This window comes from Burkholderia perseverans (assembly GCF_022870505.1).
In the GTDB taxonomy this organism is placed as follows: Bacteria; Pseudomonadota; Gammaproteobacteria; order Burkholderiales; family Burkholderiaceae; genus Burkholderia; species Burkholderia plantarii.
In genome coordinates this window covers 1-57,671 of sequence record NZ_CP045093.1, presented here as the reverse complement: position 1 = coordinate 57,671, position 57,671 = coordinate 1, and the positions used below count along the sequence as shown (strand labels likewise).

General features: G+C 67.3%; 44 protein-coding genes (1 of these 44 running past the window's edge). 23 read left to right on the top strand and 21 right to left on the bottom strand.

All coding sequences use genetic code 11. The annotated features are described in order from the left end of the window. From BpN12_RS00220 to BpN12_RS00210, 3 genes are all read right to left on the bottom strand, one after another. Nucleotides 1-380, bottom strand: partial view of an efflux transporter outer membrane subunit gene (locus BpN12_RS00220; RefSeq protein WP_246793292.1) — the 5' portion only. 1,405 nt of this gene lie to the left of the window's left edge; only the first 380 of its 1,785 coding nucleotides appear in the window; its start codon is at nucleotides 378-380; the stop codon falls past the left edge of the window. Nucleotide 381: 1 nt separating this feature from the next. Further along, the gene (locus tag BpN12_RS00215; RefSeq protein WP_246793291.1) at nucleotides 382-1,992 is read right to left on the bottom strand and encodes a DHA2 family efflux MFS transporter permease subunit; all 1,611 of its coding nucleotides are present in this window, start codon (nucleotides 1,990-1,992) and stop codon (nucleotides 382-384) included. 103 nt (nucleotides 1,993-2,095) lie between these two features. Beyond that, nucleotides 2,096-3,541, bottom strand: a complete 1,446-nt coding sequence (locus BpN12_RS00210) for an HlyD family secretion protein (protein WP_246793290.1) — start codon at nucleotides 3,539-3,541, stop codon at nucleotides 2,096-2,098. Between the two features lie 427 nt (nucleotides 3,542-3,968). On the opposite strand from BpN12_RS00210, the gene BpN12_RS00205 reads away from it, so the two are divergent. The 7 genes from BpN12_RS00205 (at nucleotide 3,969) to BpN12_RS00175 (ending at nucleotide 13,678) form a co-directional block, all read left to right on the top strand. After that, a complete protein-coding gene (locus BpN12_RS00205; protein WP_246793289.1) occupies nucleotides 3,969-5,777 on the top strand; it encodes a thiamine pyrophosphate-requiring protein in 1,809 nt (602 codons plus the stop codon). Between the two features lie 179 nt (nucleotides 5,778-5,956). Next, a complete protein-coding gene (locus tag BpN12_RS00200) occupies nucleotides 5,957-6,337 on the top strand; it encodes a DUF3175 domain-containing protein (protein ID WP_246793288.1) in 381 nt (126 codons plus the stop codon). A gap of 204 nt (nucleotides 6,338-6,541) precedes the next feature. Further along, nucleotides 6,542-8,131 carry a hypothetical protein gene (locus BpN12_RS00195; RefSeq protein WP_246793287.1) on the top strand — a complete coding sequence of 530 codons (1,590 nt, stop codon included), beginning with the start codon at nucleotides 6,542-6,544 and terminating at the stop codon, nucleotides 8,129-8,131. Between the two features lie 191 nt (nucleotides 8,132-8,322). Beyond that, nucleotides 8,323-9,699, top strand: coding sequence for a nucleobase:cation symporter-2 family protein (locus tag BpN12_RS00190; RefSeq protein WP_246793286.1), 1,377 nt, complete (start codon nucleotides 8,323-8,325; stop codon nucleotides 9,697-9,699). A gap of 199 nt (nucleotides 9,700-9,898) precedes the next feature. Further along, entirely contained in the window at nucleotides 9,899-10,510 is a 612-nt protein-coding gene (locus BpN12_RS00185; protein WP_246793285.1) for a glutathione S-transferase family protein, read from the top strand. Between the two features lie 75 nt (nucleotides 10,511-10,585). Then, nucleotides 10,586-12,661, top strand: coding sequence for a 2Fe-2S iron-sulfur cluster-binding protein (locus BpN12_RS00180; RefSeq protein ID WP_246793284.1), 2,076 nt, complete (start codon nucleotides 10,586-10,588; stop codon nucleotides 12,659-12,661). A 108-nt stretch (nucleotides 12,662-12,769) separates the two neighbouring features. Further along, complete coding sequence (locus BpN12_RS00175; RefSeq protein WP_246793283.1) at nucleotides 12,770-13,678, top strand: LysR family transcriptional regulator; 909 nt, start codon at nucleotides 12,770-12,772, stop codon at nucleotides 13,676-13,678. A gap of 40 nt (nucleotides 13,679-13,718) precedes the next feature. Here BpN12_RS00175 and aspT read toward each other — a convergent pair whose 3' ends face one another. Further along, entirely contained in the window at nucleotides 13,719-15,416 is a 1,698-nt protein-coding gene (aspT, locus tag BpN12_RS00170) for an aspartate-alanine antiporter (RefSeq protein WP_246793282.1), read from the bottom strand. A gap of 891 nt (nucleotides 15,417-16,307) precedes the next feature. On the opposite strand from aspT, the gene BpN12_RS00165 reads away from it, so the two are divergent. Beyond that, nucleotides 16,308-17,057 carry a lysozyme inhibitor LprI family protein gene (locus BpN12_RS00165; RefSeq protein ID WP_246793281.1) on the top strand — a complete coding sequence of 250 codons (750 nt, stop codon included), beginning with the start codon at nucleotides 16,308-16,310 and terminating at the stop codon, nucleotides 17,055-17,057. A 68-nt stretch (nucleotides 17,058-17,125) separates the two neighbouring features. Here BpN12_RS00165 and BpN12_RS00160 read toward each other — a convergent pair whose 3' ends face one another. From BpN12_RS00160 to BpN12_RS00145, 4 genes are read right to left on the bottom strand one after another with little or no spacing between them, the layout of a single operon-like run. After that, nucleotides 17,126-18,472: a hypothetical protein gene (locus tag BpN12_RS00160; RefSeq protein WP_246793280.1), complete on the bottom strand. Its 1,347-nt coding sequence runs from the start codon at nucleotides 18,470-18,472 to the stop codon at nucleotides 17,126-17,128. Continuing rightward, a complete protein-coding gene (locus BpN12_RS00155; protein WP_246793279.1) occupies nucleotides 18,469-24,795 on the bottom strand; it encodes an AAA domain-containing protein in 6,327 nt (2,108 codons plus the stop codon). The genes BpN12_RS00160 and BpN12_RS00155 overlap by 4 nt, the downstream gene beginning before the upstream one ends. 17 nt (nucleotides 24,796-24,812) lie before the next feature. Next, complete coding sequence (locus tag BpN12_RS00150) at nucleotides 24,813-25,457, bottom strand: 4Fe-4S single cluster domain-containing protein (protein ID WP_246793278.1); 645 nt, start codon at nucleotides 25,455-25,457, stop codon at nucleotides 24,813-24,815. 3 nt (nucleotides 25,458-25,460) lie between these two features. Beyond that, a complete protein-coding gene (locus BpN12_RS00145; protein ID WP_246793277.1) occupies nucleotides 25,461-27,284 on the bottom strand; it encodes an AAA family ATPase in 1,824 nt (607 codons plus the stop codon). 811 nt (nucleotides 27,285-28,095) lie between these two features. Here BpN12_RS00145 and BpN12_RS00140 point away from each other — a divergent pair. The 3 genes from BpN12_RS00140 (at nucleotide 28,096) to BpN12_RS00130 (ending at nucleotide 30,125) form a co-directional block, all read left to right on the top strand. Continuing rightward, nucleotides 28,096-28,764: a PadR family transcriptional regulator gene (locus BpN12_RS00140; protein ID WP_246794732.1), complete on the top strand. Its 669-nt coding sequence runs from the start codon at nucleotides 28,096-28,098 to the stop codon at nucleotides 28,762-28,764. A gap of 44 nt (nucleotides 28,765-28,808) precedes the next feature. Next, nucleotides 28,809-29,633, top strand: coding sequence for a siderophore-interacting protein (locus BpN12_RS00135; RefSeq protein ID WP_246793276.1), 825 nt, complete (start codon nucleotides 28,809-28,811; stop codon nucleotides 29,631-29,633). Nucleotides 29,634-29,885: 252 nt separating this feature from the next. Further along, a complete protein-coding gene (locus BpN12_RS00130) occupies nucleotides 29,886-30,125 on the top strand; it encodes a hypothetical protein (RefSeq protein ID WP_246794731.1) in 240 nt (79 codons plus the stop codon). Nucleotides 30,126-30,217: 92 nt separating this feature from the next. On the opposite strand, the gene BpN12_RS00125 is transcribed toward BpN12_RS00130, so the two are convergent. Continuing rightward, nucleotides 30,218-30,799: a phosphatase PAP2 family protein gene (locus tag BpN12_RS00125; protein ID WP_246793275.1), complete on the bottom strand. Its 582-nt coding sequence runs from the start codon at nucleotides 30,797-30,799 to the stop codon at nucleotides 30,218-30,220. A 436-nt stretch (nucleotides 30,800-31,235) separates the two neighbouring features. Between BpN12_RS00125 and BpN12_RS00120 the strand changes: the two genes are divergently transcribed. From BpN12_RS00120 to BpN12_RS00105, 4 genes are all read left to right on the top strand, one after another. Continuing rightward, nucleotides 31,236-31,976, top strand: coding sequence for an acetoacetate decarboxylase (locus BpN12_RS00120; protein ID WP_042626820.1), 741 nt, complete (start codon nucleotides 31,236-31,238; stop codon nucleotides 31,974-31,976). Between the two features lie 48 nt (nucleotides 31,977-32,024). Next, nucleotides 32,025-32,810: a 3-hydroxybutyrate dehydrogenase gene (locus BpN12_RS00115; RefSeq protein ID WP_246793274.1), complete on the top strand. Its 786-nt coding sequence runs from the start codon at nucleotides 32,025-32,027 to the stop codon at nucleotides 32,808-32,810. Then, nucleotides 32,807-34,018 carry a patatin-like phospholipase family protein gene (locus tag BpN12_RS00110; RefSeq protein WP_246793273.1) on the top strand — a complete coding sequence of 404 codons (1,212 nt, stop codon included), beginning with the start codon at nucleotides 32,807-32,809 and terminating at the stop codon, nucleotides 34,016-34,018. The genes BpN12_RS00115 and BpN12_RS00110 overlap by 4 nt, the downstream gene beginning before the upstream one ends. Nucleotides 34,019-34,090: 72 nt before the next feature. Continuing rightward, the gene (locus BpN12_RS00105) at nucleotides 34,091-34,555 is read left to right on the top strand and encodes a hypothetical protein (RefSeq protein WP_246793272.1); all 465 of its coding nucleotides are present in this window, start codon (nucleotides 34,091-34,093) and stop codon (nucleotides 34,553-34,555) included. 135 nt (nucleotides 34,556-34,690) lie between these two features. Here BpN12_RS00105 and kdgD read toward each other — a convergent pair whose 3' ends face one another. The 3 genes from kdgD to BpN12_RS00090 form a co-directional block, all read right to left on the bottom strand. Beyond that, nucleotides 34,691-35,608, bottom strand: coding sequence for a 5-dehydro-4-deoxyglucarate dehydratase (gene kdgD / locus BpN12_RS00100; RefSeq protein ID WP_246793271.1), 918 nt, complete (start codon nucleotides 35,606-35,608; stop codon nucleotides 34,691-34,693). Nucleotides 35,609-35,687: 79 nt separating this feature from the next. Then, nucleotides 35,688-37,037, bottom strand: a complete 1,350-nt coding sequence (gudD, locus tag BpN12_RS00095) for a glucarate dehydratase (RefSeq protein WP_246793270.1) — start codon at nucleotides 37,035-37,037, stop codon at nucleotides 35,688-35,690. Between the two features lie 93 nt (nucleotides 37,038-37,130). Continuing rightward, complete coding sequence (locus tag BpN12_RS00090; RefSeq protein WP_246793269.1) at nucleotides 37,131-38,465, bottom strand: MFS transporter; 1,335 nt, start codon at nucleotides 38,463-38,465, stop codon at nucleotides 37,131-37,133. 494 nt (nucleotides 38,466-38,959) lie between these two features. Between BpN12_RS00090 and BpN12_RS00085 the strand changes: the two genes are divergently transcribed. Beyond that, complete coding sequence (locus tag BpN12_RS00085) at nucleotides 38,960-39,670, top strand: FadR/GntR family transcriptional regulator (protein WP_246793268.1); 711 nt, start codon at nucleotides 38,960-38,962, stop codon at nucleotides 39,668-39,670. 424 nt (nucleotides 39,671-40,094) lie between these two features. Here BpN12_RS00085 and BpN12_RS00080 read toward each other — a convergent pair whose 3' ends face one another. Next, nucleotides 40,095-41,006 carry a LysR substrate-binding domain-containing protein gene (locus BpN12_RS00080; RefSeq protein WP_246793267.1) on the bottom strand — a complete coding sequence of 304 codons (912 nt, stop codon included), beginning with the start codon at nucleotides 41,004-41,006 and terminating at the stop codon, nucleotides 40,095-40,097. 129 nt (nucleotides 41,007-41,135) lie between these two features. On the opposite strand from BpN12_RS00080, the gene BpN12_RS00075 reads away from it, so the two are divergent. Continuing rightward, entirely contained in the window at nucleotides 41,136-42,221 is a 1,086-nt protein-coding gene (locus tag BpN12_RS00075) for a tartrate dehydrogenase (RefSeq protein WP_246793266.1), read from the top strand. Nucleotides 42,222-42,382: 161 nt separating this feature from the next. On the opposite strand, the gene BpN12_RS00070 is transcribed toward BpN12_RS00075, so the two are convergent. Both BpN12_RS00070 and BpN12_RS00065 read right to left on the bottom strand, forming a co-directional pair. After that, nucleotides 42,383-42,862 carry a nuclear transport factor 2 family protein gene (locus tag BpN12_RS00070; protein ID WP_246793265.1) on the bottom strand — a complete coding sequence of 160 codons (480 nt, stop codon included), beginning with the start codon at nucleotides 42,860-42,862 and terminating at the stop codon, nucleotides 42,383-42,385. Nucleotides 42,863-43,038: 176 nt separating this feature from the next. Next, nucleotides 43,039-43,680 (bottom strand): TetR/AcrR family transcriptional regulator, encoded by a 642-nt coding sequence (locus BpN12_RS00065; RefSeq protein WP_246793264.1) that lies wholly within the window; start codon nucleotides 43,678-43,680, stop codon nucleotides 43,039-43,041. Between the two features lie 168 nt (nucleotides 43,681-43,848). On the opposite strand from BpN12_RS00065, the gene BpN12_RS00060 reads away from it, so the two are divergent. After that, nucleotides 43,849-44,532 (top strand): YceI family protein, encoded by a 684-nt coding sequence (locus BpN12_RS00060; RefSeq protein WP_246793263.1) that lies wholly within the window; start codon nucleotides 43,849-43,851, stop codon nucleotides 44,530-44,532. Nucleotides 44,533-44,659: 127 nt separating this feature from the next. Continuing rightward, entirely contained in the window at nucleotides 44,660-45,286 is a 627-nt protein-coding gene (locus BpN12_RS00055; protein ID WP_246793262.1) for a GNAT family N-acetyltransferase, read from the top strand. Between the two features lie 107 nt (nucleotides 45,287-45,393). Here BpN12_RS00055 and tdh read toward each other — a convergent pair whose 3' ends face one another. Beyond that, nucleotides 45,394-46,437, bottom strand: coding sequence for an L-threonine 3-dehydrogenase (gene tdh / locus BpN12_RS00050; protein WP_246793261.1), 1,044 nt, complete (start codon nucleotides 46,435-46,437; stop codon nucleotides 45,394-45,396). A gap of 12 nt (nucleotides 46,438-46,449) precedes the next feature. Then, nucleotides 46,450-47,649: a glycine C-acetyltransferase gene (locus BpN12_RS00045; protein ID WP_246793260.1), complete on the bottom strand. Its 1,200-nt coding sequence runs from the start codon at nucleotides 47,647-47,649 to the stop codon at nucleotides 46,450-46,452. A gap of 160 nt (nucleotides 47,650-47,809) precedes the next feature. Here BpN12_RS00045 and BpN12_RS00040 point away from each other — a divergent pair, with 160 nt between their 5' ends. The 3 genes from BpN12_RS00040 (at nucleotide 47,810) to BpN12_RS00030 (ending at nucleotide 50,133) form a co-directional block, all read left to right on the top strand. Then, nucleotides 47,810-48,415 (top strand): helix-turn-helix domain-containing protein, encoded by a 606-nt coding sequence (locus BpN12_RS00040; protein ID WP_246793259.1) that lies wholly within the window; start codon nucleotides 47,810-47,812, stop codon nucleotides 48,413-48,415. 155 nt (nucleotides 48,416-48,570) lie between these two features. Then, on the top strand, nucleotides 48,571-48,957 hold the full coding sequence (locus BpN12_RS00035) for a DUF2471 family protein (RefSeq protein ID WP_042626803.1): 387 nt from the start codon (nucleotides 48,571-48,573) through the stop codon (nucleotides 48,955-48,957). Between the two features lie 126 nt (nucleotides 48,958-49,083). Then, nucleotides 49,084-50,133, top strand: coding sequence for a tyrosine-type recombinase/integrase (locus BpN12_RS00030; protein ID WP_425306318.1), 1,050 nt, complete (start codon nucleotides 49,084-49,086; stop codon nucleotides 50,131-50,133). A 93-nt stretch (nucleotides 50,134-50,226) separates the two neighbouring features. Here the strand turns inward: BpN12_RS00030 and BpN12_RS00025 are convergent, their stop codons facing one another. Continuing rightward, entirely contained in the window at nucleotides 50,227-51,426 is a 1,200-nt protein-coding gene (locus BpN12_RS00025) for a DNA-binding protein (RefSeq protein ID WP_246793258.1), read from the bottom strand. 2,221 nt (nucleotides 51,427-53,647) lie between these two features. After that, nucleotides 53,648-53,839 (bottom strand): hypothetical protein, encoded by a 192-nt coding sequence (locus tag BpN12_RS00020; RefSeq protein WP_246793257.1) that lies wholly within the window; start codon nucleotides 53,837-53,839, stop codon nucleotides 53,648-53,650. A gap of 86 nt (nucleotides 53,840-53,925) precedes the next feature. Between BpN12_RS00020 and BpN12_RS00015 the strand changes: the two genes are divergently transcribed. Then, a complete protein-coding gene (locus BpN12_RS00015; protein ID WP_246793256.1) occupies nucleotides 53,926-55,305 on the top strand; it encodes a replication initiation protein in 1,380 nt (459 codons plus the stop codon). Nucleotides 55,306-55,834: 529 nt separating this feature from the next. Here the strand turns inward: BpN12_RS00015 and BpN12_RS00010 are convergent. Together BpN12_RS00010 and parA are read right to left on the bottom strand one after the other, a co-directional pair. Beyond that, the gene (locus BpN12_RS00010; RefSeq protein ID WP_246793255.1) at nucleotides 55,835-56,884 is read right to left on the bottom strand and encodes a ParB/RepB/Spo0J family partition protein; all 1,050 of its coding nucleotides are present in this window, start codon (nucleotides 56,882-56,884) and stop codon (nucleotides 55,835-55,837) included. Between the two features lie 24 nt (nucleotides 56,885-56,908). Then, on the bottom strand, nucleotides 56,909-57,571 hold the full coding sequence (gene parA / locus BpN12_RS00005; RefSeq protein ID WP_198256268.1) for a ParA family partition ATPase: 663 nt from the start codon (nucleotides 57,569-57,571) through the stop codon (nucleotides 56,909-56,911). Nucleotides 57,572-57,671: the final 100 nt, after the last annotated feature.

Here is a 57,671-nt window from a genome sequence, read left to right as displayed (position 1 = left end):
TTGTCGTGCGCCGCGCGCGCCACCAGCCGGTCGAGCAGCGGATCGTGGAACGCCTGCCACCAGCGCGGATCGGGGTCGGCATCCACCACCGGCTTCGAATGCACGCCGGCGTCGGGCGCCGAGGCGGCGTCGGTCAGCGAGGCGCCGGCCACCGGCGCGGCGGCCGAGGCCGGCCCCGCCGCGGCCGCGCCGCTCGCGCCCTGCAGGTCGTGCCACTGCGCGGGCGCGTCCGCGCGCGGCGGCTTGAAATCGGGCCCGACGGTGCAGGCGGCCAGCGCGAGGCAGCCGGCCAGCGCGGCCGGCCACGCGAAGGCGCGAGCGCGCGTCGGTACCTGGGGAGCCCGGAAAGCCCGGGGGGGCCGCGGTGCCTGATGCTTCATCTCAATGTCCTCCTCCGCCCTGCGCCGCCTTCACCGGCGAGAACATGAACGTCAACGGGATGCAGATCGCGCAGAACACCGCCAGGATCGCGAACACGTCGAGATAGGCGAGGATCGTGGCCTGCGAGACGAAGGTCTCGTAGAGCCGGCCGTTGGCGGTCTGCAGCGCGGCCGCGGGCGGCGCGCCCGACAGCGCGGTGATCGACTGCGCGTTGCGCTGCAGCGCGTCCTGGAAGTTCTGCGAGAACGGCGACATGTGGCCGGACAGATGCGCCATCTGCGCCTGCGTGCGCTCGCGGATCAGCGCCGTGGACACCGAGATGCCGATCGAGCCGGCCACGTTGCGGAACATCGTGAAGAGGGCCGAGGCGTCGTCGTTGAGCCGCTGCGGGATGGTCAGGTAGGCGAGCGTGGTGATCGGCACGAACAGGAAGCCGATCGCGAGCGACTGCGCGCAGCGGATCATCATCAGGTGCCGGTAGTCGATGTCGGGCACCAGCGTGCGCGAATAGACGAGCGAGAAGGTCAGCAGCACGAAGCCGATGCCGACCAGATAACGCGTCTGCACCACCGGCATCAGGCGGCTCACGATCGGAATCTCCATGGTGATCAGGATCGCGCCCGGCGACAGCACCAGCCCGGCCAGCGTGGCGGTGTAGCCGAGCTGCTGCTGCGCGAGCTGCGGCACGATCACGGCGCTGCCGTACAGCACCGCCGCGAAGCAGGCGATGGTCACGCAGCCGAGCGCGAAATTGCGGTCGCGCAGGCAGGCCAGATCCACCACCGGCTTCTTCGTGTAGCGCAGCCAGAGCACCGCGCCCGTCAGCCCGAGCACCGTCAGCACGGCGAACAGGCGGATGAAGTTCGAGCCGAACCAGTCGTCGTCCTCGCCGCGGTCGAGCATCACCTGCAGGCAGCCGAGGCCGAGCGCGATCAGGCCGATGCCGATGTAGTCGATGCGGATGCCGCGTTCGCCGTCGCGCCGCCACGGCGGATCCTCCACCAGCTGCATCACCGCCAGCACCGTGATGATCCCCACCGGCACGTTGAGCAGGAACACCCAGCGCCACGAGAACGTGTCGGTGATCCAGCCGCCGAGCGTCGGCCCCAGCACCGGCGCGACCACGATCGCGATCGCCGAGATCGAGAACGCGCGGTTGCGCTGCTCGGGCGGGAACGTGTCGAGGATGATCGACTGCTGGTTCGGCTGCAGGCCGCCGCCGAACAGCCCCTGCAGGATCCGGAACACGATCAGCTGGCCGAGGTTGGTGGCGATCCCGCACAGGAACGAGCAGACCGTGAACGCGGCGATGCAGATCACGAAATAGCGCTTGCGGCCCAGCAGCCGGCCGAGGAAGCCCGAGATCGGCAGCACGATGCCGTTCGCGACGAGGTACGAGGTGAGCGTCCAGGTGGCCTCGTCGTAGCTCGCCGACATGGTGCCGGCGATATGCGGCAGCGCGACGTTGACGATGGTGGTGTCGAGCACTTCCATGAACGCGGCCAGCGTGACCACCACGGCGATCAGCCAGGGGTTCGCCGACGGGCGCCAGGCGCGCTCGCCGCCCCCGCCGCCGTCGCGGGCGGCCGATGCATCGGCGGGCCGGCTCATGAGCGGCGGCCCGCGCGAGGCGCGGGAAACAACGGCAACGGCACGAGCATCGGTTCGCTCCCAGGCGGCGGCGCCGCGAAATGGACCATGGCGGGGCGGCGCATCACGGCAGGTGGACGGTGGGCACGGCGGACAGGCCGAGGCCGAGCGGCGGGTTGGTCGGCAGCGGGCCGTCGAGCACGATCTTCACCGGCACGCGCTGCACGATCTTCACGAAGTTGCCGGTCGCGTTCTCGGCCGGGAACGCCGAGAAGCGCGAGCCGCTGCCGAGCTGGACGCTGTCGACGTGGCCGTGCAGCGTGAGGTCGGGATAGGCGTCGACCGACACGTCGACGTGGTCGCCGATGCGCATGCGTTCGAGCTGCGACTCCTTGAAGTTCGCGGTGATCCAGATGCGCGGCGTGACGATCGAGAACAGCGAGCTGCCGGTCTGCAGGAACGAGCCGAGCTGCACGTTGCGGCGCGTGACCCAGCCGTCGGACGGCGCGCGGATCTCGCAGTACGACAGGTTCAGCTCGGCCGTCTCGCGCTGCGCGCGCGCGGCCAGCACCTGCTGGCGGCGTTCCTCGATGGTGGCCTCCACGGTGCGGATCTGCTGAGGCACCAGCGCGGCCGTGCGGGCCTGGGCACGTGCCATCGCCACGTTCGCGTCGGCGCTGGCGCGCTGCGCGTCGGCCGCGTCGATCGCCTGCTTCGAGGTGGCGCGCGCGTCCACCGCGTGCTGCCGTTCCTGCGCGGCGAGCGCCTGCTTGTAGGCCGCGTCGGCCGATTCGATCTGCGCGCGGGCCTGCGCGTACTGCGCCGGATATTGCACGCGCGCGATGTCGAGCTGCACGCGCGCCGCGTCGAGCTGCGCCTGCGCGAGGCCGAGCTGCGCGTCGGCCGCGTCGAGCTGGGCGCGGTAGTCGCGCGGATCGATCTGCACCATCAGGTCGCCGCGATGGACGAAGGTGTTGTCGTCGACGTTCAGGCGCGTCACGTAGCCCGATACGTGCGGCGCGATCGCGATCGCGTTGCCGTCGGTGTAGGCGTCGTCGGTGCTGACCTGGTTGCGCGTCATCAGCCACCAGACCAGCGCCACGATCAGCAGCAGCACCACCACGATCGCGAGGATGATCAGCGTCTTGCGGTTCGAGCCCTTGCGCTTGCCGTCGTCGCGCTTGCCGTCGTGATTGTCGTCGCCGCCGCCGTTGCCGCCGTCACCGTCACCGTGGTTGCCGCCGCCCTCGTCGCCGCGCTTGCCGCCGCCGTCGTCGCCGTCATTGCGGCGCTCGCCGTCGCGCGAACGATCGTTGCGTTCGCCACCATCGGACGAGCCCGCGTCGCGCTCGTCCGGGTCACGCGAGTCCGTTCCGCCGCTCGCGCGCGTCGCGCCGTCGCCCGGCGGGTCGCCGGACGGACGCGGCGGCGGATCGGCGTCAGCGGCGCGCGCGCGCCGCGGCGCGAACGCGCCATGCAGCGCATCGGCCAGGCGCCGCGGCACGCGGCGGGTCGGCGCGCGCCGGCCTCGCACGGCGAAGGGCAACGGGAACTCGGTGACATCGGACATCGCGTGGGGCTCCAGGCTGGATCGCATCGCACGGTCATGTGCGAACTCGCATCGGGGGCAGCGCAGCAAGGATCGGGCCCGCTCGCGCGCGCCGCCCGGAGGCCCGTGCGGCGGGGCCGCCGCGGCGACATGACGGTTCGCTTGCGGCGGCGCATCAATGCGACGCGACGTTTTTACAAGCGCCGATGTCAACCGGCACAACTCATGCAGTTTCGGGATCTGAAAGGCGGGCGGCGACCGCGGCCGGCGGGCGTGCCACCCGGGACGCGCCGGGCGGCACGCGCCTTGCGCGATCCGGTCGATCGCGCCACGCGCCGGACGGCGCGCGAACCGGCAACCCCGCGCCGCACCGGCAGCACGGCGGCGGCGTGCCGCCCGGCGGGCATGCGGCTCGGCGCGGCGGCCATCGACATCAAGGAGGAACGGCATGACGACTGTCTCGGATTTCATCGTCGAACGACTCGCGGAATGGGGCGTCGATCGCATTTACGGCTACCCCGGCGACGGCATCAACGGCATGTTCGGCGCGCTGAACCGCGCGCGCGGCAAGATCGAGTTCATCCAGGCGCGCCACGAGGAAATGGCCGCGTTCATGGCCAGCGCGCACGCGAAGTACACCGGCAAGCTCGGCGTATGCATCGCCACCTCCGGGCCCGGCGCCTCGCACCTGATCACCGGCCTCTACGACGCGCGGCTCGACCACATGCCGGTGCTCGCGATCGTCGGCCAGCAGGCGCGCGCCGCGCTCGGCGGCCACTACCAGCAGGAGCTCGACCTGCCCGCGCTGTTCAAGGACGTGGCCGGCGCGTTCGTGCAGCAGGCGAGCGTCCCGGGGCAGGTGCGCCATCTGGTCGATCGGGCCGTGCGCACCGCGCTCGGCGCGCGCACCGTCACCGCGCTGATCCTGCCGAACGACCTGCAGGAACTCGACTACGCGCCGCCCGCGCGCGCCCACGGCACCGTGCATTCGGGCGTCGGCTACACGCGCCCGAAGGTGGTGCCGTACCCGGAGGACTTGAAGCGCGCGGCCGAGGTGCTCAACGCAGGCTCGAAGGTCGCGATGCTGGTGGGCGCCGGCGCGCTCGGTGCCACCGATCAGGTGATGGCGGTGGCCGACCGGCTCGGTGCGGGCGCCGCCAAGGCGCTGCTCGGCAAGGCCGCGCTGCCCGACGACCTGCCCTGGGTGACGGGCCCGATCGGCCTGCTCGGCACGCGGCCGAGCTACGACCTGATGAACGAGTGCGACACGCTGCTGGTGGTGGGCTCCGGCTTCCCGTATGCGGAATTCCTGCCGAAGGAAGGCCAGGCGCGCGCGGTGCAGATCGACCTGAAGGCCGACATGCTGAGCCTGCGCTATCCGATGGAGGTCAACCTGGTGGGCGACAGCGCCGAGACGCTCACGCAGCTGCTGCCGCTGCTGACCGAGCGCACCGAGCACCGCTGGCGCGACCGGATCGCGCGCTGGAACGACGACTGGCGCGACACGCTGGCCAAGCGCGCGGCCGCCGACGCGAGCACGGGGCGCGGCATCAATCCGCAGCGCGCGTTCACCGAACTCTCGCCGCGCCTGCCCGACGACGTGATCCTGTCGAGCGACTCGGGCTCCTGCGCGAACTGGTATGCGCGCGACCTGCAGATGCGGCGCGGCATGATGGCCTCGCTGTCGGGCGGCCTCGCCTCGATGGGCGCCGCGGTGCCATACGCGATCGCGGCGAAGTTCGCGTATCCGGGGCGGCCGGTGATCGCGATGGTCGGCGACGGCGCGATGCAGATGAACAACATGGCCGAGCTGATCACCGTCGCCAAATACTGGCGACAGTGGGACGACCCGCGCTGGATCTGCCTCGTGCTCAACAACGAGGACCTGAACCAGGTCACCTGGGAGCAGCGCGTGATGGAGGGCGATCCGAAGTTCGACGCTTCGCAGCAGGTGCCCGACGTGCCCTATCACCGCTTCGCCGAGTTGATCGGCTTGAAGGGCATTTACGTCGATCGCCCGGAGCGGGTCGGCGCGGCCTGGGACGAGGCGCTCGCGGCCGGTAAGCCGGTGGTGATCGAGGTCAAGACCGACCCCGAGGTGCCGCCGCTGCCGCCGCACGTCACGCTGCAGCAGGCCAGGCAGTTTGCCGAGACGCTCGTGAAGGGCGACCCGCGCGAACGCGGCGTGATCGTCGAGACGGCGTGGCAGGTGCTGTCGGCCGTGCTGCCGTCGGGCGACAAGCACGGCAAGTCCTGAAGCCGCGGCGGCACGGCGTGCCTCGCCAGGCGGGAGCCGGCCGACGGCCCGCGCCCGCCGCCGGCCGCCCGTCGCCCGTCGCCCGTCGCGTCCATCCTGCCCGCATGCCCTGTTGCCATGCGGGCCATCTGGATCCCGGCCGGTCCCGCCATCGGCCCGTTACCCCGGAGGCTCCCACGATGAGCGCATCCCGTTCCTCCCGCCCGGCCTCGCACGCGAAGCCGGGCTCGCGCGGCAAGCATTCGACCCGACGCCCCGGCCGGCGCCGCGCCAGCACCACCGGCTCGGGCCAGCGCTGGTCCGGCGACGTCACCCGACGCAGCGACGCACTCGACGTCGAGCCCGACATCTTCAAGTCCGACGACCCCGCGGCGATCGCGGCCTCGCTGAAACGCTCGGCCGAACACAGCCGCCGGCGGAAGGCATCGCCCTACCAGTCGGCCATGTCGATGCTGAACTTCTACGTCAACCGCGCCGGCCGCAACCTGCCAAAAACGCGGCGCGCGACGCTGGAGCGAGCCAAGCGCAAGCTGCGAGAAGCGTTCGGCCGAAAGCCCTGACGCCGGCCCGTGGACCATGCGCAAAACTTCGCATGACGCGCGCGGGGTTCGCCTCGTGCGCCACGCTTGCGGCGCGATGCGTTATACCTCTGGGCTGACATACCACGCTTGGCCGTCGCGACGGCAGGTGTCGGCTCCGCGCCGCGTCCCGACCGGCGTGTACGCCGAAACGATGCCGGCCGCCCCACTGAACGGAACGCCTCGATGCCCCCGCCGCCGATTCGCCGCGCCTCCACCGGCGGCATTCCCTCCACGCCGTCCGGCCTGACCGGCGAAGCGCCGTCGCGGCCGCAGTCCGGCGCGAGCCGCGCCAACGCGACGCCCGACGCGCTGCTGGGCGGCCTGCGGCGGCGCGGGGCGCAACGCAACGGCCAGACTTCGCCGCAGCACGGCGAGGGGCAGTCGAGCGAGGCGCAATCGAGTGCGACGATCCTGCATGTGCCGTCACTGCCGGACGCGTTCCACGCACTGCAGATGGAAGGCGCGCCGCAGATCCTCGCCACGCCGTCCGGCGGCCCGGCGCCGCAAGACCTGTCGGCCTCCGGCGGCGGCACGCAGACGCCCGCGGTGACGAGCCACGACGTCCCGCCACCGCCGCCGCCACGGCCGCACGCCGCGAGCCAGGCGCTGATGGACGTGCCGGTGCCGGACCAGCCGCCACCGCCGCCCTACTCGCCCGCCGAGACCAGTGCGCCCGCGCCGTCGAACCCGGGCGGCGCCACCGAGGAGGCGCCACCGCCGTCTTACGAAGAAGCCACCGCGCTTCCCGCCAGCGCCGCGCAGCAGCGCCCCGCGATGCCGGCCAGCCCCCCTGCCGACGGCGCCCTCCCGACCAGTCAGACGAACCAGACGAGCCAGACGAACGCGCCCGCCGAGCCCACGCCGTCCACGCCGGCCAACGGCGGCGCGGCACCGCAGCGCATGTCCACCGAACAGCGGCAGACCACCGCCTGGATGAACAAGCTCGTGGAGGCCCATGAGAGCGGCGAGAACATCGGCCCGCAGCACCTGCACGAGCTGATGCAGCTGCTGGGCGGCCGGCCGATGTCGGTCGGCAACGCCGCGCGCGGGCGGGTCACGATTTCACAGCTGCCGCCCGAGGTCCGGGCGGATCTGCAAAAACGCGCCGGTCCGATGATGATCGCCACGCTCGAGCATTTGTCCAACGACAGCAGCATCTCGGGCCGCGACATGTACGACGCCGTGATGTCGGCCAACCACGTGCAGCCCGACGAGATGCGCGCCAAGGTCACCGGCGACCTGGGCCGGCTGCTGCACCGCGTGCAGCCGCTCGATACGCAGCAGGCCGCCTTCGATCATCTCAACACGCAGATCGCCAGCTATCCGCCCGAGCACCGCATGCCGGCGCTGATCGGGCTGGCCGTGAACGCGCTCAAGGGCGACGCGCAAGACAGCCCGGAAGCGATGCGCGACGGGATGGGCAACCTGCACAAGATCCTCGACCAGATCGCGGCGATCCCCGAGTCGCAGCGCGATCCGGCGGACACCCACGTCGTGCTCAACGTCACGCTCGGCTGGACGCCCGTCCTGATGTCGAGGCCCGAGTCCGGCAACTGGCGGCCCCTGATGGACCGGCTCCTGGCGGAAACCGCCAAGGCGCCGCCGGAGGTGCAGGCGGGCCTCGCGCCGGTCTTCGACAAGGTGCTCGACTACATGAAGCCGGGCGGCACGCTGATGGACGAACTGCACGTGACCACGCTCGCCGATTTCCAGCACCTCGGCACACGCGTGCTCGACGCGCTGCGGCGCGCCTCGGAAGCGGACGACGAATAAACCGCACCACGCCGGCGGCATGCGGCGGCACCGGGCGGCACGCGAGGCAGCCGACGGCAAGGCACGGCCTGGCGCCCTCGACCGGGGCCGCGCCGCTGCCCGGGATCCGGGGGACACGCCGCGCGTCGCTTTTTGGCGCGCGGCCCAGCCGGTAAAATTCCGCACTTTCCATCCGACCGGCCCTCCCAGCGATGCAAACCGCCCATCCCGACGCCGACCCCGCCGCGCCCGCCGCCGTCCCCGATCTGGTCTACGGTCCCGACGACCGCCCCGCGCCGGCCATCGCGTTCGTCGCCGCGCTCCAGCACCTGCTCGCGATCCTGGTGCCGATCGTCACGCCGGGCCTGCTGATCTGCCAGGCGCTGAACGTGCCGAGCCGCGACACCACGCTGATCGTGTCGATGTCGCTGGTGATCTCGGGCATCGCCACGTTCCTGCAATGCCGCCGCTTCGGCCCGCTCGGCGCCGGCCTGCTGATCGTGCAGGGCACCAGCTTCAACTTCGTCGGCCCGCTGATCGCGGGCGGCAGCCTGATGGTCAAGCAGGGTACGCCGGTGGGCACCGTGATGGCCGCGATCTTCGGCGTGGTGATCGCCGGCTCGTTCGTGGAGATGGCCGTGTCGCGCGTGCTGCCGTTCGTCAAGCGCCTCATCACGCCGCTCGTGACCGGCATCGTGGTGCTGCTGATCGGCCTCACGCTGATCAAGGTCGGCCTCGTCAGCATGGGCGGCGGCTACGGCGCGATGGCCAACGGCAGCTTCGCGAGCGCGCAGAACCTGATGCTGTCCGGGCTCGTGCTCGGCACGATCGTCGTGCTGAACCGCGTGCCGGTGGTCTGGGTGCGCAGCACCGCGCTCGTGATCGCGCTCGCGCTCGGCTATCTGGCGGCCGGCGCCGCGGGCCGGCTCGACTTCACCGGCGCGCGCGAGGCGGCGCTGTTCCAGATCCCCACGCCGCTGCATTTCGGGCTCGGCTTTTCGTGGTCGCTGTTCGTGCCGATGCTGGTGATCTACCTCGTCACCTCGCTCGAGGCGATCGGCGACGTCACGGCCACCAGCAAGGTGTCGCGCGAGCCGGTAGAGGGGCCGCTGTGGATGCGCCGCATCAAGGGCGGGGTGCTCGTGAACGGCGCGAACTCGCTGCTGGCCGGCGTGTTCAACACGTTCCCGAGTTCGGTGTTCGCGCAGAACAACGGCGTGATCCAGCTGACCGGCATCGCGAGCCGCCACGTCGGCCTCTGGATCGCCGCCATGCTGGTGGTGCTCGGCCTGTTCCCGGTAGTGGCCGGCGTGCTGCAGGCGGTGCCCGAGCCCGTGCTCGGCGGCGCCGCGATGGTGATGTTCGGCGCGGTGGCGGCCTCGGGCATCAACATCCTGGCCGGCGTGAAGCTCGACCGCCGCGCGCTGCTGATCGTGGCCGTGTCGCTGGCGCTGGGGCTCGGCGTCTCGCAGGTGCCCGAGATCCTCACCCACCTGCCGAACGCGCTGAAGAACGTGCTGGCGTCGGGCGTCGCCACCGGCGGCATCTGCGCGCTCGTGATGAACTGGTTCCTGCCCGAGCAGAAGTAGGCGGTGGCGGGTTCGCCGCCGCGCGCATCGCCGCGCGGCGGGCGCGATCGTGCCGGTGCACGGGCCTCGGCGCCCGCCATTCTCGTTTCGCGAACAATCCATTCGGCCCGCGCGGGATTCTCCGGCGGCGGCGGCGTCCCTAGACTCTGGCTCATCGTGATTCGGATCTCCGATCACACCGACCCCGAGGAGCAACGCCATGAAGTTCTATCACCATCCGCTGTCCGGCCACTCGCATCGCGTGCGCCTGTTCCTGTCGCTGCTCGGCCTCGAGCACGACGCGATCGAAGTCGACCTGGCCGCCGCCGCGCACAAGTCGCCGCAATTCCTCAAGCTCAATCCGTTCGGCCAGGTGCCGGTGCTGGTCGACGGCGAGACCGTGATCGCCGATTCGAACGCGATCCTCGTCTACCTCGCGCGCAAGTACGGCGGCGCGCAGTGGCAGCCGCACACACCGGAAGCCGAGGCCGCCGTGCAGCGCTGGCTGTCGGTGGCCGCCGGCGAGATCGCGTTCGGCCCGGCCGCCGCGCGGCTCATCACCGTGTTCGGCTCGAAGCACGACGCCGGGGAAGTGATCGCACGCGCCCACGGCATCCTCAAGCTGATCGACGACGCGCTCGCGGGCCGCGACTACCTGGCCGACACGCGGCCGACGCTCGCCGACATCGCGCTGTACGGCTATGTCGCGCGCGCGCCGGAAGGCAACGTCGACCTGTCGTTCTATCCGAACGTCAACGCCTGGCTGCGCCGCATCGAGGCGCTGCCCGGCTTCGTCGAATTCCGCAAGACGCCGGTCGGCCTGGCCGCCTGACCCTCCGGGGCGGCGGCACCCGCCGCCACCGCATCGCCGAACCATCAAGCCGGCCCGTTTCCACAGGAGCAGATCATGAACACGACTCCCCTCGTTGCAGCGTCGCCATGGCACGCGGGCGAGCTGGCGCTGCAGGAAAAGGCCGGCGTGGCGGCGCGGATGGACGACGTCGGCCGGCGCTTCGTGCGCGACCACCTGCCGGAGCAGCACCGCGCGTTCTACGCGCAGCTGCCGTTCATCGCGATCGGCGGCGTGGACGGCAGCGGCGACGTGTGGGCGAGCTTCCTCGCGGGCCAACCCGGCTTCATGCAGGCGCCGGACGGCCGGACCCTGCGGATCGAGGCCGGCAGCGACCCGCGCGACCCGGTCTCGGCCGGGCTGCACGACGGCGCGGCGCTCGGCCTGCTCGGCATCGAGCTGCACACGCGACGCCGCAACCGCGTGAACGGCCGGCTCGAACGTCGCTCGGCGCGCGGCTTCGAGGTGGCCGTCGCGCAGTCGTTCGGCAACTGCCCGCAGTACATCCAGCAGCGCGATTTCTCATTCATTCGCAATCCTGACGTTTATACCGATCAGCCCGCGCAGGAGCTCGACGGCTTGACCGAGCGCGCCCGCGCGATGATCGAAGCAGCCGACACGTTTTTCGTCGCCTCGTATGTCGGCGACGGTCACGCGCGGCAGGTCGACGTCTCGCATCGCGGCGGCAAGGCCGGCTTCGTGCGGATCGGCGCGGACGGCCGCCTGACCGTGCCCGATTTCGCCGGCAACCTGTTCTTCGCCACGCTCGGCAACTTCCTCGTCAATCCGCGCGCGGGGCTGGTGTTCGTCGATTTCGCCAGCGGCGACCTGCTGCAGATGACGGGCGAGGCCGAGGTCGATCTCGACTCGGCCGAGATCGCCGCGTTCCAGGGCGCCGAGCGGCTGTGGCGCTTCACGCCGCGCCGCGTGCAGCTGCGGCCCGACGCGATGCCGCTGCGCTGGCGGTTTCGCGACGCGGGCTGGTCGCCGAACTCGCTGATGACGGGCAACTGGGACGAGGCCGCCGCGCGCTTGAAAGCCGCCGAGCTGGCCAACGCGTGGCGGCCGTTCCGGGTCGCGCGCGTGATCGACGAGAGCGCCACGATCCGCTCGTTCCATCTCGAGCCGCTCGACGGTGCCGGGCGCGTGCCGCATGCCGCTGGCCAGCACCTGCCGATCCGCGTCACGCCGCCCGGCCAGGACAGGCCGCTGCTGCGCACCTATACGCTGTCGAGCGCGCCGTCCGACGACGTCTACCGGATCAGCGTGAAGCGCGACGGCCTGGTGTCGTCGTACCTGCACGACACGCTGCGCGCCGGCAGCGTGATCGAGGCGCGCGCGCCGGCCGGGCAGTTCACGATCGACGCGGCCGAGCGCCGGCCCGCCGTGCTGCTCGCGGTGGGCGTCGGCGTCACGCCGATGCTGGCGATGCTGCGGCACGTGGTGTACGAGGGCCTGCGCAAGCGGCGCGTGCGCCCGACCTGGTTCTTCCATTCGGCGCGTTCGCTGGCCGAGCGCGCGTTCGGCGACGAGATCGCGGCGCTGGCCGCCACCACCAGCGGCGCGGTCACCGTGGTGCGCGCGCTGACCGACACCGCCGGCGCGCGGCACGGCGCCGATTTCGACGTGAGCGGGCGCATCGACGTGGCGCTGCTGACCGAGGCACTGCCGTTCAACGACTACGACTTCTACCTGTGCGGGCCGGCCGCGTTCATGCAATCGATGTACGACGGCCTGCGCGACCTGAACGTCGCCGACGACCGCATCCACGCCGAGGCGTTCGGTCCGTCCGGGCTCCAGCGCCGACAGCCCGCACCGGCAACCGGCGCCGCCCCGGCGCGCGCGCCGGCCGACCAGCCGACGCCGGTGGCGTTCGTGAAGTCGGGCAAGGAAGCGCGCTGGCAGCCGGGCGGCGGCTCGCTGCTGGAGCTGGCCGAGGCGCGCGGGCTCACGCCGGAATACGGCTGCCGCGGCGGCAGTTGCGGCAGCTGCCGCGCGCGCATCGTCGAGGGCGCCGTCACCTATGCCGAGCCGCCCGGCTTCGCGGTCCCCGACGGCGAAGCGCTGATCTGCTGCGCGGTGCCCGCGAGCCCGGCGTCGGGCGGCGGCGAACGGCTGCTGCTCGACCTCTGAGCGGGGCCGCCGGCAGCGCACGTCGTGCCGATGCTGCTATGTTTACGGCCAGCCGGCCGCCACGGCCGCGGCCCCTTCCGATTCCCTTCTTCCCATCGCTATCCGGACATGGACAGGCATCAGGCAATGACCGTCTTCGTCGCCGTGGTCGAGACCGAGGGCTTCGCGTCCGCCGCGCGCAAGCTCAACGTCTCGCCCTCGGTGATCACGCGCGTGGTGACCGAACTCGAGCAGCATCTCGGCGTGCGGCTGCTCACGCGCACCACGCGCGTGGTGCGCGTGACCGAGGCCGGCGCGCGGTTCTTCGAGGACAGCCGGCGGATCCTCGCCGAGATCGAGATCGCCGAGGCGTCGGCGGCCAGCGTCAACACCACGCCGCGCGGCCAGTTGACGATCACCGCGCCGGTGCTGTTCGGCAAGCACTATCTGGTGCCGATCGTGCAGGACTATCTGGCGCGCTACCCGGCCGTGAATCTCGATTGCTGGTTCCTCGACCGGATCGTCAACCTCGTCGACGAGGGCGTGGACGTGGGCGTGCGGATCGGCGAGCTGCCGAACTCCTCGCTGCAGGCGATCCCGGTCGGCAAGGTGCGCTGCGTGGCGTGCGCCGCGCCCGACTATCTCGCAGCGCACGGCGAGCCGCGCCGCCCCGGGGATCTCGCCGGGCACACGCTGATCCATGCGACCGGACTCACCTCGGCGCCCGAGTGGCGCTTTCGCCTCGACGGCCGCTCGCAGGCGTGGCCGGTCCAGCCGCGCCTGACCACCACCACCAACGACGCCGCCGTCGCCGCCGCGCTGAGCGGCCTCGGCATCGCGCAGCTGCTCGCCTACCAGGTCGCGGAAGGGATCACGACCGGCCGGCTGCGCGTGCTGCTGGCCGACTACGAGGTGGAGGCGCTGCCGGTCCACGTCGTGCATCGCGAGGGCCGCTACGTGAACCAGAAGGTGCGCGCGTTCGTCGACCTGGCCGTGGAGACGTTGCGCGCCAAGGCGGCGATCTGGAACGGCGCATGAGCCGCCTGCCGCCATGGCGCGAGCCGCCCCTGCCGCCGCGTCAGGCCAGCTTCGCCACCAGGCCGACCACGACCGGCCCCATCAGCGGCAGCAACACGTTCGAGATCGCATAGGTGATCGTGTAGCCGATCACGGGCGTCGCGTTGCCGGTCACGCCCACCAGCGTGCTGATGGCCGGCGTGCTGCATTGCTGGCCCGCGATCGCGCCGAGCAGCATCGGCGGGTCGAGCTTGAGCCATGTGCGCCCGATCCACAGCGACAGCAGCCCCGGCACCAGCACCATCGCGATGCCCGCCAGCGGCAGCGCGAGCCCGAACTCGCGCACCAGCCGGATCGCGTCCGGGCCGGCCGACAGGCCCACCGCCGCGATGAAGGTGGCGAGCCCGAAGTCCTTGAGGATCTGCGCGGCCGCCGACGGCAGCGCGCCGAAGCGCGGCGTGCGCGCGCGCAGCCAGCCGAACAGCAGCCCCGACAGCAGGCAGCCGCCGCCCGTGCCGAGCGCGATCGACACGTCGCCGAGCCGCACGCCGAGCCGCCCGATCGCCATGCCGGCGATCACGCCCAGCGCGAGATAGACGAAGTCGGTCTTCTGGGTGGCGCGCACCACGTAGCCGAGCGCGCTGGCGCCGCGCGCCACGTCGGTCGGCGCGCCGATCAGCGTGAGCACGTCGCCGCGCCGCAGCTCGGTGCCGGGCAGCGCGGGAATCGTCGCGTCCATGCGCGACACCGCCTCCACGTACACGCCGCGCGCCTGGTCCGGCTCGGCCCGCGCGCGCACTTCGCGCAGCGTGAGCCCGTCGGCCTCGCGGCGCGTGAGCATCACGTCCACGCGCTGCGAATACAGCACGCCGAAGCCGTCGCCCGCCACTTCCTCGCCGATCATCGGCGCCGCCGCCACCACCGCGTCGCGGCGCCCCGCCACCAGCACCACGTCGTCCGCCGCGAGCACGAAACCGGGATGCGCGGCCCGCCGCTCGCCGCCGCGCAGCACCTGCTCGACGGTCAGGTTGCCGCCGTGGCGCGCCTCCAGCTCGCCGACCGTCGCGCCCGCCACGCTCGCCTGCGCATCCACCCGAAACGCACGCCCGACCAGCCCCGGCGCGGCCGGCCACTGGCCGTCGGCGAGCGCGCCGTCGCCGCCGAGCTTGCGCCAGACGCGCAGCGCCTCGGCGCGCAGGTCCACACGCAGCAGCAGCGGCGCGAGCTGGCTCGTGAACAGCACGATCGTGACGAGGCCGAACAGGTAGCTGACGCTGTAGGCGGTGGCGATGTTCGCCTGCAGGCGCGTGATGTCGGACGCGGCCAGGCCGAGCCGCGAGATCGCTTCGGAAGCGGTACCGATCACCGCCGATTCGGTCGCCGCGCCGGCCAGCAGCCCGGCCGCCGTGCCGGCGTCGAGCCGCAGCCACCAGGCCGCCCCGAGCACCAGCGCGAGCACCGTCAGCACCTCGATCAGCGACAGCGCCCCGTAGCGCCAGCCGCGGCCGACGTTGGCGAAGAACTGCGGGCCGCCCGTGAAGCCGAGCGCGAAGATGAACAGCGCGAACGCGATGTTCTTGAGGTCCGGCGTGAGCCGCGCGCCGGTCTGGCCGAGCAGCAGCGCGACGATCAGCGTGCCGCACACGCCGCCGAGCGAGAGCGGCCCGAGCCGCACCGAGCCGATCAGATGGCCGAGCGCGAGGCTCGCGAACAGCGCGATTTCGGGGTGGGTGATCAATAGACTGGATAAATTGGCCATTCGTCGAGATCCGTGTTGAGCATTTATGTTTTTCGAATGGCCAGCGTGCCGGGCCAGCGCCTGCCCAGGCGAAACCATCGCGTCCATCACGAAGCCGGTTGGCGACACCGCGGGTGCGGGTTGAGATTCGCAGCCGCCATGCCGATGCCTCGGCCTGCTGCGCGTCGCCCGTCTTTCGTGGTGCCAGCGGCCCGGCGTGCCTCGTTCATTCCATAACAGCGGCAAGAGGCGTGTCAAGCCGAATGCGCCGGACAGACGAGAGCACGGCGTTCGACTTTGGTTTGCAGTGCTTACTTAGAACAAAACCGGAACGCCGGGCGCCGGGCGGATCATGTCGAAGATGCGGGGCAATGCCGGAGCGACCCGGCGTTTGACCATCGATTCGCGACGCCGCCTTCGCAATCGATAGCATTTGGCAATCGAACGAATCGTTCAATCGTGCAGGTCAACTCCTGCGAAAAAAGATCGATTTTTTTGGCCTGCCGGCGATCCTCGGCAAGGAAACGGCTAGAAGCGGGGCTCGATCACAAGCCGACATCGCGGTCCAGCCTCATGGCGGCAACTCAACGTCGAGCCTCCTGCCGCTATAGTCCGACACCATCGCAGCCCGATTCTGATCATGGCTCACTGGCCCCCTCCATGAGGACCGGTGCGCGATCAGCGACCGCGATATCTGCCGAAAGAGAATCGTGACAATGAATGCACAAGACATTACACATCCATCTCTGTACAAGGCACAAATGACCGGAGAATGAAATTCAATGGCAATGTGATATCACGCACAAACATCGACATCGTATCGATTGACTCGGGTATCATCCGCGCAGGAAGCGCGAATAAAATATATCAAACAACGGCAAACTCATCCGCAGCTTTGCCACGGGGAATCACATGACGATGCTGGGCAATAGCCTGATCGGAATCGGTGCGCTCGCATCGTTGATCGGGATTAGCGGCTTTATGGACACGCGCAAGGTCGATCGGCGATTCAAGACCGGCTATAAGAATAACGCCCCCGATACGAGAAACTTCGGACAGGCGGGCAAGATTTTGTTGTGCGGAATTGGCATTTTCCTGGTTGGCCTGCTTGTCAACCGCCTGTTCAATTCAGACGTCGAACCGGTGCAATCCTCGCCAATTCGGAACGAGGCGAACAGCGAGGAGCGCGCCACCGCGCAAACGACTCCTGCTCCGACCGTATCGGAAAGCCGCGACACGCCGGCGCCCGAAGTGCAGGCATCGGCGCCATCCGAGCCCCATATGGCAGACACGGACCAGCGATCTCCTGAAATATCCACGACAAGTAATGACGCCCCCGAGGCGCCTGCTACCGGTGCCGTTCCAGATCCGACGTTTGCGACCAGTTTCGACTGTTCACGTGCATCACAGGACGACGAGTCGGCTATCTGCCACGACCCCGGTCTGGCGGCAATGGATCGAAGGCTTGCACAGTTATATTCGGCCGCGCTACGCACCATTTCCGATCCGGAAACGCTTCGTCAATCGGAATCGGACTGGGTCGCCGCACGACATCGATGCGGTCGGGATCTGGACTGCCTGCGCCACGCCTATGGTGAGCGTATCGGCCAGTTTACGGATTCACTCGGCTCCCAGCCGTTAGTTCCGGAAAAGAGCAATTAAATCGCTCATGATCAACGGATCCGGCGCATGGTAACTACCGTGGCCGGGCCGCCTATCCTTGCACCGATTCAATCCATGGCCCGACTGGCTGACCCCGTGTCGGACCTGTCGTCCATATCGGCAACGACCTTGAGCGGCACTTCGCCGACGCCCATCGCGCGTTCGATCAACAGATCGTCGCCATGCTCTGCCAACAAGGCCTGCAATCGGCCAAACTCGCCGCACCAGAGTGTCTCCACGTCCTTGTCGCGTGCAACGTCGCGATTCGCGGTCAAGGAGACTGCCCGGACCTGCAGGCGACCAGCTTGCGCTTGCCCCCCCACTTCGACGCCATAGCCGGGCAGTGAAGATTTCTTGACGACCACGCGGCCATCCTTAGCCCATGCGGTGCTCATACCGTCGTGGACTTCGTAGCCGAGTCGCGCGAGGCCGTTAAGAATTGCGTTGCGCCGCGCAGCCGCGGCCTGCTGCTGCCGCATCCGCGCGATCAGATCCTGACCGGCTCCGGTCAGTTCGGCGACGACATCGGGGGAAGTGGCTAGATCACACTGTCGAGCACGTTCGACAAAGGCTACCGCGTCAGCCGCATCGTGCGAGCGAATCTCCGCCGTCAGCTCCTCCAATACGGCAATCGCCGCGCGCCGCGCGCGGGCCGCCTCGACAGCACTCGACAGATCGAGGATCAGGCTGTCGAGCAACAGGCTTTTGCGTGCAACGTTCGCCTCGTCCTCCAGGACGTCGAGCCGCGACGCAAAACCCTCGACCGCGGACGCGTCCAAAAACACCCGCGCCTCACCGATTCGCCGGTCGAGGCGATCGATCGCCGGATCGCGGGCCTGCGCCAATTGCGCGACTTTCCAGGCCTGAAAATCCGTTACCGCCTCAGTTGGCATCAAGCGATCCGCCAGTGCCCGTTGCGCTTCACTGAGCATTGGCGTCCGGCTGGGCACCAATAGCGCAAACCCTTTTGCGAGCACAGCATCGGCATTGTCGAGCACCTCTCCCGAACGCAAGCGATCGAGTTGTCCGCGAACTTCGGCCGGGATCTCGATACCTTTCGCCTCCAGCGCATCGAGCAACGTCGCGGCACCATGCCGTCCCTGCCGCCGACGCTTCATTGCCTGTTCAGCCTGCTCCACCGCCGCCTGCTGGCGCCGCGCGAGATCTGCCTTCAGGAAGGCGATCTCGTCGGGCACCTTCTTCTGCAAGTCCATGAATGCATCAGCGGCAAGCAATGCGGTCAGTGTCTTCTGGCGTGCCCGGGTCGCTGCGATCTCCTCGTCCGACAGCATGCCGGTACGCTGCCCCTCGGCGATCCACGTCGCAATGGCCTGTTCGAGACGCTGCAGATGTCCCTCGCAGATCGCGGTGATTTCCTCACGCGTCACGATACGCACCACTTTCGGGCCGCTCATGCCGCTTCCTCTTGGGTCAGGGCAAACTCCACGGCGCTCTTCAGGCGGGCCTTCTCCGCATCGGGTTCGTGATACCAGGCTTGCGACGAAACACGATGCAGCTTCGGAATGGCCCGTCCCAGCACGGACGGACGCCAGATCTCCCGTGCTCGCGCATGTTCGAGCAAGGGATGACGCGGCGCATCGCACTCGATGCCGATGGCGTACAGACCGGTCTCGGGGTTCGCGATTGCGAAATCAAGCCCGAAAGCGTCGCCTTCCTGCGCAGGTACCGGCGTCAGCCCGAGCCCTTCGAGATAAGCAAGCACCTCGCTCGCGAAGCCGTCGGAAGCACCCGTTTGTCGTAATTTCGCATGCGCCCGTTCGCTGCTCATGCGGCTCAACAAGGCACGACCAGCAGGCAATTCGCCGTTCGACATGGCGCGGGCATATTCCATATAGCCCTGAAGATAGTCACGCGGAATCGCCGGCTTACGCTGCGTAGCGAGCATGTCGGAAATTTCACGGATCGGCATCGAGGTAACGAGCACGATCTTGTGGCGAGCGCGCGTGACGGCCACGTTCAGACGTCGCTCGCCGCCACTCTGACCAAGCACGCCGAAGAAGCGACGGAACGTGCCCTGACCGTTACGGCCGAAGGTCGTGGAGAAGACGATCGTGTCGCGCTCGTCACCCTGCACATTCTCGACGTTCTTCACGAATACGGCCATATCCTCGCCGCGATCGGTGCGCTCCAGTTCTTCACGATAGGCGTCGCGAAACGCTTCATCGGTTTCCGCCCGCAACGCCAGGCGTTCGAGGATAAGGTCGGCCTGCTTGCGATTGAACGTCACCACGCCGACCGAAGGCCGCTGCGCGTAAGGCTGTTGCCAGAGTTGCGCCAGATAGTCGACAACGCGATCCGCCTCGTCGCCGTTGGTCTGCTGTTCATAAAGACCATTTACCTGAATGAGCTCGAGCGGCTTGACCTCGCGCACCGTGGCATCGGGATGGCGAACCGGCACGCTGAGGTTGTTCTCGTAAAACGCCGCGTTCGAATAGCCGATCAGTTCGCGATACGCCGAACGATAGTGGATCTGCAGCGTCGATACCGGCAGTGCGCTACGCGCCAGTTGCAGCAGATCGGGGCAATCCTTGATTTCGCGTCGATTCCAGGTGTCCTCAAAGCGCTCACGCTCATCTTCGGTCGCCGTGTCGTCAGGCTGCTCACCGTCGAAGATCTCTGTCTCGTCGCTATCCGTTCGGCTCGCAAAGAACGCCGTCGGAGGCATCTGCTTCTCGTCGCCGCTGACGACCGACAGGTTGCCGCGAAACAGCGTTGGAATCGCATACTCGACGGGCATCTGGGAGGCTTCGTCATAGACGACGGAATCAAACAAACCCGACTTCAGTGGCAGCACGCGGCTGGCCACATCGGGATTCATCAGCCAGACCGGACGCAACGTCATCAGGCCCAGCCCGCTGCCAAGCTCGATGAATTCGCGCAGACGCCGGGAGCGTCGCCCCGTCAAACGCGTGACATCTTCCCAATCTCGTGCCGAACCCAGCTTGCCGCGGTCGATGCCGTTGCGCAGCATCTCGCGATTCAGGCGCCGCATTTCCTCATCGGCCGCCGCCAGCGCGTCGATTTTCGAAGCGGTCTCGCTCTGGTCGAGCAGCAACTCGGGGTTATCCTGCTCCATGCGCCGCTTCCAGCCGAGCCGAGCTTCACGATTGATCATCCGCCGCACCGCCTCGTCGAGATGATCGAGCGGCAGGCGAGCAAGCGCATCCTCGTGGTCGCGCAGGATGGCGAACACGCCTAGTGCTTCGGCCGTGACATGCCTGGCTCGAGTACGGAACTGCTGATAGGCAGCCAACGTCGGCAAGGCATCGCCGATCCGATTCAACGGCGCCTGGTAGCTGACGTTGTCGCCGATCGCCTGACGACAGGCCGCAACGAGTTCTGCCGAGCACCACTCCTCGATCAGCCTCAACGCCTGAAGACTGTGTTGGCGTGCGTTGTGGCGGATGAACGCCGTCTCGAAACCGTCGAGCAACTGCTCAACCGGTGCCCGATCCCCCGTCATCACAGCCGAATCGAATTCATCGCCGCGCGGCGCGATCGCGAGATGCTGCGCGAGCTCGCGAATTTCCTCGAACTGGCGCAAGCGGGTAAGGCAGGCATCGGCAAGCGCCGGCCCACATGCAGGGTCGACCGCTTCGAGATGCAATGCCCGACTGATCGTGTTCAACGTGTGACGCAACGGCCGCCAGACCTGCTCGAGCCGCGCGGCTGCCAGCAGTTTGCGCAGCGTCTCGTCCGTCGCGGGTGCGCCGCAACCGGCGACGAATTTCATCAGGCGCCCGCGTCGCAGGTAGGTGACGGGATTCAGACGACTCAACAAGGACGGCGCGCGCGTCGCGAGTGCGGCCTGGCTTTCGAGTCGGTCGAGGTCCTGATCTGACGTGCTCGCGACGGCATCTGACAGCGTGGCGTCGAAACCGCTGATATCGACCGCCAGCAGATCGCGATGGAGTCTACTGAGCGACGCATGATGCCGGTGACCTTCCGCGTCGGCCTGATCGGCCGGACGAAATAGCGGCAGCCATTGCGCAAGCCGCTTGCGTTGGACGTCGTCCAGTGCGACGAGACGGCCGGCATTGGTATCGAGCCACTTCCGATAGGGTGCGGGGTCGTCCACTTCGAAGCGGGCAGGGTGGGCGGCGAGCGTCTCGGTGCGCAGGCGCTCCGCCTCGCAAAAATCCGCGAACCGCGCACGGAACGCCCCGATCGTATCCGCGTCCGTCGAGAACGAGGTCAATTGAGCCAGCGCGCTGCCCTCGAATTTCGCCGGCAGCCAGTAACGCGCCAAGGGCGCGCAGTGTTCCTCCAGCGTCGTCAGTGCCGATATATCGAGCGCGGCCAGCAACGTGCGCAGTTGCGGCACACTGATCGGCGGCGTACCTGCCTCGAGCCGGATCAGCTCGGCGAGCAATGCCCGATAGCTGAGGCCGGTCGACTCGTCGACGCGATGAAGCGCCATGTGCTGGCGATCCAGTTCCCCCTCCAGCGTCTCGATCCTCGCGGCCATGCGTTCGCGCTGACGGATCACGCCATGATCGAGCGCCGTGCCACGAAAAATCGCATCCAGTTGCTCGCGGACGGCGCGGATAGTCGGCTCGCGGTCCTTGTTGACGTCATTGACCATCACGATGCGATCACCCAGCCCTTCCGCGACCAGGCGCTTGCGCACGACCTCTAGCGCCGCATGCTTCTGACACACGATCAACAGGCTGCGGCCCCGTCCGATCGCGTCGGCAACCATGTTGACGATCGTCTGGCTCTTGCCGGTACCAGGAGGCCCTTCAACCAGCAATCCTGGTCCCTGCCGCGCCTGCAGAATTGCCGTTTCCTGAGACGGATCGCTCGCCACCGTCAGGAGTCGGTCGAGCTCCGTCGCGGCCGCTTCGGGCGCATCGTAGGCCGACTTGTCCTTGAGCCTCAACATCGACTCCAGCGCCGTACCCGAGGGCGACAATTGTTTGAGCTGACGCAGGTCTTCTCCAATGGCCTGCCCGGCGAAATCGACATGGAAGAGCACGCCGGCACAAGCAATGCGCATCGTGCCAACCGGCAGGTCGATGGTCGGCGGCGGCAACGCGCCGAGCTTGCGGCTCGCCACCTCGGCCAGCAGGCCGAAGGCATCGACGACATCGGCAGCCTTCAGCGCGGAACGGCCGAGTACCTCGTCAGCCGCGACACGCCATGCCTTGACCGCTTCGCGTCCGAACAGGCCCTCGAGCGCCGGATTCAGGCGGACTTCCTCCCGCTCGCCGTCGAAGGCCATCGCAACCTGTCCACGGGTGCCGAGCTCCATCAGCAGCCTGACCGGCCACAACAGGACGGGAGCAATACGGGGACGCGTCGTGCTGCGGTGGTCCTTGCAAAGCACGAACGGGAAACCCAGATAGAGCCCGTCGATGCCGGTATCGCGCTTGTAGAGCGAGGTCTGTCGATACAGCGTGTTCAGTCGACCTTCCAGCGTTCCGCTCGCGCCAAACACGGCCGGGTCTACCGACACCGTCTGCACGTTGCGCTGAAGCAGGTGATCGAGCAACGCGGCACTGGCGAATCGCTCGCCGTTCAATTCGTTGAGATCGATCCTGCCCGTAGTCTTGCCGATGGTCATGCGAACCAGTGGACCGCGCAAGACGGTAGTGGCAACCTTCTTCTCGAAGAAGTCGAGAATCTGCGACACATACTGCTGCTTCTGTGGTTCCAGCCACTGCTCCGCAGGCACCGACAACAGCACGATCACTTCGTGCAGTGGCAGGCGGCGTTCGAGACGAAATTGCTCTGCCCATGCATCGACTGTTGAATTGCCCGTGCGCGCAAATCCGGCAATCCGGTCGTCAACGGAGCGAAACAGCTCGACGCGCGGCAGCGCTAGGGCAACCTGGGCCGCCTGGCGATCAAACGCCAGGATCTGCTCGCGTTCAGCGATGACGGCGGCCTGCTCGAGGATTTCATCGACCGAGCGGAATTGGGAAATGGCCGCGCTCAGCAGGACGATAAGATCCTCCTCACTGAGGATGCGGCGTTCGGACAACGACAGCAGGCCATGATGATCCGAATCCGGCAACAACAGGCGCCGCGCCTCCCACTGTGCCGCCAATTGGGCACGCGAGGTGGACAGCAGCGCGATGCGCACCATGTCCTCGTCCAGTTCGACACCGAGATGGCCAGCCCGGTGTCGTACCTCCTCGGCCCGCGAGCGTAGTCGCGACAGCCAGCTTTCCGTCCCCAGCCGCTCGAGGAACGTGGGTATCGGCCCGGTAATCAGGTCATAGCCTTCCAGCGGGTTTTGCAGCAGCCAGCCGGGGGTGACGATGTCGCCGCGCAGAATGAGCGGCATGTCGGGATTCAACAGCTTGAGCGCGATCATCAGACGACAATCGTCGTCGACCCCATCGAGCTGCATCACCTGGCGGAGGCCGGCTAGCGCTTTTGCACCGATACCGGCCTGCTCCGCCCACGTCAGCACGACACCGCGATTCAAGTGATCGCGGGCCGTATCCCAGTTCTCGCGCTCCGCCGCGGCGAGCGCAAAGAGAGCCGGCCTGCGATATTGCCGTGCCCCTAACGCGATACTGGCCCCCTCACCGTCGTCGGAATCGACGCCCGTCGCCACCGGTGCATCCACCGGCTTGCCGTCAAGCCACGCCTTGACTTGCGACCATTGCCAGCGTTGGTGCCGATCGCGTGCCAGCAGGCCACGCAGCAGCAGGTGAAGCGATGGATCCAGATTGTCCGGCAGCGTGACGCCGTTGGCCAGCACATGAATCAGGAAGGCACGCGGGTTGATGCCCTCGAAGCAGCGACCGTCGGTAAGCTGCTCGAGCAGGATCATGCCGAGGCTCCACCAGTCGGACGCCGCGGCAACACCACCCGCGATGGCCTCGGGCGCCATGTAGCGTGTCGTTTCGAGCGGTGAGACGATGTCGAGATCGAATTCGGACAGCCGTGCCGAGCCGAAGCCGCTGATCACGAGGTCCAGCGGTTCATGGCTACGCACCAGCAACGTGCCCGGTCTCAGATCGCGATGCCGCAGGCCGACATCCGAAAACGCCTGCAGGGCTTGGCCGAGCTCGTCGACCACATGCCGGATCGTCGCGATGTCACGTACCGCCACGCCCAGATCCGCCAGCGTCCCGCCGCTCAGTTCTTCAGCGACTTCGTAGGCGCGTTGATCCCAGCGTCCAGTGGCGATAATTTCCGGGACATGCTCGCGCGGCAGGCGGCGAACCACGTCGTAAATTGCCGGATCCGGTTCCGCTCCAGGCCGGTACAGCGTCAGAACCGCCTGCCGGCCAGTCTCGTCATGCTGCGCGACGTAACGCTCACGCACGCCGTCCGTACTCGAAATCTGACGTAGCAATCGCCAACCATCGATCCGTGTCTCCTCGGCCGGATCCGGGGGAGGCTCTGTCGCAGTGGAATGCCCCAAACCGTGGTTATCACCAACGCCGTTATCTGGCCACCGCGCGTCGGCCTGCACGGCTAAATCCGCGCCGCATTCGAGGCACATCAAGTCGCCATCGTTCATTAGATGGCCATTCAGGCAGGACCGCTGCGCGCTGGCTGCGGCGCCGGATTCGACAGGTACCACCTGCTGGTTGACCACCTCGTCGGCCGTGATCACATCCTGCGGGCGCCATCCGGGCGCCCTGATCGGTAGGCTCGACAGATCCCAGCCGCAGGCGGCACCATCGACCGTGCCGCCGCAGAACCATTCGTTGACCGGCCGCTCGGTCCGGCAATTTGGACAAAAACGCATCATGGCTGACATTTCCTGTCTTATCTGTTTTTCGCCTTGTCGGCGCTGATCCGGACCTGATGGCCCTGATCGGTCAATAGGTCTCTCAAGCGTTGAAAGTCGCCCCGTTCCGGTATCCCCGCGAACCAGACGCTGCCATCCTCGTCGAACATCACATCCAGCACCCTGCCGCCGTTGCGTGAAGCGTGCTCGTACTGTGCAAAACGCGTGTGACCGAGAGGGGTCAGGCAATGCAAGCGTTGATTGTCGCTACCCCGCAATGGACGCGTCTGCGGGACGGCCATGTCGAACGGTTCGGAAATCAACGCATCGATCAGGCCGTCGGCTCGGGCCAAGGTGGCAGCCAGGGATTCGATCGCATAGCCGCTGTAGACGAGGACGTCGCAGGCTGATAGCTGCCGCAGGCCTTGCAGAAGCGCGAGCAGCGCCTCGGGTTGATCGAACGGCTCGCCGCCGGAAATCGTGATGCCATCGACATCAGGCAGCCACGTCCCGACTTGTGCCAGCACGGCACCGACCGTGGTATCGCCCCCGACGCTTGCCCAGGTATCCATCGAAATGCAACCCGGGCATCGAATCGAGCACCCCTGAAACCAGATTCCGACGCGCCGTCCCGGGCCGAGCGTCGTGACAGGGAAATGCAGGCGTGAAACGCGGATGTCCATGGACTAACGCTTCTGCAGTTGAAAAGTGCCCGAGTTGATGCCCGTGATGACGAACCGGTCGCCCGCGTTCGCGTCCTGATCGAACAGACCGCGCGCCAACGGATTGAGCAGATGCGCCTCGATCTGGTTGCGGATACCGCGCCCGCCATTGGAGAGATCGCCGAGGCATAGCGACTGGAGCGCCATCCTCGACTCCATGTCCAGATCGACGCTGATGCCTTGGGCCATGACGTCGTCGAGCACACCACGAATCATCTGCTCGAAGATATCGATCGCGACATCCTCGCGAATAAAATCGAAGACGATGACGTTCTCGCCGATACGGTTCAGGATTTCCGGCCGATTCAGGACCAGCTTGAAATGTTGCTGAATCTCGCTGAGCACCTTTTTCTGGATCTCCGCAAAATCCTCACCCGGCTGGACATTCGGCACGCGCAGACCCGATTCGTCCTGACGATAGATGCCGAGGTTCGAGGTGAAGATGATCAGTGCCTCGGAGAAATAGACTCGATCGCCGCGCCCCGATGTCAGCACACCGTCATCGAGAATCTGCAGGAACTTGTCGAGAATGCGCGGATGCGCTTTTTCGATTTCATCGAACAGCACCACACTGAATGGACGCTCGCGAATCGCATTCGTCAGTTCTCCACCAACGTCATAGCCGACATAGCCGGGCGGCGCGCCGATCAGCCGTTGGTCGGCGTGCTCGGCGCTGAACTCCGACATGTCAAAACGGATGTAAGCGCTTTCATCACTGAACAACAGGCTTGTGATGGTCTTGGCAAGCTCCGTTTTCCCGACGCCGGTCGGGCCTGCCAGGAATGCCACCCCACGCGGCCGGTTACCTTTGCGCTGGGCTCCGACTCCCGTCATGGCGCGCTTGACGAGATCGAGCATGTGCGTGACCGCATGCGCCTGGCCTTTGACGCGCTGCCGAACGAAGGTCTCGGCATGACGAATCTTGTCGCGCTCGATCTGCTGCCAAGGGTCCTCGGTCACGCCGACCTTGTAGCGCCGTACGGCATCGGCGATCTTTTCGACGGGAACCTGCTCGACTCGGGCGAGCGTGGCGATTGCATTCATGTCTGCCAACAGCAAACCCTCGGCGCCATCGACAAAAGCCTTCTCCGCCGCCGTCAAGCTGTCCTGCTCGGCCGCTTGCGCACCGGGTACGCCACGCAGCAATGCGCCCGCCAACGCGCGACGTGCAGCGCTGTCGGGTTTCGACACGGGAATATGCCGGATGCGCGGATTGTCGATCAGCAGCCAGTCCGGCAGATCCCCTTCCTTGTCGACGATCCAGATCACGGTATTGAAAAACGGCCGTCGCAATTCGCCAGCCGGACGCGGCGCCGCCATGTGCGCCAAAACCAGCGCACGCGTAAAAAGCGTGTGCTCGGCAGGATTCAGCGTTTCAGCGCGAATTGCCAGGCGGGAGGCAAAATCGACGACGAGGGCGATTGGCCGGCCCGGCAGCATGACCAAGCGCTCGAGGCACGCGGTGAGCACATCGATGCCGCCTGGCGCCACGCCGTCGACCGGCGTCAGCCCAAGGCGCTGCAACGTTTCATCGGCCGGCTCCATGGATGGCACCCGACTGTCCGGCACCGTGAAACCCGCAACCGGATTCCAGACGACCAACTGGGCATGACCCACCTCCCGCAAAGCGTCGCCGAGCGTACTGACCAACGACTGCGCCGTCACCACATCCGGTGCCACCTCGCATGCCTGCAGATCACGCACATTCCCTGACAGGACGAACTGGCTCTTTAACGGAAGGAAACGTAACAGATCCCGTAACCATCTTGGTTTGACGTAGGCAGGCATATTGTGACAGCTCGCTCGGAAAACGAGACGTTAGCATAGCCAGCCGATCGATATATGCCGAATGAATGCCGACTTCGGAAGGAAACCGGGCTTTTTCGAAAGCCGAAGTGTTTTCTTCGAGCCGCTAACGATGCGGTTATTGCTCTCGTCGAGTAATCACGACGAACATCGTCCGATGTTCTCTGATCCGATGACCACCTTCGCACAGTTCGTTCGAGGCACCACATGAAACCAAAGCGGATCCGATGAGCACGATATTCACGAGATACCGAGGTGTATCCAATCGATACTGACCATCTCGGCGTCCGCATTTGTATTTATCGGCACATGTCACGGCACTGAAACAAATCAATACGGCTTCAATACCAGGCAGCAACGCTGCTACCTCAATGCGGTATCCGCTCCGTGGTGAATCAAGTCCTTTCCATTATCGAGAGCCCGCGATATCGGAAGACTTTGCGTGAACCAACCCGGGCCGTCCGAAGCGGTTGCATCGCATCAGCCCCCGTCGCGTGACGACAGGTATGGCCGGCACCGCTTCGCTGCCGGAAATCCGCAAGCCCCTCATCCCGCCCCAAATTTTCCCCTTGATCTTATATCTTTAGATATATATCTTTCGATACATCTTAAGACATACCTTAAGGAGAACACGATGCGTCGTTCCCATCACCACGACATCTTCGGCCCTAGCGCCGCACCCGGCCACGAAGGCCGCCACGAGCACCGCGGCCATCACGGTCATCATCACGATCACCACGGCCACCATCAAGGCCACCAGCCGCACCACCACGGCCTGTTCCGCCTCTGGGCGATGGTCGGCGGCCGGCGCGGCGGCGGCGGTCGCCACGGCCACGGCTTCGGCGGCTTCTCCGATGGCTTCGGCGGCCCCGGCGGCATGGGTGGCCCCGGTGGCCCCGGCGGTTTCGACGACCCGCGCATGCCGCGCGGCCGCCAGTTCAATTCCGACGACCTGCAGCTGATGCTGCTCTCGCTGCTCGCCGAGCAGCCGAGCCACGGCTATGAACTGATCAAGGCGCTCGACACGCGCTCGCAGGGCTTCTACGTGCCGAGCCCCGGCATGGTGTATCCGGCGCTCACGTATCTGGAGGAACTCGGCTACGTGACGGTGGAGGCGGACGGCAACCGCAAGCGCTACGCACTCGCCGAAGCCGGCCGCACGCATCTGGACGCGCAGCGCGAACGCGTCGAGCTGCTGTTCGCGAAGCTCGCGCACCTCGGCCGCAAGATGGAGTTCATGCGCCGCGCGTTCGCGAACCAGACGGGCCAGACGGGCCAGCCCGGCGAAGCCGCCGACGACACCCCGGAAGGCGGCTGGCTGCCCGAGTTCGTCGAAGCACGCATGACGCTGCGCCAGGCGCTGTTCCGCAAGAGCGCGGCGGCGCCCGACGAACAGCGCCGCATCGCCGAGATCCTGCGCCGCGCGGCGGCCGAGATCGACGGCATGCCGCCGCAAGCCTGAGCCGACCCGCTTCGCCTTCCCGCTTCCCTTCGGAGATCCGATCGATGCAGAACCCCACCGAACGCGCGGTCACGCGCGTGCGTCACCCCCTGAAACGCCGCGTGCTGACGGTCCGGCGCATCACCCATGTCACGCCCCACCTGCTGCGCGTCACGCTCGGCGGCGACGATCTCGACGACTTCGTCAGCGCGTCGTTCGACGACCACGTCAAGGTGTTCTTCCCGGCGCCCGGCGACACCGAACCGACGCTGCCGGAACTCGGCCCGAACGGCCTGGTGCTGCCCGACGGCGCGCCGAAGCCGATCATGCGTGATTTCACGCCGCGCCGTTACGACCGCGCCGCGCGCGAGCTGGACCTCGAGTTCGTGCTGCATCATCCGGGCCCGGCTTCGCAATGGGCCGGCCAGGCCGAGGTCGGCCAGACGCTCGCGATCGGCGGCCCGCGCGGATCGTTCGTGGTCCCGACCGATTTCGACTGGCATCTGCTGGTCGGCGACGACAGCGCGCTGCCGGCGATCGCGCGGCGTCTCGCGGAACTGCCGGCCGGCACGCGCGCGGCGATCGTGCTCGAGGTCGCGGACGAATCGGCGAAGCTCGAATTCGACACCGAGGCCGACGTCTACGCGATCTGGCGCTACCGCAACGATCCGGCCGCGGCCGCCGGCGACGGCGCGCAGCTGGTCGCCGCGCTGCGCGACCTGCCGCTGCCGTCCGGCGACGGCTACGTCTGGGCCGCCGGCGAGGCCGCCGCGATGCGCGCGGTGCGCCAGCACCTGTGCGAGGCGCGCGGCGTCCACAAGTCACGCATCCGCGCCTCGGCGTACTGGAAGCGCGGCGCGACCGGCGTCCACGAGACGCTCGACGACTGAGGCATGAGTGCCGTCGCCATCGGTTCGGTAAGCTTGTGAACAATAGGCGGGCGGCGTTTACATCGCCGCCGCGCGTGGTATATATCTCACTGGACGGCCCGCCGGCTCGCGACGCGATCGCAACCGGCGGGCCGTCGGCATCGGCCGCCTCACCTCGCGCAGCACGACGAAGCCAGCCGGCCGCGGACAACAGTGCAGCAGCCACGCGGTGTCCGCCGGTGCGGGCACATGCTCATCGCCACGGCGCCGAACATGACCTCCGACAAGCACACACACGCATCCCTGGCCCGGTCGCTCCGGATCTTCGGCTATTGCACGCTCGCGGCACTGGCGATCGCGCTGTTCGTGGCGATGTGCGCGATCCTGCGCGACAGCGCGCTCGACCGCGAAGCAGCGCAGCGTGCGCCGAACGACAGCCTCGAACTGCACGGCAGCACCGGCTCGTCGCCGGACGCGGCACCCGAGACGCCCGCCGCGCACACGCCGGGCTGACCGGCAGCACGCCGGCGGCCGCCGCGCAACCCTCAACGCCGCGCCGCCCGAGCCCTCATCGCCCTCATTTCCGCCGACAACCGGCGGCCCGCTCAACGGCCACGCAAGTTGCCCGTCGCGATCATTCTCAGCACCTCCCCGGCCCGCTCGATCCGCGCCACCAGCGCACCGCCGTAACGCTGCACGAGCAGCGCGGCGACGCTGCCCGCCAGCGCGCCGCCCACCATGTCGAGCGGCCAGTGAACGCCCGCATACACACGCGCCCAGGCCACCAGCAGCGCGTCGATCGCGGTGGCCGCGCCGAGCGCGCGCGTGGTGCGCGACAGCCAGAGCCGCGCCGCCACGCTCCAGATGAACGCCATGTGATGGCTCGGAAACGCGCTGTCGGGCGCATGCGCGATCAGCTGCGTGCCGATGCCGAGCGCGAACGGGCGCGGCGAATACCAGCAGTGCGACACGAGCTGCGCGAGCAGCAGCGCGAGGCCGGCGCTCATGGCCGCCGCGATCGCCGCGCGCCGCACCGGGCGCGTACCGGCCAGCCAGAGCGCCGCCAGCAACAGCGGCACCACGCCCACCAGCCAGTCGGCCGCGAACACGGCCAGATGCGCGATCGCCGGCTGCGGATCGCGGCCGGCGTTGAGCGCGGAGAACATCGCGAGATCGAGGTTTGGCATGGGGCAAGGGGAGACCCCGCGCGGCGTCGCGAGCGAATCGCGCGAGGTGCAATGACAAGGAAAACGTAATGACGCGCCGCGATTGAAAGCTGCCTGAAACGCATGCTGCGGCGCGGCACTTCGACGGCACCGCACCACGGAAGTTCAATGCTCCGCGCCACAATAAATTCATATCGCGCCGAAATTCGATCCCGTACTCTCTCACCCTGACTCCCGAATTCCCTCACCTTCGTCCACCTATGGACGTCACGTCGGCGCGGGATGATCCGGCATTGCCTCAGAGATTGATCCGGTTTCGCGTGTCGATGTGCAAGCATCACGGCATGAGTGGTGCAGATTAAGCAATAAACTTTTCCGCTTGCGGCGCCGCACAATCGATCTGCAACAGAATAGGATGACGACACCCGCCATCAGCAGCAATCCACCAGGAGTCCGCATGAACCCGAGTCAAGTCCGGTCCAACGCGTTCGCGATGCCGCTCACGAATCCCGCCTTTCCGATGGGCCCGTACCGCTTCATCAATCGTGAGTTCCTGATCATCACCTATCGCACCGATCTGGACCGGCTGCGCGAAATCGTCCCCGAGCCGCTCAAGGTCACGCAGCCGCTCGTCAACTACGAGTTCATCCGCATGCCCGATTCCACCGGCTTCGGCGACTACACCGAGAGCGGCCAGGTGATTCCGGTGGAGTTCGACGGCAAGCCGGGCAGCTACACGCTGGCGATGTACCTGAACGATCATCCGCCGATCGCCGGCGGCCGCGAATTGTGGGGATTCCCGAAGAAGCTCGCGCAGCCGACGCTGGAAACCCACATCGACACGCTGCTCGGCACGCTCGACTACGGCCCGGTGCGCGTCGCCACGGGCACCATGGGCTACAAGCACAAGGAACTCGATCTCGTCGAACAGCAGCAGCGCCTGGCCGGCGCGAACTATCTGCTGAAGATCATTCCGCACGTGGACGGCAGCCCGCGCATCTGCGAGCTGGTGCGCTACTACCTGCAGGACATCCAGATGAAGGGCGCCTGGACCGGCCCGGCCTCGCTGCATCTGGCGCCGCACGCGCTCGCGCCGGTGGCCGACCTGCCGGTGCTGGAGATCGTCGAGGCGCGCCACATCATGGCCGACCTCACGCTCGGCCTCGGCGAAGTCGTCTACGATTACCTCGCGCAGTAAGCCCTTGCGGCTCCCTCTTCTTCCAACCATCACACGGGAACAACGATCATGAGCAATCTGAATGGCAAGACCGCGGTCGTGACGGGCGCCGCCAGCGGCATCGGCAAGGAAATCGCACTGGAACTCGCCAGGGCCGGCGCGGCCGTGGTGATCGCCGACCTGAACCAGGACGGCGCGAACGCGGTGGCCGAGCAGATCAAGCAGGCAGGCGGCAAGGCACTCGGCGTGGCGATGGACGTCACGAGCGAGGAAGCCGTGAACGCCGGCATCGACAAGGCCGCGCAGGAATTCGGCACGATCGACATCCTGGTGTCGAACGCCGGCATCCAGATCGTCAACCCGATCGAGAACTACTCGTTCGCCGACTGGAAGAAGATGCAGGCGATCCACGTGGACGGCGCGTTCCTGACCACCAAGGCCGCGCTCAAGCACATGTACAAGGACGACCGCGGCGGCGTGGTGATCTACATGGGCTCGGTGCATTCGCACGAGGCCTCGCCGCTGAAGTCGGCCTACGTGACGGCCAAGCACGGCCTGCTCGGCCTCGCGCGCGTGCTGGCCAAGGAAGGCGCGAAGCACAACGTGCGCTCGCACGTGGTCTGCCCCGGCTTCGTGCGCACGCCGCTGGTCGACAAGCAGATCCCCGAGCAGGCCAAGGAACTCGGCATCAGCGAAGAGGAAGTGGTCAAGAACGTGATGCTCGGCGACACGGTGGACGGCGTGTTCACGACCGTGGAAGACGTGGCGCAGACGGTGCTGTTCCTGTCGGCGTTCCCGAGCGCGGCGCTCACGGGCCAGTCGTTCGTCGTCAGCCACGGCTGGTTCATGCAATGAAGCCGCGCGCCCGCACCGAGAAGCAGGCCAGCGACCCCGACCTGCAGCCGCAGGCCGGCGCACCGCTGGCGCGCACGCTGCCCTACGAAACGGTCGCGCTCGTGCTGCAGGGCGGCGGCGCGCTCGGCGCCTATCAGGCGGGCGTGTTCGAGGGGCTGCACGAGGCCGGCATGCCGCTGAACTGGATCGCCGGCATCTCGATCGGCGCGCTCAACACCGCGCTGATCGCCGGCAATCCGCCCGAACGGCAGCTCGAGCGCCTGCGCGAGTTCTGGGACACGATCTGCCAGCCGGCGTTCTTCCCGGCCCTGCCGGCGGCGCTCGAGTTCGCGCTGTTCAACAGCGTCGAATCGGTGCGCCAGGCATTCACGGCCTCGCAGGCGGCCAGCGCGATCCTGCAGGGGCAGCGCGGCTTCTTCGTGCCGCGCTTCCCGCCGCCGCTGCCCGGCGTGCGCGACGATCCCGAGCGCGTCAGCTACTACGACACCTCGGCGCTGCGCGCCACGCTGCTCAAGCTCTGCGATTTCGACCGCATCAACTCGGGCGAGATCCGCGTGTCGGTGGGCGCGGTCAACGTCGCCACCGGCAACTTCACCTACTTCGACAACACCCGGATGACGCTGCGCCCCGAGCATTTCATGGCCTCGGGCGCGCTGCCGCCGGCGTTCCCGCCGGTCGAGATCGACGGCCAGTTCTACTGGGACGGCGGCGTGGTGTCGAACACGCCGCTGATGGAAGTGCTGCGCGCCTCGCCGCGACGCGACACGCTGGCGTTCCAGGTCGATCTCTGGAACGCGCGCGGGCCGCTGCCGGGCACGCTCGCCGACGTCACCGAGCGCATGAAGGACGTGCAGTATTCGAGCCGCACGCGTTTCGTCACCGACACGCTGCAGCGCGAGCAGCGCTTTCGCAACGTGCTGCGCCGCGTGCTCGAACTGGTGCCCGAGGACGTGCGCAACAGCGATCCGTGGGCGCAGCAGGCGGCCGTGCTGTCGACCGGCAAGCGCTACAACGTGCAGCATCTGATCTACCAGCAGAAGTCGTATGAGCACGACTACAAGGACTATCAGTTCGGCTTGTCGACGATGCGCGACCACTGGTCCGCGGGGCTCACCGACATTCGCAGGACGCTCGCCGTGCAGGACGCGCTGGAGCTGCCGGTCAACGACGCCGGCTTCGTCACGCACGACATCCACCGTCCCCGCTGACGGTGGTCCGCGCGGCCGGCGCGGCACGCGCCGGCCGCGTTTTCGTTTTCTCTTCCGCTGCCGTCTTCCGTCATGCCGATCCTGATCGTTCTCTTCGTGCTGGCCGCGCTCGTGTGGGGTGCGATCGCGGCGTTTCGTGACGCCGCCGCGCAGTTCGGTACCGGCCTCGCGACCGCCATGGCGGCCGTGGTGGCCGTGCTGCTGGCCGCCGCGCTGGCCGCCTGGATCCGGCGCCGCCGCGAGATCGCGCCGAACACGAAGGAAGGCGGCTGGACGCACGTGATGCGCCACGGCCCGGCCGCGCTGAAGCTGTCGTCGACGCAGGGGCTGCTGTGGCTGTCGCGCGATGGCGTCGAGGCGCATTTCACGTTCAGCGACGTCGGCGCCTGCGAGGCGAGGCGCGTGGACGGGCAGTGGTGCCTGGTGGTCGGCTTTCGCGACGCGTCGCGCGCGGCGTGGACGCTGCCGATGCCGGACCGGCGCGCCGCCCGGCGCTGGGCGCGCGTGGTGACGCTGGGGCAGGCGGGCAAGCTGTGAGGTGACAGGCGCGCGCCCGCTCACCAGCGCGTCAAAAGCAAAACCCCTCGCTCCCGAGGGGAGACGAGGGGTTGTCGCAAGCGCTTGTCGCGAGCCAGCCCATCCTCCAGCCAGCCCCGCAACGCCGCGCGTCGCTTACTGCGCGCCGAGCTGCTTGATCAGCGCGTCGAGCTGCGCCAGTTCTTCTTCGTCCAGGTCCGTCAGCGGCGCGCGCACCGGGCCGGCATCGTGGCCGACCAGCTTCGCGCCGGCCTTCACGATGCTGACCGCGTAACCGGCGCGGCGGTTGCGGATCTTCAGGTACGGCAGGAAGAAATCATCGATCAGCTTGCCGACCGTTGCGTGATCGTCGGCCGCGATCGCGCGGTAGAAGTCCATCGCCGTCTTCGGGATGAAGTTGAACACCGCCGACGAGTACACCGGCACGCCCAGCGCCTTGTAGGCCGCGGCGTAGACTTCCGCGGTCGGCAGGCCGCCGAGGTACGCGAAGCGCTCGCCCAGGCGGCGGCGGATGGTGACCATCGCCTCGATCTCGCCCACGCCGTCCTTGAAGCCGATCAGGTTCGGGCAGCGCTCGGCCAGACGCTCGAGCATGTCGGCGTTGAGCTTCGAGTTGGCGCGGTTGTAGATGATCACGCCGATGTCGGGCACGGCCTTGCAGACTTCCTCGGCGTGCGCGGCGATGCCTTCCTGCGATGCTTCGGTCAGGTAGTGCGGCATCAGCAGGATGCCGTTGGCGCCCAGGCGCTGGGCTTCCTTCGCGTATTCGATCGCCACGCGCGTGGGGCCGCCGGCGCCGGCCAGGATCGGCACCTTGCCCTTGCAGGTTTCGGTGGCGGTGCGCACCACGTTCGAGTAGTCGTCACGCGTGAGCGAGAAGAATTCGCCCGTGCCGCCGGCCACGAACAGGGCCGAGGCGCCGTAGGGGGCGAGCCATTCGAGGCGTTCGATGTAGGTGCTGGGGCGGAAGTTGCCCTCGGCGTCGAAGTCGGTGACGGGGAAGGACAGCAGCCCTTCCGAAATGATCTGCTTGAGTTCCTGAGGCGTGGTCATGGCGTTGCCGGGTTCGGAGTCGGTTGGATTCGGGTCGGTTGCGACCGGTTGCGGAGTTCAGGGCGGCGGCCGGCGCGCGTCAGCGCACGAGGCACGGACGCTTGTTGTCGAACTTCCAGTTCGGGATCAGGTATTGCATGGCGATGCCGTCGTCGCGCGCGCCCAGGCCATGCTGCTCGTACAGCGCGTTGGCGCGCGCCAGCGCGTCCATGTCGAGCTCGATGCCGAGGCCCGGCCTGGCCGGCACCTTCACCTTGCCGCCGACGATCTGCAGCGGATCCTGCGTCAGGAACTGGCCGTCCTGCCAGATCCAGTGCGTGTCGATCGCGGTGATCTTGCCCGGCGCGGCCGCGGCCACGTGCGTGAACATCGCCAGCGAGACGTCGAAGTGGTTGTTCGAGTGCGAGCCCCAGGTCAGGCCCCAGTCGTTGCACATCTGCGCGACGCGCACCGAGCCCTGCATGGTCCAGAAGTGCGGATCGGCGAGCGGAATGTCCACCGACTGCAGCTGGATCGCGTGGCCCATCTGGCGCCAGTCGGTGGCGATCATGTTGGTGGCCGTCGGCAGGCCGGTGGCGCGGCGGAACTCGGCCATCACCTCGCGGCCCGAATAGCCGTTCTCGGCGCCGCACGGGTCTTCCGCATAGGCGAGCACGCCGTGCATGTCGCGGCACAGGCGCACCGCCTCGGCCAGCGACCACGCGCCGTTCGGGTCGAGCGTCACGCGCGCGTTCGGGAACCGCTCGGCCAGCGCGCGCGCCGCCTCGATCTCCGCGTCGCCCGCCAGCACGCCGCCCTTCAGCTTGAAGTCGTTGAAGCCGTAGCGCGCCTGCGCGGCCTCGGCCAGCCGCACCACCGCCTCCGGCGTCATCGCTTCCTCGGTGCGCAGGCGCTCCCAGTCGTCGCGGCCGTCGGCGCCGCTTGCGTAGGGCAGGTCGGTCTTGTTGCGGTCGCCGATGTAGAACAGGTAGCCGAGCATCTCCACTTCGTCGCGTTGCTGGCCTTCGCCGAGCAGCGCCGCCACCGGCACGTTCAGGTGCTGGCCGAGCAGGTCCAGCAGCGCCGCCTCGAGCGCCGTCACGGCGTGGATCGTGGTGCGCAGGTCGAAGGTCTGCAGGCCGCGGCCGCCGGCGTCGCGATCGGCGAACTGCGAGCGCACGCGGTTCAGCATCGCCTGGAGGTTGCCGATCGACTGGCCGACCACGATTTCGCGCGCATCGTCGATGGTCTTGCGGATCGACTCGCCGCCCGGCACTTCGCCGATACCGGTGTGGCCGCTGCTGTCGCGCAGGATCACGATATTGCGCGTGAAGAACGGGCCGTGCGCGCCGCTCAGGTTCATCAGCATGCTGTCGCGGCCGGCCACCGGCACGACGCGCAATTCGGTCACGACGGGGGTGGCGTTCGCCTGGACGGAGTTCGAGGTCATGGTGCGTTACCTGGAAAAGGCGCTGCGATCAGCGCCGGGAGTGACGGAAAACGGCGGCGCCGCGCGGGCGCCGCCCGGAATCGGATCGGGCGTTCAGCGCGGCCGGCTCGACAGCGTGCCGGCCTCCGGCTCGGCGTCGCCCTTCGGCCGGCTGCGCGCGAAGAAGCCCGCCACGGCCGCGATCAGCGAGGCCACGGCCAGGCCGTACAGCCCGCCCTTGATCGAGCCGGTGTGCTGCTGCAGGTAGCCGAACGCGGCCGGCGCGAAGAAACCGCCGAGGTTGCCGAGCGAGTTGATCAGCGCGATCACGCCGGCCGCCACGCGGGCATCGAGGTAGCCCTGCGGAATCGGCCAGAACAGCGACGAGGCGGCCTTGAAGCCGATCGCGGCGAAGCAGATCGCGACGAACGACAGCAGCGCGTTGCCGGTGGTCGAGGCGAACAGGCCGCAGGCCGCGATCACGAGCGCCGTGGCGAGCCACGCGCGCTGATGCTTCCAGCGCGCCGAGGCCAGCGCGAACGCGTACATCGCCGCCATCGCGATCAGCCACGGAATCGCGTTGAGCAGGCCCACCTGGAAATCGGACAGGCCGCCGATCTTGCGGATGATGGTGGGCAGCCAGAAAGTGGCCGCGTAGATCGTCAGCTGGATCGCGAAATAGAGGAAGCAGAACAGCAGGATCTGCGGATCGCGCAGCAGCTTCGCGGTGGGCACGTGGGCATTGCCGCGCGCGTCGCGCTCGGCCTGTTCGGCCGCGATCGTCGCTTGCAGCGCCTGCTGCTCGTCGGCGGTGAGCCAGTGCGCGTCGCGGATCCGCGACTTCAGCAGCAGCCAGCTCACGCCGCACAGCAGGATCGAGAAGCCGCCTTCGATCAGGAACATCCACTGCCAGCCCTTCAGGCCGAGCCCGCTGATCGACAGCAGGCTGCCCGTGATCGGCCCGGACAGCACCGAGGCGAACGCCGAGCCGCCGAGGAAGATCGCCACCGCCTTGCCGCGCGCCGAGTGCGGCAGCCACTGCGTGAAGTAGAACACCACGCCGGGGAAGAAGCCGGCCTCGGCCACGCCGAGCAGGAAGCGCAGCACGTAGAACGAGGTGTCGTTCCAGACGAACGCCATCAGGCCCGCGACGATGCCCCAGGTGCCCATGATCCGCGTGAGCCAGGCGCGCGCGCCGAAGCGCTGCATCAGGATGTTCGACGGCACCTCGAAGATCGCGTAGCCGACGAAGAACAGCCCGCTGCCGAACCCGTAGGCCGCCGCGCCGATGCCGAGGTCGGCATGCATGTGCGAATTGACGAAGCCGATGTTCACGCGGTCGATGTAGTTCGCGATGAACATGATCAGGAACAGGGGCATCACGTGCCGCATCACCTTCGTGACCGCCGAATCGAGCGGGGTCGCTGCCGTGCCGAGAGCTGCTGTCAACGATGTCTCCTGAAGCGGCCGCGCACGGCCGGATGAACCTTACGCACCCGCGGGCCGATTCGGGCTGCGATCGCCGTGATACGTTGTCTGACGACATTGTAGTCTGATGACCGGAAAGTCGGTTAGCCGCGTTAACCCTGTAGTGCTCCCAGCCCTTTCTATGGGCTGTCATGGGCCGCTGTCGCGATCGGCGCGCAGAACGTCACTCCGCATGCTAGGACGTCTGACAACAAGAAGGACCCGGCAAATTCGCGCAGCGTGGCGGTCCGCCGCACAGTCTGTCGTCAGATGAGCTAAGGCGGGATCGGTCCGCCGCGCGACGGGGGCGCAACGCCCGGCATTTCTCCGTGATTTCCCGATATTCAGGCCGCAAACGCGCTCGAATGTCGTCATCGGAAAAGTTTGCGGCTATGATGCCGCGTGCCGGGACATCGGATGACATCGTCGAGCGTCCCGCCGCCCATCCCCCGATTCCCGCCCACCGCAAGCCATCCATGAGCAGCCTGTCCGAGAAGGTCGTCGCGTCCCTGTCCGAAGAAATCCGCCGCGGCATGCTGCGCCCCGGCGACCGGCTGCCCACCGAGGTCGCGATGATGAAGCAGCTTTCGGTCAGCCGCTCGGTGATCCGCGAGGCGATCTCGCGCCTGCAGGCCGCGCGCATCGTCGAGACGCGGCACGGCGTGGGCACCTTCGTGCTCTCGCCGCGCCACGACGCGACGATGCAGCTGCCCACCGCCGACCTGTCGAACATGCTCGATGCGATGGCCGTGCTCGAATTCCGCATGGACGTGGAGGCCGCGTCGGCGGCGCTGGCCGCGAAGCGGCGCACCGAATCGAACCTGCGGCAGATGCAGGCCGCGCTCGAGCGCTTCGCGGCCGAGCTCGAACGCGGCAGCACCGATACGCTCGCGCACGACATCGAGTTCCACCAGCAGATCGCGCAGGCGAGCGGCAACCGCTATTTCGTCGACGTGCTGAGCCAGCTTGGCCATTCGGCCAGCCCGCGCACGCGGCTCGGCAGCGCCGAGCTTGCCGAACTCGACCAGATCGACCGGCTGCGCCATGTGCTCGACGAGCACCGCTGGATCTATCGCGCGATCGAACGCCAGGACCCGGACGATGCGCGCGCGGCAATGCGCGTGCATCTGTCCAGGAGCCGCGAACGCCTGCAACAGGCGCACGACACGAGCCATCCGCAAGGCTGAGGCGGCCTGCGGCCGCTGCCGCTGTTGTGAAACGTGAGGCGCCGATCCAGCCGCCCCTCACCCTCCCGAACGACGGCGCGTTTTTCACGCGCCGGCCGATCTCCCGAAAACTCTCACCTTTCGCGCGCGAACGACAATTTGAGTGCATGTGCAACGGTGAGCGAACTCACCGGACTCACAGCACGCATGGTTGTCGCACAGCGCGGCCGAAACGCGAAAACGCCCGCCGGGCGGGCTTCTCGGGGTTATTGCGTGAACTGTCGCTCAAGCCGCGAGCCAGCCGGGAACGCTGGGGTGAGGCCGCCGCCGTGATCGAGCGCACTTCATGCAAGCGTTTTGCACGGGCTCCCGAAAACCTTCACCGTTGGTGCCCGCGCTGGCCCGACGCGCGGCTCCACGCGGCTCCACGCGGCTTCGCCGGCGCTCAGGCCGTGGCGCCGGGCCATTGCGCGAACGCCTGCGCGAGGAAATCGACGCAGACGCGCACCTTCGCCGACGCGGCAAGCCGCGCCGGATAGACGGCCCAGACGTTGGCCGGCTGCGTGACGTCGGGCAGCACGCGCTTCAGCGCGCCGCTCGCGAGCAGCGGCCCGGCCTCCCAGATCGAGCGCAGCACGATCCCGCGCCCGGCCAGCGCCCATTGCACGGCCACCTCGCCATGGTTGGTCGAGAGCGCGCCGCCGACCTTCACCGAAGTCGTCTCGCCGCGCTGCGTGAGCCGCCAGACGCCGAACGGGTGATCGCGCTCCTTGATCGCGAGGCACTGGTGCGCGCCGAGATCGGCGATCTGGCGCGGCGCGCCGTGCTTCGCGAGATAGTCGGGCGAGGCGCACAGCACGCGATGATTCTCGGCGAGGCGCCGGGCGATCAGGTGTTCGGCGATCTCGTCGCCGATCCGCACGTCGAGATCGAAGCCCTCGCCGGCCACGTCCACCAGCCGGTCGAACAGATCGAGCCGCACGTCGATCTGCGCGTAGCGCGCATTGAAGTCGAGCAGCGCCGGCGCGAGCACGTGGCGCCCGAAGCCGAAGCTGCTCGAGATCCGCAGCGTGCCGCGCGGCACCGTGCGCGCGGTCGAGACGTCCTCGACCAGATGATCGACGTCGTCGAGGATCTTCTCGGCCCACGCCACCACGCGCTCGCCGGAATCGGTCACGGCCACGCGGCGCGTCGAGCGATGCAGCAGCCGCGTGCCGAGCTGCGTCTCCAGCAGCGCGATGCGCTTGCTGACGTAGGCGGGCGAGACGCCGAGCCGCTCGGCCGCCGCGCTGAAGCTCGCCAGGCGCACCACCGTGCTGAACACGCGCAGGTCGTCCAGATTCGGCGCTTTATTCACGATTCGTGGAAAGTCGTTTAACCGGATGCCGATTCTAATCCGCCTCGGAATCAATACACTAGGCGGACGCGGTGCGCGCCGAAGCCTGTCGGCGCGCACCTTCGATCATGACGACGAGGAGGCACGGCGATGAGCGAGAAGGTCTACAGGATTGCGGTGATTCCCGGCGACGGCATCGGCCGCGAGGTGATGCCGGAAGGCATGCGCGTGCTCGACGCCGTCACGCGGCGCTTCGGCATCCGCTTCGAGGCGACCCCTATCGCCTGGGCCAGCTGCGATTACTACGCGCAGCACGGCCAGATGATGCCGGACGACTGGAAAACGCAACTTTCGGGTATGGACGCGCTGCTGTTCGGCGCGGTCGGCTGGCCCGACGCGGTGCCCGATCACATCTCGCTGTGGGGCTCGCTGCTGAAGTTTCGCCGCGAGTTCGACCAGTACGTGAACCTGCGGCCGGCGCGGCTGTTCGAGGGCGTGCCGAGCCCGCTCGCGAACCGCAAGGCCGGCGACATCGACTTCATGATCGTGCGCGAGAACACCGAGGGCGAATATTCGTCGGTGGGCGGCGCGATGTTCGAAGGCACCGAGCGCGAGTTCGTGGTGCAGCAGGCCGTGTTCACGCGCACCGGCACCGAGCGCGTGATGAAGTTCGCGTTCGACCTCGCACAGAGCCGCGCCAGGCAGCTGACCGTCGCGACCAAGAGCAACGGCATCGCGATCAGCATGCCGTGGTGGGACGCGCGCGCGGCCGAGATGGCGGCCCGCTATCCCGAGGTGAAATGGGACAAGCAGCACATCGACATCCTGTGCGCGCGCTTCGTGCTGAACCCGGACCGCTTCGACGTGGTGGTGGCCTCGAACCTGTTCGGCGACATCCTCTCCGACCTGGGCCCCGCCTGCACCGGCACGATCGGCATCGCGCCGTCGGCGAACCTGAACCCGGACCGCAAGTTTCCCTCGCTGTTCGAGCCCGTGCATGGTTCGGCGCCCGACATCGCAGGGCGCTACATCGCGAACCCGATCGCGATGATCTGGTCGGCCGCGATGATGGTGGACTTCCTCGGCCACGGCGAAGGCGTCGAGCGCGAGGCGCATGACGCGATCCTCGCCGCGATCGAGCACGTGTTGAAGCATGGCCCGCGCACCGGCGACCTGGGCGGTGAGGCCGGCACGCGCGAAGTGGGCGAGGCGGTGGCCGCGCAACTGCTCGGCTGACGGGATACGCGTCGCGCGCCGCTGAAAAAACGAACGGTGCAGCCGCGCGAGGCGCCGGCCGCACCGTTCGTCAGATCCCGAAAACACTCACCTCAATGCGCGTCCCGGTCCCGTATCGGCTCACCATCCGGGTGGCGCGATCGAGCGGTTAGTCGCAAGCCTTACAGCCCGAGATCCGACAGGCCCGGATGATCGTCGGGACGGCGGCCGAGCGGCCACTTGAACAGCCGGTCCTGCTCGCGGATCGGCAGATCGTTGATGCTCGCGTGGCGGTGCTCCATCAGGCCGTTCTCGTCGAACTCCCAGTTCTCGTTGCCATACGAACGGAACCAGTTGCCGGCGTCGTCGTGCCATTCATAGGCGAAGCGCACGGCGATGCGGTTGCCGTCGAACGCCCACAGCTCCTTGATCAGGCGATAGTCGATCTCGCGCGCCCACTTGCGCGTGAGCAGGCCGACGATCGCCTCGCGGCCGGTCACGAATTCGGCGCGGTTGCGCCACTTGCTGTCGCGCGTGTAGGCGAGCGACACGCGCTGCGGGTCGCGCGTGTTCCAGCCGTCTTCGGCGGCACGCACCTTCTGGATGGCGGTTTCGTGCGTGAACGGCGGCACCGGCGGGCGGACTTCGCTGACTTCGGACATCGGATTCTCCTGGCTTCATAAGGACTGCAAACAAGCTGTTGCGCGATTGCGCGACAGGTTTCATGGTGCCGGCGCGTGCTTCCCGCTGCCGGCATTCCGTCATCTCTTCCCCCGCCTTTCCGACCGGGCGTTGCAAGGCGTGCCGCGCGGCGCGCCTTCGTATTACCGCTGTGGCGTCAGCCGGCGCGCGTCTCGAACGCGGCCAGCAGCACCTCGCCGGCGTCGCGCGCGTCGCGCGACGCCGAGGCGTCGCCGCTGACGAGCGCCACCGCGATCGCGCCGTCCATCAGCACCAGCCACTGGCGCGCGAGCCGCACGGCATCGCGCTGCGGCGCGCCGCAGGCCTGCGCGAACGCCTCGCACTGCTCGCGCGCGAAATCGAGCAGCCGCTCCTTGTGATAGCGCGCGACGCCGCGGATCGGATCGTTCGCGTCGCCGATCTCGCCCGCCGCGTTGATGAACGCGCAACCGTGGAAGTCGGGCTGCTCGAACCACGTATGCAGCACGTCGAACATCGCCAGCAGGCGGGCACGCGGCGTGCGTGCGCGCTCGAGCGTGCCGTCGATGAACCAGGCCATCCAGCGGTCGTCGCGCCGCGCGAGCGCGGCAGCCACCAGCGCCTCCTTCGATTCGAAGTGCGTGTAGACGCTCTTGCGCGCGGCGCCCGAGCGCTTGACGATCGCGTCGACGCCGGTCGCATGGATGCCGCCCGCGTAGACGAGCGCCTCGGCCGCCTCCAGCAGCCGCTCGCGCGCGCCGCCGGCTTGCGGGTCCGGCGCCTCGGCGCCGCGCGGGGATCGTTGGGTCGTATCGTTCATGTCGCATAAGGTAGAACGATCATTCTCCCTTGTCAACGCTTGTCGACGAAATCTCTCGCATCGACGACAGCGCCGAACCGCGGTCGCGGCCGCCGAACTTTGCCGGCGGCGATCCGGCCGGCCCGGCCCGGATGCGCTATCGTGCGCGAACATCGACAGGAGACGAGCATGAACAGACGGTTCGACAGGCGCTGGCGCGCGCTGGTGGGCAGTTTCGGTCTGGCGGTCGTGGTCGGCTGCACGCCGGTGGCGGTGCTCACGCACCACGTCAGCACGGCGACGGAGAACGTGCCGGCCGGCCGCTACACGCTCGATCCGCATCACTGGAGCGTCGGCTTCGACGTCTCGCATTTCGGCTATTCGCGCTTCACGATGCGCTTCGACCGCGCCAGCGCCGTGCTCGACTGGCGCGCCGGCGGTCCGGCCCTGAGCCAAGTCAGCGCGACCATCGACGCGGCCAGCATCGACACCAACGTCCCCGTGCTCGACAGGATGATCGCGGGCAGCGAGGCGCTCGACGCCACGCGCTATCCTTCGATCCGCTTCGACAGCGCCGGCTGGACGCCGACCGGCGAGCACACCGGCAAGCTGGCCGGCAACCTGACGATCCGCGGCACGACGCAGCCGGTCACGCTGGCCGTCACGTTCAACGGCTACGGGCGCAATCCGCTGACGAAGCAGCCGACCGTCGGCTTCTCGGCGAACGGCACGTTCAGCCGCGCCGCGTTGGGCATTCCGACCTGGTATCCGGCCGTCGGCGACGACGTGCGCGTGCGGATCGAGGCCGAGTTCGAGATGGCGCCGCCGGGCGCGGCCGACGGCGCCGAAAGCGCTGAAGGCTCGGCCCGCTAAGGCTTGCCAAGGATTCACGCGCGCCGCGGGTCATCCTGCGGCGCGCGGTGTTTACGAGATTTTTTCTTGATCGTCGCGACCGCGCGTTCCTACACTTCGGACAACCGAATCCGGCTCAGGGAACACCATGTCGACTCCGCGTCTCGCCCCCGCCCCGATCACCGCCTACCTGCCGAGGCAGCACGATCGCATCGTGCTGCGGCGCTTCGATCCCGCGAGCGACGCCTACGACACGCTGACCGACCTGCTGCACCGCGCGTTCGCGCGGCTCGGCGCGATGGGGCTCAACTGCCCCTGCGTCGACCAGCCGGCCGCCGCCACGCGCCAGCGCGCGCTGGCCGGCACCTGCTTGGTGGCGACCTGCCACGGCCATCTGATCGCGACCATGACGCTGCACGAGCGCGACGGTGCCGCCTCGAACGACCTCTACCGCTGCCGCGACGTCGCGAGCCTACGGCAGTTCGGCGTCGATCCGGTCTGGCAGGGGCGCGGCGTGGGCCGCGCGCTGGTGGCCTACGCGCTGCGCTGGGCCGCCTCGCGCGGCTATGCGCGACTCGCGCTCGACACGCCGCAGCCGGCCGCCCATCTGCTCGCGTTCTACCAGGGCCTCGGCTTCGAGATCGCCGACGTGGTGCGCTTCGCCGGGCGCGGCTACGACAGCGCCATGTTGTGCCGGCCGACCAGCCGCCCCGTCGCGCTGGCCGAATCGGGGCCGTGCCTCGTCACGCTGGCCTCGTGCGGGCGTCGCCGATAGCGACGATAGTGACGGCAGCGCGCTCATGAAAAATGCCGCCGCCGGCGCGGCGCGCCGACAGCGGCATCGAGGATTCGGCCGGATGCGGACGCATCCGGCAGCGGGACTCAGGCGGTGGCCGGCACGGCGCTCCAGTCGAGGATCACCTTGCCGCTCTCGCCCGAGAGCATCGACGCGAACGCCTGCTCGTAGTCGGCCACCGCGTAGCGGTGCGTGAGGATCGGCGAGAGGTCGAGGCCGCTTTGCAGCATCGCCACCATCTTGTACCAGGTCTCGAACATCTCGCGGCCGTAGATGCCCTTGATCTCGAGCCCCTTGAAGATCACCTGGTTCCAGTCGATCGCGGTCTGCGCGGGCGGGATGCCGAGCAGCGCGACCTTGCCGCCGTGGTTCATCGCGTCGAGCAGGCTCGTGAACGCGCTCGGCACGCCCGACATCTCCAGCCCCACGTCGAAGCCTTCCGTCATGTGCAGCTCGTGCATCACGTCGCGCAGCGATTCGCGCGAGACGTTCACGGCGCGCGTCGCGCCCATCTTGCGCGCGAGTTCGAGCCGGTAGTCGTTGACGTCGGTGATCACCACGTTGCGCGCGCCCACGTGCCGCGCGATCGCCACGGCCATGATGCCGATCGGCCCGGCGCCCGTGATCAGCACGTCCTCGCCGACCAGGTTGAACGACAGCGCGGTGTGCGTGGCGTTGCCGAACGGATCGAAGATCGCGGCCAGATCGTCGGAGATCTCGGGCGGGATCTTGAACGCGTTGAAGGCCGGGATCGCCAGGTATTCGGCGAACGCGCCCTCGCGGTTCACGCCCACGCCCACCGTGTTGCGGCACAGGTGCCGCCGCCCGGCGCGGCAGTTGCGGCAGAAGCCGCAGGTGATGTGGCCTTCGCCCGAGACGCGATCGCCGATCGCGAAGCCGCGCACCTCCTGCCCCATCTCGACGATCTCGCCGACGTATTCATGGCCGACGTGCATGGGCACCGGAATCGTCTTCTGCGCCCAGTCGTCCCACTTCCAGATATGGATGTCGGTGCCGCAGATCGCCGTGCGGCGAATCTTGATCAGCACGTCGTTGTGGCCGACCTCGGGCATCTTCACGTCGGTCAGCGTGAGGCCGGGGCCCCGTTCGAGTTTTGCCAGCGCCTTCATCGTGCCGTCTCCTCAGATCACGCCGAGCGACTTGCCGACGCGCACGAACGCATCGACGGCGCGGTCGATCTGCGCGGGCGTGTGCGCCGCGCTCATCTGCGTGCGGATCCGCGCGCGCCCGCGCGGCACCACCGGAAACGAGAAGCCGATCACGTAGACGCCCTCGGCCAGCAGCGCGTCGGCCATGCGCGTGGCCACCTGCGCGTCGCCGAGCATCACCGGGATGATCGGATGTTCGCCCGGCACCAGCGTGAAGCCGGCTGCGCTCATCTTCGCGCGAAACCGCGCGCCGTTCTCGCGCACCTGCGTGCGCAGCCGCGCGCCCTCGTCGCTCGCGAGCAGTTCGAGCACGGCGAGCGAAGCCTCGGCGATGCTCGGTGCGAGCGTGTTCGAGAACAGGTACGGGCGCGAGCGCTGGCGCAGCAGCTCGACGATTTCGCGGCGGGCCGCCACGTAGCCGCCCGAGGCGCCGCCGAGCGCCTTGCCGAGCGTGCCGGTGATGATGTCGACGCGATCGGCCACGCCGCAGTGTTCGGGCGTGCCGCGGCCGTGTTCGCCGATGAAGCCGACCGCATGCGAATCGTCGACCATCACCAGCGCGCCGTAGCGCTCGGCCACGTCGCAGATGCCCTTCAGGTCGGCGATGATGCCGTCCATCGAGAATACGCCGTCGGTGGCCACCAGCTTGAAGCGCGCGCCGGCCGCGTCGGCCTCCTGCAGCTTCGCCTCCAGATCCTGCAGATCATTGTTCTTGTAGCGAAACCGCTTGGCCTTCGACAGCCGCACGCCGTCGATGATGCTGGCGTGGTTCAGCTCGTCGCTGATGATCGCGTCTTCCTCGCCGAGCAGCGTCTCGAACAGGCCGCCGTTCGCGTCGAAGCAGCTCGAATAGAGGATCGTGTCGTCGGTGCCGAGGAACGCCGAGATCGCCGCCTCGAGCCGCTTGTGGACCGTCTGCGTGCCGCAGATGAAGCGCACCGACGCCATCCCGAAGCCGTCGCGCTCGAGGCCCGCGCGCGCGGCCGCGACGAGCCGCGTGTCGTTGGCGAGACCGAGATAGTTGTTCGCGCAGAAATTGAGCACGCCGGCGCCGTCGGCCAGCGTCACGTCCGCCGCCTGCGGGCTGGCGATCTCGCGCTCGGTCTTGTAGAAACCGTCGGCGCGGATCTGGTCGAGGGTCCCGCGCACGTGGGCGAGGAAGGCATCACGCATCTGTTCGCTCCTGGGTGGGCATCGGCGCGCGGCCGGCTCGCTCGTGGCGGCCGCCGCACGGCCTGCTACTGTTATAGTCGCCCGTTGGGTTCACCGTATTTTTCCTGTATTTCGAACACAAGTTCGAGATATCGAACGACTCTAAGCGAACGGACCACAAATGGCAAGCTCTTCCGCCACGCGCCGCGGCGCCCCCGCGCCGGCCACCGATGCCGCCACGCCGCCGCGCGTCGGCGAGACGATCCAGCGGTTGCGCAACGAACGCAAGCTGACGCTCGACGACCTGTCGCGCGCGGCCGGCGTGTCGAAATCGATGCTCTCGGAGATCGAGCGCGACAAGGCCAATCCGACCATCGCGGTGGCGTGGCGGCTGACCAACGCGCTCGGCATCAGTCTCGACGAGCTGTTCGCGCCGCCGAGATCGCCGGAGACGATCCGCGTGGACGGCCTGCACGACATCCCGACGCTGGCCGGCCACGACGGGCAATACCAGCTGCGCGTGTGGGGGCCGATCGAGCTGGCCGGCCGCTTCGAGTGGTACGAACTGACGCTGACGGCCGGTGGAGCGCTGGTCTCGAACGCGCACGAGCCGGGCACGCGCGAGCACTTGACGGTGCTGGCCGGCGCGATCGAGATCGAGGCCGGCACCACCTCGCGGCGCCTCAAGACAGGCGAGACCGCGCGCTATGCGGCCGACGCGCCGCACGCGATCCGCAACGCCGGGCGCGGCGAGGCGAAGGCGCTGCTGATCGTGATCCACCGCTGATCCGTCGCCAATTCCCCGCGACCCACTTCCGACCTCCCCTCCGATCCTCCTCCAGGCGCCGCGCGGGCGCCGACATTCCGCGCCGGTCCTGTCGAATCCGCCAGTTGCGCAATCCACTGTATATTTGTACAGTACAGGCTCATGAGGAGCCCGCTATGACCGAACAGGACCTGGCCGCGCTCAGCTTCAAGGCTGCGGCGCAAGACATGGAGAAAATCGTCCGCCACATCGCCACCCGCTACATCCGTCAGCAGGTGCCGCTGACGTGGCGGCTGCTGCAGGCGATCGAGGCCGAGGCGCTGGCCGATCTCGGCTTCGCGGCGCGGCACGATCCGTTTGTCCGCTGCCTGTTCGAGCGGCCCGAGGATTTCCACTTTCCCGAAACCGACGATCCGATCGACGTCGCGCAATCGAACGCGCTGCCGGCCGTGCTCTCGTATGCCGTATCGGCCTTCGAGGCCGCCTCGCGTCAGCCCGCGCTCGGGCCGGCGCAGCCCGTCGCCAGCAAGCGGCCGCGGCGCGTGCGGATCTGGGGCGGCTGAAGCCGGCGCTTACCGGCCGAACCGATGCCGGCCGGCGCAATGGCGCCCCGCCAGCCAAAGCCCCGGGCCGCCGACTGGCCGACCCGGCGCCTATGCACTACGCTCAAACAAGCAACTAACGGATTAATAAACATGCCTCCCCCAAGCTCCGGGCCCACCGGAACGCCAGAGGCCGCCGAACCCGATCTGTTCGACGGCACCGAGGCCGACTGGGTCGCCCAACCGAACGCGTCGTTCGACGCGTGGCTCGCCACCCAGGCGTTTCGGCGTTCGTCGGCCGACGTGTATCGCGCCCAGTGGGGCGCGTTCCTGACCTGGCTCGCCGAGCGGCAGCAGACGCTCGCGACCGTCGACACCCAGTCGATCGCGAATTTCGTCGGCGAGCTGCCGATCAAGAAAACGCAGCGCGTCCGCTATTTGCGGCTGATCGAGCGCGTGCTCGATCATGTGCGCCGCAACGAATTCGGCTCGACCAATCCGGCCCGCTTCATTGCTCAGGATGGCGAAGCAAGCTGGCGCCGCGCGCGCGACAACGAACCCACCAGCTTCCTCTCGCCGTCCGAGCGCGCGGCGCTGCTCGCCTATCTGTTTTCGCCCTTGCCGACCATCGGCATGTCGCAGTGGAAGGAACGCCGCGACCGGGCGCTGGTGGCCGCGTTCCTCGGCGGTGGATTGAAGACGGGCGAAGCGCGTACGCTTACCATTAGTTGCGTGAAACCGGGCGAGCCGGCAGTACGGATCCCGTCGAACCATCCCGATTTCGAACGCGAAACGCACCTCGCCTCGTTCGCGATCGCGCTGTTCGACGCGTGGCTGGCCGAGCGGCGCCGCTGCGACATTCCCGGCGATCTCGTGTTTCCGTCCTCGCTCGCGGGCCGGCCGATGCACAAGGCGACCATGCTGCGCGCGGTCGACGCGATCATCGAAGCGGCCGATATCACCGCGTCGCGCGTCGAGCGCGCGAGCCCGCAAACGCTGCGCAATACGTTCGCGGCCGAGCTGTTCGAGAACGGCGTCGCGCCCGAGCGCGTCGGCCACTGGCTCGGCTTCATGCAGGCCGTGTCCGCGAACCGGCTGCATCGCGCGTGGCGAAGCTGGCGAGGCAACCTGGAAAAAGCCGCCGCCGAAGATGAAGAGGCTGCGATGTCATCGGCCCCGGAGCCCGGCCTGGTCTGAAGGCGTGAGCTTTTCGTTCCCGCAGGCCCTCACCTTTCCCCTCCCGTTTTTCCTCACCTTTTGCGCGATCGGCGCGGCGCCGATCAGCCTCGATCAACCGGCCCGGCCGATCCGGCTGAACTGTGCGACGGCTTCGAGCCGCGAAGCACAGGCGCCGGATGCATGTTCGCATTCGGGACACAGCAGTTCGTAGCCATCGGCCGCGTGTGACAGCTCCGGCTCACCTTCATCGCATTTCGGACAGCGCGCCGGCAGCGCGACGTGAGCGTCGAGCGAGGTGCCGATCGCCTCGAACGCCGACGCGTCGAGCTGGCCCGCGCTCGCGAGCCGCTGCAGCAACGCGGCCATCCCGGGCGGGATTCCCTGTGCGGCACGCAGCGTCTCGATCTCGCGGCTCGCCGCGGCCAGTTCGTCGCCCTGGCCGCGCAGCTGCTCGTCGAGCCGGTCGGCCCGCGCCTTCGCGGCGCTGAGCTGCTGCAAAAACTCGAATTCCTTGCGGTTCACGTCACGAAGGCCCGCCTGGTAGGTGCCGGCCATGCTTCTGAGCGAATCGAGCTCGACCAGCATCGGCTTGACGCGGCGCTCGGCCTCGGCGATCGCATCCTTGATCTGCTGCGCATAGTGCTCGGTGTTCTGGCGCGCCTCGACGTGCAGCGCGTCGATCCGCTCGCGCAGCGACGCGTTTTGCTGCTGCTCGGCCTCGAGCCGCCGGTTCAACAGTTCGTTTTCGTTTTCGAGCCGCTGAGTCAGCGCCTGCAGCGAGTCATGATGCGCGCTGCCGTGCAGCGACGCAGTCGCCAGCTGAATTTCGGCTTCGGTGAGCTTCGCCTGCAATTGTTCCGCACGGTTCTCGCTGCGCGCGAGCGCGGCCTCGAGCGTCTCGTGCCGGATGCCGGCATCGCGAACCTGCTGCACAGCGGCGGCGACCTGGTCGTCGGCCAGTTGCCGTTCGGCCTCGAGCGCGGCTCGCGCTTCCTTCAGTGCTTCGTCATAGAGCGCGCCGAGCAGTTCGCCCGCCTTGCCTTCGAGCGCTTTCGGCAGATGGCTGCCGTCCAGCCGGACTTTCGAAGCTGAGCGGATCCGTTCCCAGAAAAAGTCGATGTCTTTCGGAATGTCGCCGGCGCTGCCGGTCTGGGTCAGCTCGCGGACGTTGGCGGCCGATGGCCGGATGCCGAGATCGAAGAACAGGCGCTTGCAGGCGTGCAGCGAGAGATCCTGCCGGCGCGCACCAGTGGTGCGCATCGCGTCGAGTTCGTCGCGAATGGTCTGGCGGAGCGAGTCGTCGGGAGTCATGGTTCGAGTGGCATAGAAGCAAAACGTACCAATCATAACGAAATACGTATCAAGAAATACGTATTTCTTGTGCTTGCTGAAAGTTGTCCGCAGACGCCACGCGGAGGTGCTCCACAGTCACAGCCACCATGTCAGTCCGCTGAATTCCGTGAAACAAATCGAACTTCCTGTGCTAATCCCTTGTTTCTACAAGCAAAGCATCGTGCTTTCAAAAATATGGGGATGTTTCACAGGGAGGGAGGGTGAGAGAGGCGATGTTTCAGGAAACTCGCGGGTGGCGCCTAGAGAGTAATAAAAGTAAACACCCTTGAACCCTTGTTAAAAACGTTAACGCCACCGCACAGCCTTACTGGGTAAGGGATTGCGGCCGGCAAGGTGAAGCTTTGCGGGAACCATGGTGATCTTTTGCAGGACCCGAAGTGATGGGGTTCGGGGGTCAGCGTGAGCCGTTGCGGGAAAGATCGTGAGCGGATTCGGGATCACAGTCTCGCGCAGCTTGGGCGAAAGGTGAAGTTTTTCGGGAGGGCTGTGCTCGCGGCCCCCGCATGGTGCCTGAATCGCCCGGTTTCGTGGCGTTTCCCGAGAGGTGAGGGTTTGCGGGACCTTCGTTCGCCCCTGTTTTGGCGCGGATTTTGCCCAACGATTAGGCATAGGTGAGCGTTCTCGGGACTCGGGCCGAGGTTGACGTGAGCCTTTACGGGAAAAAATACCGTTTTACGCGGCTTCACAGGCCCTGAAACCCCTAAGGTGAGGCTTTTCGGGAGCCTTTGCCTGCAAATTCAGCGCCAGCCTGGTGGCCGGTGAGCGTTTTCAGGATCGTGGAAATCCAGGCCGAAAATGGCCTGAGGTGAGGTTTTTCGGGAGCATTTCACAGGCAAAAAAATGCGAAAGGTGAGGCTTTTCGGGAACAGTGGGCGTCCACTTACCCGCAAACCCCCGCCGGGAGTGGATGCCGAGGCGCGTTTTTCGTGACGGATTTCGCGAAAGGTGAGGTTTTTCAGGACCGATTCGGACCGGATCGGGCGTCGACGATTCGCCAAGGGTGAGAATTTCCGGGATCTTGTCTCGATCGTTGCGAGATTGCCGGTTAGGACGTAACTGCATGAAATCATTGATGTTTTATAAGGCTCTCGGCAAGAGGTGAGCTTTTTCGGGAGGATGGAAAACGCGATGGGTGCTCGATCGGGAAAGCCAAAGGTGAGGCTTTTCGGGATGCTTCGGGCTGTGGGGCCCCGTATGTCGGTGCTTTTCGTTTGCGGGAGGGTTTCACCGGTTTCGCCAGAAAGGTGAGATTTTGCGGGAGGCGGAACGCGGATCAGGGAAAATGCCGACGCATCGGCTCGCCTCTCCTTGTGGACAACTGTATTTGTCGCGTGTAATGGCAGGCCCGCCGGGCTTGCTGGCTAAAGACCGGCTGTGGATATCTTTGTGGATCGATTGCGGGTTCGCGGCGGCGAGGAGTCGTGATTCGGGCTGCGGGTTGTCGTCGATGGTGAGGCGGGCGCCGTGATCGATGCCACCTGACGATGATGGGCGACCTGGTGCGGCGCGTGGCGGGTTCGGTGAGGGGCGTCTGGTGCCCGCCCGCACCCAGCGTTCCCAGGGGCTTTGGAAGGGGCTGCCGGTGGCCGCGGACGGGTCGGGGCTCGCCAAGGCCGCACAGGGGCGTCTGGTGGGTTCCAATGCGGGATGGCGGTGGGCGGATGCGGGTCGTAGGAATGGATGGTCTGCGGACGCGGTGGACATCGACGTGCGGCCTTCGCGGCGGTGGCCGCGGGACTACGGGAGATTGAACCGGTGAAGCGCGGGCCGTGGCCGATCACCGCTTAGGGGCTGAAAATATGCCGGAACGGTGAGGTGGGCCAAGGCAGCCGTGGCACCTTCGTGGTTCGAGAGGCGCAGAGTCGGTCGCCGGGCGGCGTTTCAGGGCCGACCCGGGAGCGTCCAGGCTGGCGAGAGAGCACAGCCGATGCGTGGAAGCACGGTTGCCCGGACCGTTTGCGGTGCCGGTGTGCCGGCGAAGGGGCGCATCTGGCGCTGGAGATGGCTGGATCTTGCCGACCGCGAGCGCCCTGTGCCGGCTGGCTCGCTGCCTTGCTGCCTTTGCCGCCTTGCCGCCTTTGCCGTGCCGCCGAGCCGCCCCGACGGCTCACAGCGAATGAGCGCGATCCCACTGCGTGATTCCCGGCCGCCCTGCGACGATCACCGCGACGCGCCTGTGTCACCAGATCGCGATAAAAATTTTTGAGGTGAGCCGATACGGGAGGCGACTCGACGAGTCGGGATCGGTGCGGATATCATGCGCGTCCGCGTCACCCGCGGCAGCCAAGGTGAGGCGCGAATCACCGGAATTTCCACCGGTGAGCTTTTCCGGGAAAAAGCGTGGGGTGAGGCGATCGGAATCGTCCCCCATCACCGCCTATGGTGAGGCCGCACTTATAGACGACCATCACCACAGCCGCTATCCTTGCGGGAAACTTTCCCTCTCCGATCCGACGCATGGTCACGAAGCGCGCGAAGAAAACCGATGTCGATGTGGTGAATGCCAGCTCGGCCGAATTGCGAAAGGCGGTCGAGGCGATCGCCATTCAGCCGAAGAGCGGCAAGATCACGCTGCTGACCCGCAAGCTCTTCAACGTCCTGCTCGCCGTGGCGCAGCAGGCCGACGATTCCGGCGACACCTACCGTGCGCTGCTGTCCGATATCGTCGCGAACTCCGCCTTCGATTCGAACGACACCGCGCTCGTCAAGGAACACCTGCGGCGCATGGTGTCGGTGCAGGTGGAATGGAGCACCGGCACCTCGAGCCAGAAGCCGGGCCGCAAATGGGGCATCTCGACGCTGATCGCCGACGCCGAAATTCTCGAAGATCCGGCCACGCGCCGCGTCTGGGTCGAATTCTCGTTCGCGCCGAAGATCAAGAAGAAGCTGCTCGATCCGGTGCAGTACGCGCGACTGAGCCTGCAGTTTCAGAGCCAGCTGCGCAGCAGCGCGGGCCTCGCGCTCTACGAGATCTGCGTGCGCTATCTCACGAACCCGAGCCATCTGACGATGCGCGAGCCCTGGGAATGGTGGCGCCCGATCCTGTCGGGTACGCCCGACACCGAGGCCGGCGACGAGGCGAAGCGCGAGTACAAGTATTTCAAGCGCGACTATCTGCGCCCGGCGATCGCCGAGGTCAACGCCGTCACGAACATCTTCGTCGAGTTGATCGAACATCGCGAAGGGCGCCGTGTAGCCGAGATCCAGTTCCGCGTGTCCGAGCGCAAGCAGCCGATGCTCGCGCTCGACGAACACCCGAACGTGTTCGACAGCACGCTCGTCGACAGGATGGTGAAGATCGGCATCCCGCTGAAGGAAGCGCAGACGCTCTATGCCGACAGCGAGGAAAACCGGATTCGCGCGGCGCTGCAGATGACCGAGCAGCGCATGCGCAGCACCACGCTGCCGCCAGTGCGCAGCGCGGCGGCGCTGTTCAAGGATGCGCTGAAGAAGGGCTATGCGCCGCCGGTGGCCGACCCCGCCGATGCGCTGCCGGGCAGCACCGCGGGCAAGCTGACGGCGGTCGCGTCGGCGACCGGCGTGGCTGACGATCCGAAGGCGCGCCTGCGCGGCGAATACGACGCATATCGCCGCAAGGAGGCGAAGGCGCTGTACGAGGAACAGGGCGATGCCGAGCGCGATCTCGCGCGCACCTCGTTCGAGAGCGACGTGCTGCCGGCGCTCGGTTCGCATCTGCGCGACGACTGGCGCCGGCGCGGCCTCGATTCGAAACTCGTTGAAACCGCGTTCTTCGACTGGCTCGCGCTGAAGACCTGGGGCGAGCCGACCGATGGTGATCTGCTCGCGTTCACGCTGAACCAGTCGCGCGCGGCTTGAAGGGTGTGAGGCGGTAGTTCGCGCCGACGTTCGCTTTCGTGCTGAAGTTTTTTAAAAAGCCGAACCCGTTTTGAACGGGTTCGGCTTTTTTGTTTGGCTTCGCGAGTGGAACGGGCCGGCGATGAAGCGCCGATCGAGCATGCGTGGTTTCCGAGTGCGATGGATGCGTGGTTCCCGCCTGGGTCGCTTCGATGAGCCGCCGCCGCCGATTGTCGGGACGTCGAGGCTGGCTGACGGCCGTCGAGCGACACGAGCGGAGATCGCGAGAAACGGCGGATCGGAATCGTGATCGTCGGCACTGACGGCCGTCGTTTTCTTGGCCGAGGGAGATCGATTGCTTTGGCGAATGCCGTATTGGCCATCGAATGAAAAACCCCCCGAAGGCTGCGGTGCGGCCTTCGGGGGGGGATCGCTTGGCGCGAGACGGTGTGAACTGCGCGCTGTCGCCTGTTTGGCCCGAGCGGTCCGGCGTGCGTCTCGCGCCGTTCGCCAGCGGTATCGCTGGCTGACTGGCGAGGCGCTGGCGACGTCAGTTCAGCAGCATCTTTTCGAGTTGCTGCAGGATTTCATCGCGCTTCTCACGCGTCAGGCCACGCAGCCGCAGCTCGAGCCGATCCTCGCCATAGGACTTCAGATCGCCGACCGTCGAGCCGTTCATCTTGATCTCGTGACGTTGCGCGTAGCGCTGGCGGCCGGCCGGCTTCGCGTTCTCCTGCGTGTTCGCCCTGCCCTTCACGATGTCGGCGACCTGGCGCGTGCTCAGGTCGTCGGACAGGATCTTGTTGATCAGCCGCAGCGTGGCATCGGTCCCGCGCGCCGTGTGGTAGCGGCCGACCTGGTACGCCATGTTCGAACCGAATCGGTCGGTGCGCGTGACCATTTCCTGCATCACCGCTTCCGGCAGCTTGCCGATCGACAGCGCGACGGCGATCGTCGATTCGTCGATGCCGAGATGCTCGGCCAGCTCCTTCTGGCTCTGGAAATACTTCTCTTCCAGGAACCGGCGCCAGACGACGGCGTTGTCGAAAACCGTCTGCGAATCGCGCTGGACATTCAGATCGTAGCCAAGCTTGTAGCTCTCGATGCCGATCGGGATGTCGACCACGATCGCCTTCACCGATTCCTTGTTCGCCTCTTTCAGCGCGCGCACGCGCCGGCCGCCGTCGCTGACGAAGAAGGTGCCGGGATTCTCGTAGTCGGGAATCACGTGGATCGCCTGCTGCTGGCCCTGCTTCGCAAGGTTGACGGCAAGCTCGGCGATCGACGACTTCAGATAAAAGTGCCGCGGATTGAACGGGCTGGCCTTGATCGCCTTCAGCGAGAGCTCGATGATCTGGCCGGGCTGGTAGCGGTTCGCGACGCGCCAGGCGTGGTATTGCGTCGATTCGTCGGTCGGCTCGGCCGGCGGCGTCTCCACGATCGTGACGGGAATGTCCTTCTTCGACGGTTTTGCCGGTGCCGATGCGTCTGGCTTCACGAGGCCGTCGATCGCATTCAGGCGGTCGAGCGCCGTGCGCTTTTCGCTGGTCGTCGTATCGGGGCGCGCCTGGAAGCCTTTGGCGAATTGGGAGGGTTTCATTCAGGGTCCTTTATGCGCATAAAGTCAGGGCAGCATGGCGACGATCTCGTCGGCGCACGCGCGAATTTCCGCGGCTGCGAGCCGTGCGCCACGATCGTTCATCTGCAGGACGGTCTGGCCAAGTGCCATCGCCTGCTTGTAGGCCTCGCGCGTGGGGATCTGGGTCTTCAGGAGCGGGAAGCCCAGTTCTTCGATCGCACGCTTCAACTCTCGCGTCAGCATGCGCTTTTCTTCGGTCTTGTTCAGCAGGAACACGGCGCGCAGATCCTCGTTCATTACCTGGGCCTGCTGGATCAGCTTCACGAGGCCGACGCTCGACCAGTAATCGGCCGGTGACGACGACGTGGGCACCACGGCCACGGTGGCGGCCAGCAGCACGACACCGGAGACCTTTTCAGTGATCGAGGGCGGACAGTCGACGACGATGATGTCGTAGTCGTTGATGAACTTCTTGATCTCGCGATGGATTTGGCCGCCGGCTTCGGCGAGATTCACAACGGGAAACGGGATGCCGTTCTCGGCGTCGCCCGATGCGCTGGACCAGTGGATGAGCGTGTTTTGCCCGTCGGCATCGACGACGAGGACGCGCTTTCCTCTCTCATGGAATGCCGCGCCGAGGTGCATGGCGATGGTGCTTTTTCCGACACCACCCTTCTGCTGCGTGACCGCAATGATTTCGGCTGCCAATTTTCGCTCCTGTTTTGATCGTCGAAATTTTACCCGATGAATTTCTTATTTCAATGGATATGTGACGAACAGACTGAAGATTAGCCATTCGGTCGATGGG

What these genes read in the sequence shown, in the direction of transcription:
- BpN12_RS00010 (WP_246793255.1), bottom strand. Translation starts at nt 56,884, where the DNA reads ATGAAACCCTCCCAATTCGCCAAAGGCTTCCAGGCGCGCCCCGATACG.
- BpN12_RS00035 (WP_042626803.1), top strand. Translation starts at nt 48,571, where the DNA reads ATGACCGAACAGGACCTGGCCGCGCTCAGCTTCAAGGCTGCGGCGCAA.
- BpN12_RS00210 (WP_246793290.1), bottom strand. Translation starts at nt 3,541, where the DNA reads ATGTCCGATGTCACCGAGTTCCCGTTGCCCTTCGCCGTGCGAGGCCGG.
- tdh (WP_246793261.1), bottom strand. Translation starts at nt 46,437, where the DNA reads ATGAAGGCGCTGGCAAAACTCGAACGGGGCCCCGGCCTCACGCTGACC.
- kdgD (WP_246793271.1), bottom strand. Translation starts at nt 35,608, where the DNA reads ATGACCACGCCTCAGGAACTCAAGCAGATCATTTCGGAAGGGCTGCTG.
- BpN12_RS00060 (WP_246793263.1), top strand. Translation starts at nt 43,849, where the DNA reads ATGAACAGACGGTTCGACAGGCGCTGGCGCGCGCTGGTGGGCAGTTTC.
- BpN12_RS00055 (WP_246793262.1), top strand. Translation starts at nt 44,660, where the DNA reads ATGTCGACTCCGCGTCTCGCCCCCGCCCCGATCACCGCCTACCTGCCG.
- BpN12_RS00110 (WP_246793273.1), top strand. Translation starts at nt 32,807, where the DNA reads ATGAAGCCGCGCGCCCGCACCGAGAAGCAGGCCAGCGACCCCGACCTG.
- BpN12_RS00075 (WP_246793266.1), top strand. Translation starts at nt 41,136, where the DNA reads ATGAGCGAGAAGGTCTACAGGATTGCGGTGATTCCCGGCGACGGCATC.
- BpN12_RS00150 (WP_246793278.1), bottom strand. Translation starts at nt 25,457, where the DNA reads ATGGACATCCGCGTTTCACGCCTGCATTTCCCTGTCACGACGCTCGGC.
- BpN12_RS00215 (WP_246793291.1), bottom strand. Translation starts at nt 1,992, where the DNA reads ATGAGCCGGCCCGCCGATGCATCGGCCGCCCGCGACGGCGGCGGGGGC.
- BpN12_RS00105 (WP_246793272.1), top strand. Translation starts at nt 34,091, where the DNA reads ATGCCGATCCTGATCGTTCTCTTCGTGCTGGCCGCGCTCGTGTGGGGT.
- BpN12_RS00205 (WP_246793289.1), top strand. Translation starts at nt 3,969, where the DNA reads ATGACGACTGTCTCGGATTTCATCGTCGAACGACTCGCGGAATGGGGC.
- BpN12_RS00160 (WP_246793280.1), bottom strand. Translation starts at nt 18,472, where the DNA reads ATGAGCGGCCCGAAAGTGGTGCGTATCGTGACGCGTGAGGAAATCACC.
- BpN12_RS00130 (WP_246794731.1), top strand. Translation starts at nt 29,886, where the DNA reads ATGACCTCCGACAAGCACACACACGCATCCCTGGCCCGGTCGCTCCGG.
- aspT (WP_246793282.1), bottom strand. Translation starts at nt 15,416, where the DNA reads ATGGCCAATTTATCCAGTCTATTGATCACCCACCCCGAAATCGCGCTG.
- BpN12_RS00155 (WP_246793279.1), bottom strand. Translation starts at nt 24,795, where the DNA reads ATGATGCGTTTTTGTCCAAATTGCCGGACCGAGCGGCCGGTCAACGAA.
- BpN12_RS00125 (WP_246793275.1), bottom strand. Translation starts at nt 30,799, where the DNA reads ATGCCAAACCTCGATCTCGCGATGTTCTCCGCGCTCAACGCCGGCCGC.
- BpN12_RS00120 (WP_042626820.1), top strand. Translation starts at nt 31,236, where the DNA reads ATGAACCCGAGTCAAGTCCGGTCCAACGCGTTCGCGATGCCGCTCACG.
- BpN12_RS00015 (WP_246793256.1), top strand. Translation starts at nt 53,926, where the DNA reads ATGGTCACGAAGCGCGCGAAGAAAACCGATGTCGATGTGGTGAATGCC.
- BpN12_RS00025 (WP_246793258.1), bottom strand. Translation starts at nt 51,426, where the DNA reads ATGACTCCCGACGACTCGCTCCGCCAGACCATTCGCGACGAACTCGAC.
- gudD (WP_246793270.1), bottom strand. Translation starts at nt 37,037, where the DNA reads ATGACCTCGAACTCCGTCCAGGCGAACGCCACCCCCGTCGTGACCGAA.
- BpN12_RS00045 (WP_246793260.1), bottom strand. Translation starts at nt 47,649, where the DNA reads ATGCGTGATGCCTTCCTCGCCCACGTGCGCGGGACCCTCGACCAGATC.
- BpN12_RS00175 (WP_246793283.1), top strand. Translation starts at nt 12,770, where the DNA reads ATGGACAGGCATCAGGCAATGACCGTCTTCGTCGCCGTGGTCGAGACC.
- BpN12_RS00165 (WP_246793281.1), top strand. Translation starts at nt 16,308, where the DNA reads ATGACGATGCTGGGCAATAGCCTGATCGGAATCGGTGCGCTCGCATCG.
- BpN12_RS00140 (WP_246794732.1), top strand. Translation starts at nt 28,096, where the DNA reads ATGGTCGGCGGCCGGCGCGGCGGCGGCGGTCGCCACGGCCACGGCTTC.
- BpN12_RS00070 (WP_246793265.1), bottom strand. Translation starts at nt 42,862, where the DNA reads ATGTCCGAAGTCAGCGAAGTCCGCCCGCCGGTGCCGCCGTTCACGCAC.
- BpN12_RS00135 (WP_246793276.1), top strand. Translation starts at nt 28,809, where the DNA reads ATGCAGAACCCCACCGAACGCGCGGTCACGCGCGTGCGTCACCCCCTG.
- BpN12_RS00200 (WP_246793288.1), top strand. Translation starts at nt 5,957, where the DNA reads ATGAGCGCATCCCGTTCCTCCCGCCCGGCCTCGCACGCGAAGCCGGGC.
- BpN12_RS00180 (WP_246793284.1), top strand. Translation starts at nt 10,586, where the DNA reads ATGAACACGACTCCCCTCGTTGCAGCGTCGCCATGGCACGCGGGCGAG.
- BpN12_RS00085 (WP_246793268.1), top strand. Translation starts at nt 38,960, where the DNA reads ATGAGCAGCCTGTCCGAGAAGGTCGTCGCGTCCCTGTCCGAAGAAATC.
- BpN12_RS00190 (WP_246793286.1), top strand. Translation starts at nt 8,323, where the DNA reads ATGCAAACCGCCCATCCCGACGCCGACCCCGCCGCGCCCGCCGCCGTC.
- BpN12_RS00115 (WP_246793274.1), top strand. Translation starts at nt 32,025, where the DNA reads ATGAGCAATCTGAATGGCAAGACCGCGGTCGTGACGGGCGCCGCCAGC.
- BpN12_RS00145 (WP_246793277.1), bottom strand. Translation starts at nt 27,284, where the DNA reads ATGCCTGCCTACGTCAAACCAAGATGGTTACGGGATCTGTTACGTTTC.
- BpN12_RS00040 (WP_246793259.1), top strand. Translation starts at nt 47,810, where the DNA reads ATGGCAAGCTCTTCCGCCACGCGCCGCGGCGCCCCCGCGCCGGCCACC.
- BpN12_RS00020 (WP_246793257.1), bottom strand. Translation starts at nt 53,839, where the DNA reads ATGGGGGACGATTCCGATCGCCTCACCCCACGCTTTTTCCCGGAAAAG.
- BpN12_RS00065 (WP_246793264.1), bottom strand. Translation starts at nt 43,680, where the DNA reads ATGAACGATACGACCCAACGATCCCCGCGCGGCGCCGAGGCGCCGGAC.
- BpN12_RS00185 (WP_246793285.1), top strand. Translation starts at nt 9,899, where the DNA reads ATGAAGTTCTATCACCATCCGCTGTCCGGCCACTCGCATCGCGTGCGC.
- BpN12_RS00195 (WP_246793287.1), top strand. Translation starts at nt 6,542, where the DNA reads ATGCCCCCGCCGCCGATTCGCCGCGCCTCCACCGGCGGCATTCCCTCC.